The 57,671-nt window shown below is 41.0% G+C and carries 54 protein-coding genes and 1 pseudogene (2 of these 55 only partly in view); 21 read left to right on the forward strand and 34 right to left on the reverse strand.

The window, feature by feature from the left end; all coding sequences use genetic code 11:
• Positions 1 to 532, forward strand: partial view of an aminotransferase class IV gene (locus NFU46_RS12200; protein ID WP_175081377.1) — the 3' portion only. It extends 326 nt beyond the left edge of the window; the window shows 532 of its 858 coding nt (coding positions 327–858); its start codon lies off the left edge, out of view; it ends in the stop codon at positions 530 to 532.
• Between the two features lie 56 nt (positions 533 to 588).
• Here the strand turns inward: NFU46_RS12200 and NFU46_RS12205 are convergent, their stop codons facing one another.
• The 3 genes from NFU46_RS12205 to NFU46_RS12215 all read right to left on the reverse strand — a co-directional run bounded on the left by NFU46_RS12205 (position 589) and on the right by NFU46_RS12215 (position 2,918).
• Positions 589 to 1,572 (reverse strand): WD40 repeat domain-containing protein, encoded by a 984-nt coding sequence (locus NFU46_RS12205; RefSeq protein ID WP_175081378.1) that lies wholly within the window; start codon positions 1,570 to 1,572, stop codon positions 589 to 591.
• A 198-nt stretch (positions 1,573 to 1,770) separates the two neighbouring features.
• A complete protein-coding gene (locus tag NFU46_RS12210) occupies positions 1,771 to 2,031 on the reverse strand; it encodes a hypothetical protein (RefSeq protein WP_054553385.1) in 261 nt (86 codons plus the stop codon).
• Positions 2,032 to 2,540: 509 nt separating this feature from the next.
• Entirely contained in the window at positions 2,541 to 2,918 is a 378-nt protein-coding gene (locus NFU46_RS12215) for a VOC family protein (RefSeq protein ID WP_251602193.1), read from the reverse strand.
• Positions 2,919 to 3,079: 161 nt separating this feature from the next.
• Between NFU46_RS12215 and NFU46_RS12220 the strand changes: the two genes are divergently transcribed.
• Positions 3,080 to 5,101: a S9 family peptidase gene (locus NFU46_RS12220; RefSeq protein WP_251602195.1), complete on the forward strand. Its 2,022-nt coding sequence runs from the start codon at positions 3,080 to 3,082 to the stop codon at positions 5,099 to 5,101.
• A gap of 975 nt (positions 5,102 to 6,076) precedes the next feature.
• On the opposite strand, the gene NFU46_RS12225 is transcribed toward NFU46_RS12220, so the two are convergent.
• Complete coding sequence (locus NFU46_RS12225; protein WP_054563156.1) at positions 6,077 to 7,678, reverse strand: isocitrate lyase; 1,602 nt, start codon at positions 7,676 to 7,678, stop codon at positions 6,077 to 6,079.
• A gap of 230 nt (positions 7,679 to 7,908) precedes the next feature.
• Between NFU46_RS12225 and NFU46_RS12230 the strand changes: the two genes are divergently transcribed.
• Entirely contained in the window at positions 7,909 to 10,083 is a 2,175-nt protein-coding gene (locus tag NFU46_RS12230; RefSeq protein WP_405030658.1) for a malate synthase G, read from the forward strand.
• A 197-nt stretch (positions 10,084 to 10,280) separates the two neighbouring features.
• Here the strand turns inward: NFU46_RS12230 and NFU46_RS12235 are convergent, their stop codons facing one another.
• From NFU46_RS12235 to NFU46_RS12250, 4 genes are all read right to left on the reverse strand, one after another.
• A complete protein-coding gene (locus tag NFU46_RS12235; RefSeq protein WP_054553380.1) occupies positions 10,281 to 11,006 on the reverse strand; it encodes a YebC/PmpR family DNA-binding transcriptional regulator in 726 nt (241 codons plus the stop codon).
• Between the two features lie 130 nt (positions 11,007 to 11,136).
• Positions 11,137 to 11,754, reverse strand: a complete 618-nt coding sequence (locus tag NFU46_RS12240) for an HAD family hydrolase (RefSeq protein WP_055021253.1) — start codon at positions 11,752 to 11,754, stop codon at positions 11,137 to 11,139.
• 124 nt (positions 11,755 to 11,878) lie between these two features.
• Positions 11,879 to 12,382, reverse strand: a complete 504-nt coding sequence (locus tag NFU46_RS12245) for a DUF6702 family protein (protein ID WP_175081381.1) — start codon at positions 12,380 to 12,382, stop codon at positions 11,879 to 11,881.
• Positions 12,382 to 14,820 (reverse strand): M1 family metallopeptidase, encoded by a 2,439-nt coding sequence (locus NFU46_RS12250; protein ID WP_175079905.1) that lies wholly within the window; start codon positions 14,818 to 14,820, stop codon positions 12,382 to 12,384. The genes NFU46_RS12245 and NFU46_RS12250 overlap by 1 nt, the downstream gene beginning before the upstream one ends.
• A 271-nt stretch (positions 14,821 to 15,091) precedes the next feature.
• On the opposite strand from NFU46_RS12250, the gene NFU46_RS12255 reads away from it, so the two are divergent.
• The 5 genes from NFU46_RS12255 to NFU46_RS12275 all read left to right on the forward strand — a co-directional run bounded on the left by NFU46_RS12255 (position 15,092) and on the right by NFU46_RS12275 (position 21,323).
• Entirely contained in the window at positions 15,092 to 15,328 is a 237-nt protein-coding gene (locus NFU46_RS12255) for a hypothetical protein (RefSeq protein ID WP_054563150.1), read from the forward strand.
• A 134-nt stretch (positions 15,329 to 15,462) separates the two neighbouring features.
• On the forward strand, positions 15,463 to 15,699 hold the full coding sequence (locus NFU46_RS12260; RefSeq protein WP_054553375.1) for a hypothetical protein: 237 nt from the start codon (positions 15,463 to 15,465) through the stop codon (positions 15,697 to 15,699).
• 69 nt (positions 15,700 to 15,768) lie between these two features.
• A complete protein-coding gene (locus NFU46_RS12265) occupies positions 15,769 to 17,001 on the forward strand; it encodes an exonuclease SbcCD subunit D C-terminal domain-containing protein (RefSeq protein WP_251602198.1) in 1,233 nt (410 codons plus the stop codon).
• Positions 16,998 to 20,651: an SbcC/MukB-like Walker B domain-containing protein gene (locus NFU46_RS12270; protein ID WP_251602200.1), complete on the forward strand. Its 3,654-nt coding sequence runs from the start codon at positions 16,998 to 17,000 to the stop codon at positions 20,649 to 20,651. The genes NFU46_RS12265 and NFU46_RS12270 overlap by 4 nt, the downstream gene beginning before the upstream one ends.
• Positions 20,652 to 20,660: 9 nt before the next feature.
• Positions 20,661 to 21,323 (forward strand): class I SAM-dependent methyltransferase, encoded by a 663-nt coding sequence (locus NFU46_RS12275; protein ID WP_251602202.1) that lies wholly within the window; start codon positions 20,661 to 20,663, stop codon positions 21,321 to 21,323.
• 412 nt (positions 21,324 to 21,735) lie between these two features.
• On the opposite strand, the gene NFU46_RS12280 is transcribed toward NFU46_RS12275, so the two are convergent.
• Positions 21,736 to 23,295, reverse strand: coding sequence for a tetratricopeptide repeat protein (locus NFU46_RS12280; protein ID WP_251602204.1), 1,560 nt, complete (start codon positions 23,293 to 23,295; stop codon positions 21,736 to 21,738).
• A 186-nt stretch (positions 23,296 to 23,481) separates the two neighbouring features.
• Between NFU46_RS12280 and NFU46_RS12285 the strand changes: the two are divergent.
• A pseudogene (locus NFU46_RS12285) lies at positions 23,482 to 23,661 on the forward strand (IS3 family transposase); the annotation flags it as partial.
• Between the two features lie 127 nt (positions 23,662 to 23,788).
• On the opposite strand, the gene ggt reads toward NFU46_RS12285, so the two are convergent.
• From ggt to NFU46_RS12310, 5 genes are all read right to left on the reverse strand, one after another.
• Entirely contained in the window at positions 23,789 to 25,486 is a 1,698-nt protein-coding gene (gene ggt / locus NFU46_RS12290; RefSeq protein ID WP_251602206.1) for a gamma-glutamyltransferase, read from the reverse strand.
• A gap of 134 nt (positions 25,487 to 25,620) precedes the next feature.
• The gene (locus NFU46_RS12295) at positions 25,621 to 26,433 is read right to left on the reverse strand and encodes an ABC transporter substrate-binding protein (RefSeq protein WP_175081392.1); all 813 of its coding nucleotides are present in this window, start codon (positions 26,431 to 26,433) and stop codon (positions 25,621 to 25,623) included.
• Between the two features lie 26 nt (positions 26,434 to 26,459).
• Positions 26,460 to 26,828: a response regulator gene (locus NFU46_RS12300; RefSeq protein WP_055021240.1), complete on the reverse strand. Its 369-nt coding sequence runs from the start codon at positions 26,826 to 26,828 to the stop codon at positions 26,460 to 26,462.
• 70 nt (positions 26,829 to 26,898) lie between these two features.
• Positions 26,899 to 27,441, reverse strand: a complete 543-nt coding sequence (locus NFU46_RS12305; RefSeq protein WP_251602208.1) for a DUF6942 family protein — start codon at positions 27,439 to 27,441, stop codon at positions 26,899 to 26,901.
• Positions 27,438 to 27,887 carry a YaiI/YqxD family protein gene (locus NFU46_RS12310; protein WP_251602210.1) on the reverse strand — a complete coding sequence of 150 codons (450 nt, stop codon included), beginning with the start codon at positions 27,885 to 27,887 and terminating at the stop codon, positions 27,438 to 27,440. The genes NFU46_RS12305 and NFU46_RS12310 overlap by 4 nt, the downstream gene beginning before the upstream one ends.
• A 104-nt stretch (positions 27,888 to 27,991) precedes the next feature.
• Here NFU46_RS12310 and NFU46_RS12315 point away from each other — a divergent pair, with 104 nt between their 5' ends.
• Positions 27,992 to 28,525 (forward strand): lipocalin family protein, encoded by a 534-nt coding sequence (locus tag NFU46_RS12315; protein ID WP_055198908.1) that lies wholly within the window; start codon positions 27,992 to 27,994, stop codon positions 28,523 to 28,525.
• A gap of 205 nt (positions 28,526 to 28,730) precedes the next feature.
• On the opposite strand, the gene NFU46_RS12320 is transcribed toward NFU46_RS12315, so the two are convergent.
• Genes NFU46_RS12320 through NFU46_RS12330 form a run of 3 tightly spaced genes read right to left on the reverse strand, consistent with a single transcriptional unit; the run spans position 28,731 to position 31,005 of the window.
• Positions 28,731 to 29,066, reverse strand: a complete 336-nt coding sequence (locus NFU46_RS12320) for a DUF3325 domain-containing protein (protein ID WP_251602212.1) — start codon at positions 29,064 to 29,066, stop codon at positions 28,731 to 28,733.
• Positions 29,063 to 30,664 (reverse strand): PepSY domain-containing protein, encoded by a 1,602-nt coding sequence (locus tag NFU46_RS12325; RefSeq protein WP_251602214.1) that lies wholly within the window; start codon positions 30,662 to 30,664, stop codon positions 29,063 to 29,065. Before NFU46_RS12325 ends, NFU46_RS12320 begins: the two co-directional genes overlap by 4 nt.
• Positions 30,661 to 31,005, reverse strand: a complete 345-nt coding sequence (locus NFU46_RS12330) for a hypothetical protein (RefSeq protein ID WP_234003534.1) — start codon at positions 31,003 to 31,005, stop codon at positions 30,661 to 30,663. The genes NFU46_RS12325 and NFU46_RS12330 overlap by 4 nt, the downstream gene beginning before the upstream one ends.
• Before the next feature lie 201 nt (positions 31,006 to 31,206).
• On the opposite strand from NFU46_RS12330, the gene NFU46_RS12335 reads away from it, so the two are divergent.
• From NFU46_RS12335 to NFU46_RS12350, 4 genes are read left to right on the forward strand one after another with little or no spacing between them, the layout of a single operon-like run.
• Positions 31,207 to 31,899 (forward strand): aspartate/glutamate racemase family protein, encoded by a 693-nt coding sequence (locus NFU46_RS12335; RefSeq protein ID WP_251602216.1) that lies wholly within the window; start codon positions 31,207 to 31,209, stop codon positions 31,897 to 31,899.
• Positions 31,900 to 31,908: 9 nt separating this feature from the next.
• Positions 31,909 to 32,271 (forward strand): VOC family protein, encoded by a 363-nt coding sequence (locus NFU46_RS12340; protein WP_175079916.1) that lies wholly within the window; start codon positions 31,909 to 31,911, stop codon positions 32,269 to 32,271.
• Between the two features lie 19 nt (positions 32,272 to 32,290).
• The gene (locus tag NFU46_RS12345) at positions 32,291 to 32,872 is read left to right on the forward strand and encodes a uracil-DNA glycosylase family protein (protein ID WP_251602218.1); all 582 of its coding nucleotides are present in this window, start codon (positions 32,291 to 32,293) and stop codon (positions 32,870 to 32,872) included.
• Between the two features lie 3 nt (positions 32,873 to 32,875).
• The gene (locus tag NFU46_RS12350; protein WP_251602220.1) at positions 32,876 to 33,550 is read left to right on the forward strand and encodes a phytanoyl-CoA dioxygenase family protein; all 675 of its coding nucleotides are present in this window, start codon (positions 32,876 to 32,878) and stop codon (positions 33,548 to 33,550) included.
• Positions 33,551 to 33,692: 142 nt separating this feature from the next.
• Here the strand turns inward: NFU46_RS12350 and NFU46_RS12355 are convergent, their stop codons facing one another.
• Entirely contained in the window at positions 33,693 to 34,253 is a 561-nt protein-coding gene (locus NFU46_RS12355; RefSeq protein ID WP_251602222.1) for a short-chain dehydrogenase, read from the reverse strand.
• Between the two features lie 109 nt (positions 34,254 to 34,362).
• Between NFU46_RS12355 and arfB the strand changes: the two genes are divergently transcribed.
• Together arfB and NFU46_RS12365 are read left to right on the forward strand one after the other, a co-directional pair.
• Complete coding sequence (arfB, locus tag NFU46_RS12360; RefSeq protein WP_251602224.1) at positions 34,363 to 34,776, forward strand: alternative ribosome rescue aminoacyl-tRNA hydrolase ArfB; 414 nt, start codon at positions 34,363 to 34,365, stop codon at positions 34,774 to 34,776.
• Between the two features lie 135 nt (positions 34,777 to 34,911).
• On the forward strand, positions 34,912 to 35,232 hold the full coding sequence (locus NFU46_RS12365) for a hypothetical protein (RefSeq protein ID WP_175081400.1): 321 nt from the start codon (positions 34,912 to 34,914) through the stop codon (positions 35,230 to 35,232).
• Positions 35,233 to 35,248: 16 nt separating this feature from the next.
• Here the strand turns inward: NFU46_RS12365 and NFU46_RS12370 are convergent, their stop codons facing one another.
• The 6 genes from NFU46_RS12370 to NFU46_RS12395 form a co-directional block, all read right to left on the reverse strand.
• On the reverse strand, positions 35,249 to 36,283 hold the full coding sequence (locus NFU46_RS12370) for a DUF2955 domain-containing protein (protein ID WP_175081401.1): 1,035 nt from the start codon (positions 36,281 to 36,283) through the stop codon (positions 35,249 to 35,251).
• A gap of 13 nt (positions 36,284 to 36,296) precedes the next feature.
• Positions 36,297 to 37,358 carry an HlyD family secretion protein gene (locus tag NFU46_RS12375; protein WP_175081402.1) on the reverse strand — a complete coding sequence of 354 codons (1,062 nt, stop codon included), beginning with the start codon at positions 37,356 to 37,358 and terminating at the stop codon, positions 36,297 to 36,299.
• 4 nt (positions 37,359 to 37,362) lie between these two features.
• Positions 37,363 to 37,839, reverse strand: a complete 477-nt coding sequence (locus NFU46_RS12380; RefSeq protein ID WP_251602226.1) for a MarR family winged helix-turn-helix transcriptional regulator — start codon at positions 37,837 to 37,839, stop codon at positions 37,363 to 37,365.
• A 135-nt stretch (positions 37,840 to 37,974) separates the two neighbouring features.
• Positions 37,975 to 38,400 carry a TlpA disulfide reductase family protein gene (locus NFU46_RS12385; protein WP_251602228.1) on the reverse strand — a complete coding sequence of 142 codons (426 nt, stop codon included), beginning with the start codon at positions 38,398 to 38,400 and terminating at the stop codon, positions 37,975 to 37,977.
• 47 nt (positions 38,401 to 38,447) lie between these two features.
• Positions 38,448 to 39,338, reverse strand: a complete 891-nt coding sequence (locus tag NFU46_RS12390; RefSeq protein WP_251602230.1) for a spermidine synthase — start codon at positions 39,336 to 39,338, stop codon at positions 38,448 to 38,450.
• Complete coding sequence (locus tag NFU46_RS12395) at positions 39,323 to 39,949, reverse strand: fused MFS/spermidine synthase (RefSeq protein WP_175081406.1); 627 nt, start codon at positions 39,947 to 39,949, stop codon at positions 39,323 to 39,325. Before NFU46_RS12395 ends, NFU46_RS12390 begins: the two co-directional genes overlap by 16 nt.
• Positions 39,950 to 40,141: 192 nt before the next feature.
• Here NFU46_RS12395 and NFU46_RS12400 point away from each other — a divergent pair, with 192 nt between their 5' ends.
• Positions 40,142 to 40,600, forward strand: coding sequence for a GyrI-like domain-containing protein (locus tag NFU46_RS12400; protein WP_175079926.1), 459 nt, complete (start codon positions 40,142 to 40,144; stop codon positions 40,598 to 40,600).
• A gap of 70 nt (positions 40,601 to 40,670) precedes the next feature.
• Here NFU46_RS12400 and NFU46_RS12405 read toward each other — a convergent pair whose 3' ends face one another.
• Positions 40,671 to 41,333 carry an FMN-dependent NADH-azoreductase gene (locus NFU46_RS12405; protein WP_175081407.1) on the reverse strand — a complete coding sequence of 221 codons (663 nt, stop codon included), beginning with the start codon at positions 41,331 to 41,333 and terminating at the stop codon, positions 40,671 to 40,673.
• 120 nt (positions 41,334 to 41,453) lie between these two features.
• Here NFU46_RS12405 and NFU46_RS12410 point away from each other — a divergent pair, with 120 nt between their 5' ends.
• Both NFU46_RS12410 and NFU46_RS12415 read left to right on the forward strand, forming a co-directional pair.
• On the forward strand, positions 41,454 to 42,302 hold the full coding sequence (locus NFU46_RS12410; protein ID WP_251602232.1) for a LysR family transcriptional regulator: 849 nt from the start codon (positions 41,454 to 41,456) through the stop codon (positions 42,300 to 42,302).
• Between the two features lie 70 nt (positions 42,303 to 42,372).
• Positions 42,373 to 43,383 (forward strand): S9 family peptidase, encoded by a 1,011-nt coding sequence (locus tag NFU46_RS12415; protein WP_251602234.1) that lies wholly within the window; start codon positions 42,373 to 42,375, stop codon positions 43,381 to 43,383.
• 220 nt (positions 43,384 to 43,603) lie between these two features.
• Here NFU46_RS12415 and NFU46_RS12420 read toward each other — a convergent pair whose 3' ends face one another.
• From NFU46_RS12420 to NFU46_RS12435, 4 genes are all read right to left on the reverse strand, one after another.
• Positions 43,604 to 45,934 carry a S9 family peptidase gene (locus NFU46_RS12420; RefSeq protein WP_251602236.1) on the reverse strand — a complete coding sequence of 777 codons (2,331 nt, stop codon included), beginning with the start codon at positions 45,932 to 45,934 and terminating at the stop codon, positions 43,604 to 43,606.
• 94 nt (positions 45,935 to 46,028) lie between these two features.
• Positions 46,029 to 46,829 (reverse strand): class III extradiol ring-cleavage dioxygenase, encoded by an 801-nt coding sequence (locus NFU46_RS12425; protein WP_188728577.1) that lies wholly within the window; start codon positions 46,827 to 46,829, stop codon positions 46,029 to 46,031.
• Positions 46,830 to 47,086: 257 nt separating this feature from the next.
• The gene (gene tmpT / locus NFU46_RS12430; RefSeq protein WP_251602238.1) at positions 47,087 to 47,737 is read right to left on the reverse strand and encodes a thiopurine S-methyltransferase; all 651 of its coding nucleotides are present in this window, start codon (positions 47,735 to 47,737) and stop codon (positions 47,087 to 47,089) included.
• Positions 47,738 to 47,746: 9 nt separating this feature from the next.
• The gene (locus NFU46_RS12435; protein WP_251602240.1) at positions 47,747 to 48,235 is read right to left on the reverse strand and encodes a DUF2938 domain-containing protein; all 489 of its coding nucleotides are present in this window, start codon (positions 48,233 to 48,235) and stop codon (positions 47,747 to 47,749) included.
• A gap of 100 nt (positions 48,236 to 48,335) precedes the next feature.
• Here NFU46_RS12435 and NFU46_RS12440 point away from each other — a divergent pair, with 100 nt between their 5' ends.
• A complete protein-coding gene (locus tag NFU46_RS12440; RefSeq protein ID WP_175079933.1) occupies positions 48,336 to 49,217 on the forward strand; it encodes a LysR family transcriptional regulator in 882 nt (293 codons plus the stop codon).
• Here NFU46_RS12440 and NFU46_RS12445 read toward each other — a convergent pair.
• Positions 49,212 to 49,787, reverse strand: coding sequence for a DJ-1/PfpI family protein (locus tag NFU46_RS12445; protein ID WP_175081415.1), 576 nt, complete (start codon positions 49,785 to 49,787; stop codon positions 49,212 to 49,214). The genes NFU46_RS12440 and NFU46_RS12445 overlap by 6 nt on opposite strands.
• A 126-nt stretch (positions 49,788 to 49,913) precedes the next feature.
• Between NFU46_RS12445 and NFU46_RS12450 the strand changes: the two genes are divergently transcribed.
• Entirely contained in the window at positions 49,914 to 50,618 is a 705-nt protein-coding gene (locus tag NFU46_RS12450; RefSeq protein WP_251602242.1) for a hypothetical protein, read from the forward strand.
• A 38-nt stretch (positions 50,619 to 50,656) separates the two neighbouring features.
• Here NFU46_RS12450 and rmuC read toward each other — a convergent pair whose 3' ends face one another.
• From rmuC to NFU46_RS12470, 4 genes are all read right to left on the reverse strand, one after another.
• Entirely contained in the window at positions 50,657 to 52,123 is a 1,467-nt protein-coding gene (gene rmuC, locus NFU46_RS12455; protein WP_175079936.1) for a DNA recombination protein RmuC, read from the reverse strand.
• Positions 52,124 to 52,352: 229 nt separating this feature from the next.
• A complete protein-coding gene (locus NFU46_RS12460) occupies positions 52,353 to 55,496 on the reverse strand; it encodes a DEAD/DEAH box helicase (RefSeq protein ID WP_175081416.1) in 3,144 nt (1,047 codons plus the stop codon).
• 416 nt (positions 55,497 to 55,912) lie between these two features.
• Positions 55,913 to 56,875, reverse strand: coding sequence for a transcriptional regulator (locus NFU46_RS12465; protein WP_251602244.1), 963 nt, complete (start codon positions 56,873 to 56,875; stop codon positions 55,913 to 55,915).
• A 14-nt stretch (positions 56,876 to 56,889) separates the two neighbouring features.
• Positions 56,890 to 57,671, reverse strand: partial view of an AAA family ATPase gene (locus NFU46_RS12470; RefSeq protein WP_175081417.1) — the 3' portion only. It continues 457 nt past the right edge of the window; the window shows 782 of its 1,239 coding nt (coding positions 458–1,239); its start codon lies beyond the right edge, outside the window — the gene reads right to left on this strand; its stop codon occupies positions 56,890 to 56,892.

The following is a 57,671-nucleotide window of genomic DNA, read 5'->3' on the forward strand; positions in this document are numbered from 1 at the left end:
CCCGACCGTATTCGCGTTTGCTTTTGAAATTCCAGCAGAGCCAAAAGGCGAGATCGACAATGCAACAACTTACACTGTATCGCTTGAGCAAGACCGTCGCTGGCAACGCTGCCATATTAAATCAACGGCACTGCTTGGCAACGTGATCCATTACCAGCACGGTGCAGCAGCAGGTAACAAAGAAACCATTCTATTTAACCGCTTAGAAGAAATAACCGAAGCTAGTTCAAGTAACGTGTTTATTGTAAAAGAGGGTGTGATCAGTACGCCACCACTTGATAACCAAATTTTACCGGGGATCACCCGCTGGTTAATCCTCAATATTCTTCACAGTTACAGTGACTTTAAAGTGCAAGAGCGCATTATTAGTAAAGATGAGTTACTTGATGCCGACGAAGTATGGATCACCAGCGCCACTAAAGAAGTTGGCCCAGTTGTAAAAGTAAATGGCAAGTTAGTTGGCGATGGTAAACCTGGTGCAGTTTGGCAACAAGTGCAAAGCTTGTTTACCAAGCATAAGTTTGATTACTAATTTAATCGCACTCAAAAACAAACGCCTACTCAGAGTAGGCGTTTTTGTTTTAGCTGTTATTTAGTGCTTATTTTATCAAATGGCCAAGCTTGCAATAGCCCATCACTGGTTTCTGAATATAGTTGCTTACCATCGTAAGCCACACTCAGAACCGACGTTCGCTGGCGCTGTTGTTTAGCTTCGTATTCAGCGATTAGTTCACCATCTGCAACGCGGTATAAACGCATCTTCATTTTTGGTGAGCCCGTTAATAGCCATTTATCTTGATTGATAAATTGCGATGCAGTGAATTCAATAAAGTTAGAGTATGAGGCCACTTCTGATAGCTCTTTTTTATTAGCTAAATCAAAGAATACACGATCATCAACCGAGTCAATTGCAAAGCCCAAGCTTGCTGTTTTATTTAAAGTAACGTGATTCACTCTAGTCGCTAAACGCTCTTCAAAGCGAGTGCTACCATCACTTGTTGACCAAAGCTTAACGTACTTGTCGCTTGAGCCAGTAAACGCCCACTGACCATCAGCCGATAACGCCACGCTATTAATATCTAAACGATGAATATCAAAACGCTTTGTATCGCCTGTGCGGGTGTTTATCACCTCAGCCTTGCCGCTACGATAAGCGATAACCAAAGTATCGCCTACGGCTGAAATAGCGATGTCTCTAGCGATTTCTTGTCCGGTAAGCCAAGTACCAATACTACGCCCAGTGCGAGTATCGTATAAAGTCACCGATAATCGATTTGAAATGAAAAAACGAGATTTGTTAGCGCTAAAGCCCGCAAGCTCAACATGTTCAGCGCCCTGCCCTGTTATACAATCGTATAAACGCGCTTCTAACTGATTATCCCAAACGCACACCTCAGATTGGGTTGCCACTAACGCGTGACTCGCATCCTCGGTTAGCGCCGTGGCACTTAGTAGCTCATTGCCATGGGCAAATTCACTACTAGCAGGGGCAGTAAACACCTCACCTCCATCACAGCCCACAAGGCTTAGTGCAAATACACAGCACAGAGGTTTAAACAGTTTCGACGTCATGATCATTCTCAATTTTTATAATTATTTTTGTATTGGAGCAGTGTAATGAAAATAAGCGGAAGTTGGTAGGGGAACTAGCTGTCAGCTTTCAGCCGTCAGCCATCAGTTTTTGTAGGCGTGAAATTTATTTCACGCGAAGCGCTGGCAGTTGTGCGATGCAGCGGCGCGCCATGCGAGCATGGCGCCTACACAAAACGATTATTGGTCTGTTCTGCTCACGATTTCGTAGCCTTCAGCTTCATAATCATTGATGCATTTTTGAAATTTATTTTGAAGTTTTATTTCATCAAAAAAGCCTAGTGAGTATGCATCACACTTTACTTTCATATGTTCACTGTTTTCCAAAACCGCATTTAGTTTGAGCTCAGCAAAACCAAATTTATAGGCTAATTCTGTGAACTGTGAATACAGAACTAAAAGCAGTACAGCAAGAAGGGTAAGCGTTAGCGTATTTTTCATTTTTATTTCCTTTAAAAGTGTTGGTAAAAAGACTGGAGCAATTATCGAACCAACAATATAACCTCATATAAATCAATACAGTAAAGTATTCACGCAAAAGCATAGTTGATATTTCCACCAATAAATAGTGAAAAAGACAACTATTTCCTAAAATAAATACAACTTTGGAGTGATGCGTGTTTTTAAGGCGCGAGGGCAGAGATGCGAAGTACGAGATTCGAGGTGCGAAATGCGAGGAGCAAGGAACGAAGTGCGAGGAAGGAGGTGCTTTAGCGCCTAACAACAGCTTCCTAATCACAGCTTAAGATAACCCCACGATTTTTGTAAGCATGAAATTTATTTCGCGCGAAGAGCCGATAGTTATGCGATGTTACTGGCGTGCCATGTAAGCATAGCGCAAAGTAAAGTTAAGAGTTACGCGGCATAAAGCTACATAAGCTAGACCCTGTTTCCTAGAGCCTAGCGCCTTTTAACTTTACTCTTTCTAACTTTCCCCTTGCTAACTTTTTTTACCCATGCGTAAAACAAAACACATTAAGTTTGTTACCGTCTAGGTCCCTAAAGTATCCCGCATAAAAGCCGGGCATTTCACGTGGGCCGGGGGCGCCTTCATCTGTGCCACCTAATTCTATGGCTTTTTTATAAAAGGCATCTACTTGGGCTGGGGTTTCGACTGCTAGAGCAACCATAGTGCCGTTACCCACTGTAGCTTTTTCATCGTTATAAGGTTTGGTAACCGCAAAACCGGGCTTATCTTGACCTGTGCTCCATGCGACAAAGCGGTCAGTTTCTAAAAAGCGCTCGGCGTTTAGAGTGGCGAACAACTCATCGTAATACTTTACTGCTTTAGCTAGGTTGTTAGTGCCTAACATGATGTAACCTATCATTGTGTGCTCCTTACGTTTAAAAGTGTCTGTACTCAACATAAAAGGGAAATGACCATCTGTCTATTGATTTCTCCATTCATCGCAATGGACTATATTTCTGATGGTTGTTACTTTATAACAGGTTAACAGCCCTAATTTCTGCTCACTAACAAGGAAATAAAATGAAGTTTAAAACGTCTTTAGCACTGCTTGCAGCAGCTAGCTTTTACAGCAATGCAGGAGCTAGCAATACCTTTCAACTTGAAAATGTTTTTGATCTTGAATACGCCAACCAAATAGAAATGACAAAAAATGGCGATACAATTTACTTTGTGCGTAATCGCATGGATATCAAAAGCGACCGTAAAGTCAGCAATATTTGGTCAGTAAACCCAGATGGTAAAACCATGCTACCACTAACGTCTGGCGTGCATATGGATTACTCTCCGGTATTGTCACCAGATGAAACTCGTTTAGCGTTTATTTCTACCCGAGATGGTAGCAGCCAAATCTATGTAAAATGGTTAAAAACCGGTAACGTAGCAAAAATTAGTAACCTAACGCAAAGCCCTGGCGGATTAACTTGGACGCCAGATGGCAAACAATTGGTGTTTAGCCAGTTTGTGCCAGCAAAATCAGCAAGCCCAGTTTCTTTACCGGGTAAGCCTGAAGGCGCTAAGTGGGCAGAGCCAGCTAAATATATTGACGATACCTATTACCGTGCCGATGGCGGTGGCTACTCTGAAAAAGGTTATCGTCACTTTTTTATTATCAGTGCAACGGGCGGCAATGCACGTCAATTAAGCGCTGGTGATTTTGATCATGGTGGTGCTATTAGCTTTAACGAAAAAGGCGATGCGTTTTATTTTTCGGCTAATCGTTATGAAGATAATGAATTACACCCAACTGAATCTGAAATCTATAAACTTAGCTTAGCGGATCGTTCAATTACCCAAATAACAGACCGTAAAGGCCCAGATTCACGTCCTAAAGTCTCTCCAAATGGTCGTTACCTGGCATACACAGGCTATGATGATAAAAAGACTAACTATGAAAACAGCGACATTTATTTACTTGATTTAAAATCAGGTAAAACCTCAGTACTCACTGCTGATTTAGATCGTAGTGTCGAAGATATAAAATGGGATGATAGCGGCAGAGGTCTTTATTTTAGCTACGATAGCGAAGGTAAAACACACCTAGCTTACCAGCCGCGTAGTGGTAAACATAAGGTGATTACCTCAGAGATTGGTAGTGTCGCCTTTGGTCGTCCGTATTCAGGTGGTGATTTTGATGTGAGCGAAGATGGTGAAGTTGCATTCACACTCGCAGATACACAACGCCCAGCTGATGTAGCATTAATTAAGCGCGGTAAAACCGCGCGTTTAACACAATTAAACGAAGATGCGCTGGGTGACAAAGAGCTGGCTAAGGTTGAAGAAATTTGGGTTAAATCAAGCCACGACGGTTTGGCTATTCAAGGTTGGATTGCTTACCCACCGGGTTTTGATAAAAACAAAAAGTACCCACTTGTTTTAGAGATCCACGGCGGCCCTGTTGCAAACTACGGTCCTCACTTTAGCCCTGAAGTACAATTATACGCAGCCAAAGGTAATGTTGTACTTTATATGAACCCGCGCGGCAGTGACTCATACGGTAAAGAGTTTGCGCAAACAATTCATCATAACTACCCAAGTAATGACTTTGATGACTTAATGACTGGTGTTGATGCTGTCATCAATAAAGGCTTTATTGATGAAAGCAAACTATTCGTTACCGGCGGTTCAGGTGGCGGTGTTTTAACTGCATGGATTGTGGGTCATACAGACCGCTTTGCAGCAGCTGTTGTTGCTAAACCTGTTATCAATTGGATCAGCTTTGTACTAACTGCTGATTTCTACCCTTTCTTTGCTGACTATTGGTTCCCTGGTAAACCATGGGACAATATTGAGCATTATATGAAGCGCTCACCTATTAGTTATGTGGGCAATGTAAAAACACCAACTATGCTATTAACCGGTGAATCAGACTATCGCACCCCGATTTCTGAAACCGAGCAATTCTACCAAGCGTTGAAGCTACAAGGTGTTGATACAGCGATGGTGCGTATTCCTAATGCCTCACATGGTATTACCGCTCGTCCATCAAACCTGATGACAAAAGTCGCCTATATTCAATGGTGGTTTGATAAACATAGTAAGTAGTGGCGAGTTAGCAAGTTAGCAAGTTAGCAAGTTAGCAAGTTAGCAAGTTAGCAAGTTAGCAAGTTAGCAAGTTAGCAAGTTAGCAAGTTAGCAAGTTAGCAAGTTAGCAAGGTATTGTGGCGCGATTTTATATCGCGCCATATCCGAAACGTCATTTAATAAAACCATAACGCGGGATAAACCTGCTGCTACTTTCCCCTTTTTAACTTTACTCTTGCTAACTTTTGAATCTCAATCTGATAGCTGACGGCTGAAAGCTGATAGCTCTCTTTTCCTGTAAACCCCCTTTACAGTCACAATGTGAGTAATTCCTTACATACATTTTTCAAATATCGGACATTAATCCAAAAGCAGTTAGTAAAAAATCGGTTTATAGCCAAAATCAGTAACTTGAGTTAGTAAAAAATCGGTTTGTGCCGCTAAAAACCTAGCTTCAGTTAGTAAAATTTTGGTTTGTGAGGATGTTGAGTTGGTAAAAAATCGGTTTATAGCTTGGGTGAGTTAATAAAAAATCGGTTTGTAAATCGCAAGATTTTACAAAACAGCATTAAATTGCCGTTTATATGACCTAATTTTAGCCATTCTAGAGGCTGTGCTCTGCCAATAAGCCCTAAATTAAGGCTCATGAGGCGGAGGTAGTTAAATCCTGATCTAAAATTCTTAAGCTGGTAAATGCGTGATCTGTATTTTTATAAAGCTAGTAAATGGCTGATCCAAGACTTGGTTAAGGAGTGATCCGAGATGCGAGGTTAGAGGTTAGAGGTTAGAGGTTAGAGGTTAGAGGTTAGAGGTTAGAGGTTAGAGGTTAGAGGTTCGAGGTTAGAGGTTCGAGGTTCGAGATGCGAGGTTCGAGATGATAGATGCAAGATGCGAGTCTGATGGCTGACGGCTGAAAGCTGATAGCTAAAAAGCGAAAAAGGGCCCGAAGGCCCCTAACAACATTATTGAATAGCTATAAAGGAAATTACAACTTGGTTAGAACTGGTTCATGGTATTTGCTTCACCACCGGCTTTAAGCGCATTTTCACCAGAGAAGTACTCTTTATGAGTATCACCAATGTTAGAACCTGCTAGGTCTTGGTGTTTCACTGATGCTTGCTCACGGCGGATTTCTTGACGTTGTACGTCGCGAACATACGCTAGCATACCTAGGTCGCCGAAATAGCCTTCTGATAGAATATCAGTGCTTAGCGCCGCTGTATGGTAAGTTGGTAGCGTGATTAGGTGGTGGAAGATACCCGCTTCACGTGCACCATCTTTTTGGAAGTTTTGTACAAGTACGTCTGCTGCCGCTGCAAGCTCTGTGTCATCCATTTCTGGCGCCATTAATGCTTTATTGTCATCGATGCTTGGGTAAGCAGATAGGTCTTTACCTTGTTCTTGCCACTCAGCATATACTTGCTCACGGAATTTAAGTGTCCAGTTGAACGACGGTGAGTTGTTGTATACCAGCTTAGCATTTGGTACTTGCTCTTTAACGCGGTTTACAAGCTCAGCGATTTGTTTAACGTTTGGCTTTTCTGTTTCAATCCACAGTAAGTCTGCGCCTGATTGTAAGCTTGTTACACAGTCAAGAACTACGCGGTCTTTCTCTGTGCCTTCACGGAACTGGTATAAACCATTATCTAAACGTGTTGGTTTGCAAAGCTGACCATTCAGCTTCATTGCTGTGTCGCCTTCATTTAAGTCATCTACACTGTTTACTGGTGTTGTTTCAAGGAACGACGTGTATTGGCTAGCAAGGTCGCCAGGTGTTTTAGATACAGGCACTTTTTGAGTAAGGCTTGCACCTAATGAGTCAGTACGAGCAACGATAATACCGTTATCAATACCAAGCTCTAAGAATGCGTAACGAACAGCGTTAATTTTTGCTAGGAAATCTTCATGCGGTACAGTTACTTTACCAGCTTGGTGACCACATTGTTTTGCGTCAGATACTTGGTTCTCGATTTGGATAGCACATGCACCCGCTTCAATCATCTTTTTAGCCAGTAAGTAAGTTGCTTCTTCGTTACCGAAACCCGCATCGATATCAGCAATAATTGGCACAACATGGCTTTCGAAGTTATCGATTTTATTTAGTACTGCTTGAACATCACCGCCGTTTGCTTTCGCTTCGTCTAGGTCTTTGTAAAGGTGGTCAAGTTCACGTGCATCAGCTTGCTTTAAGAAAGTGTAGATTTCTTCGATTAGCGCTGGAACAGATGTTTTTTCATGCATACTTTGGTCAGGTAATGGACCAAACTCAGAGCGAAGTGCCGCAACCATCCAGCCACTTAGGTATACATAGCTGCGTTTGGTTGTTTTGTTATGACGTTTAATTGCCATCATCATTTGCTGTGCAGTGAAACCATGCCAACAACCTAATGATTGTGTGTATTGGCTGTGGTCAGCATCATAAGCTGCCATGTCTGCACGCATAATGTCTGCAGTGTATTGAGCAATGTCTAGACCCGTACGAAAACGGTTTTGTAAGCGCATACGGCTTGCGTATTCAGGGTTGATTGACTGCCACGTTTTGCCTTGTGTTTGACATAAAGTAGCTAGGTTATCGGTTTCGCGTTGATATGTTGTCATAATAAAAATCCTTCGAACGGGTTATCTATTTTTTGTTAGTGAGAGTGGCTACTTGGCGTTTGCTTCGTAGCGCTTAATTCAACATTAGGCGGATTTTTTGGATTTAGTAAATTTATAGTTGTTATTGCCACTATATTTTTAGTGAATGGCAAATAGCCTGCTTATTAGCCTTTTTTACGATATGGTTGAACCATGAATGATCAAATTAAGCTCGTTTAAAGGACATTATTATGACCACTCTCTCACTTAACGGTTTAAGCGTTGATCAACAACTTGCACAGTTTGTTGAACAGCAACTTTTACCTGGAACAGGCATTAGCACAGACACCTTTTGGCAAGGTTTTGCTGATATCGTCAATGAACTAACGCCAATCAATCGTGCGCTTTTAGAAAAACGCGAACAACTACAAGCTAAGATTGATGACTACCATAAGCAGCAGCCGGTATGGGATGCGGCTAACTATCAAGCATTCCTTGAAGACATTGGCTACCTCGTTCCTGAGCCAGCTAGCTTCAGCATAGAAACAGAGCAAGTAGAGCCTGAAATCGCAAGCACTGCTGGGCCGCAGCTTGTTGTGCCAGTAAGCAATGCACGCTTTGCCTTAAATGCAGCAAATGCACGCTGGGGCTCTTTGTATGATGCGCTATACGGCACTGATGTGTTAAGTGAAGACGACGGCGCTGAGAAAGGCTCTACATACAACCCTGTACGTGGCTTTAAAGTGATGGCTTATGCCCGCCAGTTCCTCGATAAAGCATTGCCTTTAGCAAATGGCTCACACATCGAAAGCACCAGCTATTCGGTGGTAAATAATGAGCTTTTAATCACATTACGTGACAGTAGTCAGGTTCGTTTAGCAAATCCTGAACAACTTATTGGCTACCAAGGTGAAGCGCAAAACCCAAGCGCTATCTTATTGAAAAATAATGGCTTACATGTAGAACTGCAAATTGACCATCATCACCCAATCGGCCAAGCAGATAAAGCAGGCCTTAAAGATGTACTACTAGAAGCAGCCCTTACAACAATTATGGACTGTGAAGATTCTGTTGCTGCCGTTGATGCCGAAGACAAAGTAAACGTTTATCAAAACTGGCTTGGTTTAATGCAAGGAAATCTTGTAGAAGCATTTAACAAAGGCGGTAAAACCATTGAACGCCGTTTAGCACAAGACCGCCAATACCAAGCTTTAAGTGGTGAAACAATCACGCTAAAAGGCCGTAGCATGATGTTTGTGCGTAATGTTGGCCACTTAATGACTAACCCAGCTATCCAAGATAGTGAAGGCAATGACGTGTTTGAGGGCATTATGGATGCCATTATCACCAGCACTGCAGCACTTCATGACTTAAAAGGTACAAGCAGCCTTAAAAATTCAACAGCTAATAGCATTAATATTGTTAAACCAAAAATGCATGGCCCAGAAGAAGTGGCATTTACAAATACTCTATTTACGCGTGTGGAGCAGCTGTTAGGCTTACCAGCAAACACCATTAAAATGGGTATTATGGATGAAGAACGCCGTACATCAGCTAACTTAAAAGCCTGTATTTTCGAAGCTAAAAAGCGTGTTGTATTCATCAATACCGGCTTCTTAGACCGCACTGGTGACGAAATTCATACTTCAATGCAAGCAGGTGTAGTACTGCCAAAAGGCGCTATTAAACTTGAACCTTGGATCAGCGCATACGAAGACCGCAACGTAAATATTGGTCTTGCAACTGGCCTTAGTGGTAAAGCACAGATTGGCAAAGGCATGTGGCCAATGCCAGATAAAATGGCGTTAATGATGGAACAAAAAAGTGGTCATCCGAAAAGTGGGGCAAATACCGCGTGGGTGCCCTCTCCTACTGCTGCAACACTGCATGCCATGCATTATCATGATATTGATGTATTTGCTTGTCAAAAAGCGCTTATGGACCGCAAAGAAGCAAGCCTTTCCAGCTTACTCACTCCGCCGCTTATGAAAGATGCCAGCAGCTTAAGCAAAGAAGATATTCAAGCCGAACTTGATAACAATGCTCAGGGTATTTTAGGTTATGTTGTGCGTTGGATTGACCAAGGTATTGGTTGCTCAAAAGTACCAGACATCAACCATGTCGGTTTAATGGAAGACCGTGCCACACTGCGTATTTCAAGCCAGCACATGGCCAATTGGCTGTATCATGGCGTTTGTTCTGAAGAGCAAATTAGAAAAACCATGGCACGTATGGCAAAAGTTGTTGATGGTCAAAATGAAGGTGATCCGGCCTACAATAATATGGCTGATTCAGCCGAAACTTTAGCACAAAGCGTTGCTTATCAAGCAGCTCTAGCCCTTGTATTAGAGGGAGTTAAACAACCTAGTGGCTATACTGAACCATTATTGCATGCGTTCCGTATAAAGTATAAGTCGTTAAATTAGCCACTACACAACTCCCCTTCGAGTTTCATGTGTCGTTCATAGCAGCCCTAGGGCTGCTTTTTTTTGACTAATATCAATTGAACTCATAACGACAGTGAATAGCCATCATTCATGGCATAATAAAAATCTATTAAAAAAGGGGCATTTGTTACCAAATGCCCCTTTTTACGTACTAAAACGTACTAATTTTTTAAAAATTAGTTTTTGACAATCGCATTGTGATAAACGTTTTGCACGTCATCACAGTCATCAAGCATAGAAATAAACTTTTCAAAGTTTGCGATATCATCTGGATCAGTGATATCAGTATGAACTTGTGGAACAAACGTGATTTCGTCTACTTCAAAGTTAATACCTTCAAATGCTTCTTCAAGAGCAGTTTTTGCTTTGTAGTACTCAGTATGTGGAGCGAAAACTGACACTTTGCCATCTTCTACTTCTACATCAGTTACGTCTACATCAGCCATCATTAGCGCTTCAAGTACAACTTCGTCGTCATCACCTTCAAAGCCTAAAACAGCTAAGTGATCGAACATATGCGCTACACAACCCGGTGTGCCAATTTTTGAATCTGTTTTTGTAAACGGTAAACGTACATCTTTGATAGTACGGTTAGGGTTATCAGTTAAACAGTCTACAATTACCATACAGTTACCCGGGCCATAGCCTTCGTAACGTGCTGGAGAATAGTCTTCCCCTGCTCCACCGGCGGCTTTTTTGATTGCATTATCGATTACGTGTGCTGGAACTTGGTCTTTTTTTGCACGCTCAATAATACGTTTTAGCGCTTGGTTAACTTCTGGATCTGGTTCGCCATTTTTAGCAACAACGTAGATTTCTTTACCGTACTTAGAATTTACTTTAGTTTTTGCATTGGCTGTTTTAGCCATGGCGTTTTTGCGGACTTCAAATGCTCTGCCCATCTTATGCCTCTATGAATACATTTGATAATTGCCGATATTTTAGCAACTCATGACGGCTTGGGCTAGTACTAGGACATTTTGAAAAATAAAAAACTAACAATTACTCAGGAAAAATAAAAAACAAGGCTATTTAACATAACACCTTATTTTCTTGGAATGAGTCAACCAAAGTAGGTAGTTCTGAAAAATGATGCATTACATAATCGGCCTGATTCGCATACTCAGGAATTTCATCTGGTGCGTACAAGCAAGCACGCATGTTGGCATTATGCGCAGCCTGAATATCAAATAAGTAATCGCCAACATATAGTAACTCAGACTGATCAAGCTCCCATAATGTCGCAATCGCATTTAAAGCACTAGGATCAGGCTTAGCTGGCGCATCAGAGCGAGTGAGTACAGTTTCTATTGGTAATGGGTTATTCTTTAATTTAATAGCAGCTGCACGGTCGTAGTTACGAGTTACAATCGCCATCGGGATGTTATTTTCTTTAAGCCTAGTAATTGCCTCAGCAACACCTGGCAATAAATGAGCGTGTTGTGCATCTATGAGTTCATGCTGATGAACTATGTTCATCGCCTCTTCACGCATGTAAGGCGAAGGTAATGATGCAATGTAAGCAAGTAAGTCATTCTCAACAGGACAGCCTACCTGCGCTTTGATAAGCGAAAAATCCAACTCTGATGAAACCAAAGTACCATCTAAGTCAAAGATTACACCACGGATATTGTTGTCATGGATAGTCATATAAGTCCCTGTATATGAGAGTTGGGAAAATTTTGAAGCCCATTAATAAGATAGTTTACGAAATGGGTTAATTAAAGGATCAAAGGATTAAAAAAGGAACTTTTTTAATCCTTTAGGATTGCTATTATTCTGGATTGACCGACTCAAACCTTGCCTCAAGCCAGGTATCATCTTGGCTAAACGTCAGTGTTTTTACTTTTCCTTTGCCTTCAATGTTTACCATATTAACTTGTGCTGGCCATAGGTCACGAAGTGCTCCGTTGCTCATACGAATGCCATGAATTCCTTCAGGTATCGTGACTTCTTGATAAACCCAAAAGAATTTACCATCAACTTGCGCACCCACATCTTTAAGTTCAAGTGGTTTGCCACCTAAAGTTTGTAGAGCAATATGTGACTCAACATAATCAGCAAAACGCTTTTGATCTTCTTTATTACTTAAGATATCAGCATTGCCGTCAAACAAATGTTCAACGGCGTGCTCTGTATCATGTAAATAAAAACGATGCATCAGCTCTATGTTGTTGGTGCGTTTATTAAACAGCACCGTTGTCACAGATGCTTTTAACTGGTGCGCCATGGTTGGCGCACTCAGTAATAAAGCAAGAATAATGGCTGCAAAGCGCATTATTGTTGCTCCTGGGCATCTTTATCGTCGTCTTTTTTCAGCTCAGTTTTAATATCTTGCATGATATCGCGGCTAACTTTCGCTTTACTCTTCTCACGTTTGTACACTTCAATGCGTGATGGAATAATACGACGCGGGTAGTTGTTGTTTTCTACATCAACATCCGCTGTTTCCCAGCGTGGGTCGACTGTTACAGACACTAGGTTTTTACCTTTTTCTGTAACAATTAGCTTTTGTACATGCTTGTGGTTACGACGCCAGATTTCAGCCGGAATGTACTGCTCTTCTTTCGTACCATCTTCATAAGTAAGCTCTAATAAGATAGGCATGACTAAGCCACCTAAGTTTGAGAACTCAAGTACGTAGTAGTTTTTATCTTCTTTGATTGCACGCTCAAACGTTTTACGTTCCCAAGGCTCTAGACCTTTAAGGAATTTGTTATACGCGTTGCGCTCTTTGTTAGTTACTGTGAAGCGGTCGTTTTCGTCGTAGAAGTCAGTTACGTCTGGGTTTTCTTCAACCCACAGTTTTTTGCCTTCTTCTTTATTACGTTTTACGAATAACGGCATTGGCTTATCAGCTTCAATATCACGTAAACGATTAAAGTCGATATCAGGGTTTTTGGTATCTAAACGAAGTTGGTAAACCTTGTCTAGCGAGATATCAACGTGATCTGTAGTGTAGAACCAACCACGCCAGAACCAATCAAGGTCAACACCTGATGCTTCTTCCATAGTACGGAAGAAATCAGCTGGAGTAGGGCGCTTGTACTTCCAACGCTGTGCATATTCTTTAAATGCAAAGTCGAATAACTCACGGCCAAGGATCACTTCACGTAAAATGTTAAGTGCAGCAGCAGGCTTAGTATAAGCATTTGGGCCTAAACGTAATACGCTGTCTGACTGTGTCATAACCGGCACTTGGTTTTCAGACTTCATGTATGCAACAACATCGCGAGGCTCAACACCCCAAGGAATTGTGTGGTCCCATTCACGACCAGCAACACCATCTAAGAAGCTGTTAAGACCTTCATCCATCCACGTCCATTGACGTTCATCAGAGTTAACCACCATAGGGAAGTAAATGTGACCTACTTCGTGGATAACAACGCCAATTAAGAAACGCTTTTCTGCTTGTGAGTAAGTACGTGTACCGTCGTCTTGTAGGTCAGTACGCGGACCATTGAAGGTGATCATTGGATATTCCATACCACCTACAGGACCATTTACAGACTGAGCCACAGGGTAAGGGTAGTCAAACGAGAAGCGCGAATACACTTCCATTGTATGAACAACAGCTTCAGTAGAGTACTTTTTCCAAAGGTCGCCACCTTCTTTCGGGTAGAAAGACATTGCCATTACTAACGGCTGATCTTTACCGCCTTGATGATAGCCTTTTGCGTCCCACATAAACTTACGTGAAGAAGCCCACGCAAAGTCACGTACGTTTTCAGCTTTAAAGTGCCATGTTTTAGTTTTGTTTGTGCCTTCTTTCTCGTTTTCTAACGCTTCTTCTTCAGTCACGATGAAAACAGGGCGCTTAGCATCTTCAGCTTGTTCAAGACGCTTACGTTGTGTGCTAGTCAGAACGCTGCTTGGGTTATCAAGCTTACCTGTTGCCGATACGATGTGATCAGCAGGTACTGTAATTTCTACATCGTAGTCACCAAACTCAAGCGTGAACTCACCGCTTCCTAAGAAAGCTTTGTTAGTCCAGGCTTCATAGTCAGTGTATGCAGCAAGACGAGGGAACCACTGCGCTAATAAGAAGATATCGTTACCATCTTCTTCAAAGTGTTCATAACCTGAACGTGCACCAACGGCGTCTTCTTCAACAATGTTAAAGGCGAAGTCCATGCTGAACTCAACGTCTTTACCCGGTTTAAGCGGCTCGTTTAAGTCGATACGCATTAAGGTATCTACTACAGTAACTTTAAGCTCTTTTCCGTCTTCGTCTTTAACATTGGCGATTTGATAACCCAGCTCGTTGTCGGCCATGAATTGCTGACGACGTAACTGACCTAGGCTCAATTTAGTTGATTTTGGCTGAGGGTCACCTTGCAATGTTTTACCATTGAAAGTTGAAGTCATTTCTGCAATTGAGTCAGATTTAAAGATATTTTGGTCTAGTTGTAACCAAAGATATTTTAAGGTGTGCGGCGAGTTATTTTTGTATTCGATAGTTTGGCTTGCTGTTAAGCGGCGTTTCTTTTCATCAAGCTTTACATCGATGTCGTAGTTTACTTGCTGTTGCCAGTAATTTTCAGCGGGTTCACCGGCTGCACTACGGTATACGTTTGGAGTTGGAAGTGCTTCGTCTAGCTGACGGAACTTGTCAACGAATGAGCCTTTAGTTTGCTCAACAGATGACGCCATCACAGCTGAAGATACTGCTAAAGGCAATACCAAAGCACTCAATTTGAGAACTGCTTTTTTCATTGTTAATCCTGTAATTAATTTGCCAGTGTACCATCGCAAACTGCTAACAAAGTTGCAATAAAATAACGATAAAGTGCGGGATTTTTCGGGTAGTATTCGATGTTTTATTGAAGACCTATTCTTCACAAAAAAATTGCCTTAATTAACACCTTGTAAACCCCCTTTACAAAACACTGGTTAATTTTAGTTCAGCACTAATTCATCCCAAAGTATTACAGTTAATCATTAGATACTCTGCTTAAATTGTAGTTAATGATGAAAGGGTGATTAGATGAAGTTTTATATTGTAAAAAAAGACTCTCGTTTAGCAGCCATTCCTGCTCAAGAATCAATTCTAAACGAGTACAAAGAACGCGGATTTGAATTTGTCGAAGTGATTGCAGCTTGTGATGAGTCAGATGCATTATCTCGCACGAACCCGAGTGTAAATGGGTCTAAAAAGTGGCTAATTTACCCGACTGCACTGGTAATTTTATCCTTAATTGCCATTATTTTTGCAATAAATTAAATTTTGCGACATTTGCTATTGAAATTTACTGCCATTTGTATTTAAAATCGCCCACTTTTTTGATTTTGGGGTCTGCGAAGCATGCATTTTAAACCCCAAAATGTTTGGTAATCAGCATAGAATTCGGTGAGCGTATGGATTTCTATATCCTAAAAAAACAACAAGAACTAATTGCAATTCCAGCGGACGAACAAAATTGTAAACAGTACCTAGATTCAGGGTATTTTTATATCGACAAAGTAGCGGCATGTAATGAAACAAATGCCCTTAAGATTTTACAAGCTAAGCAAACTAAAGCGCTTAAAGTACCTATGATAATGGCATTGTTAGCATTGCCTATGGTGGTTTTTGCTTGGTATAGCTTAAGTTAACAAACCAGGCTGGGCATCTTGGCTCAGCTTAGGTATATTGACGCTCTTAATAAATAATAAGAGCGTTTAATGAAAGTCCTTCATACATCTGATTGGCATTTAGGCCAACAATTCTACGAGCATTCCCGATTCGATGAGCATCAAGCATTTCTAGCTTGGTTAACCGATACGCTTGTGTCAGAACAGATCGACTTACTACTGGTTGCGGGTGACATTTATCATACGGCAACACCTCCTGCCAGCGCAGAAAACCAACTCTACCAATTTATTAAAACCACTAAGCAACATTGCCCTGACTTACACATAGTGATTATTGCTGGCAACCATGATTCAGCAAATCGTATTATGGCGGCAAAACCTTTATTGGCTCAGTTTGATACCCATGTTGTTGGCCGCTTTGATAGCAATGCTCCTCATGAAGTAGTACTGCCAATCAGCACAAAAAACGGCGATGCGAATGTTGTTGCCATGCCATTTTTACGTAGCAGTGATTTAAGCAGCTATAACCGCCAACAAGAGCAACCGTTAAGTTACAACCAAGCCGTTGCCCTTGCTTACAAAGATGCATTACAAGCAGCAAACGAATTACCTAACGCGCCATTAATAGCTATGGGCCACCTGCATGCAAAAGGTGGAGACATTTCATCTGATTCTGAACGTAATTTAGTTATTGGTGGTGAAGATGCAATATCGGCAAGCATATTTACTGATCAACCTGATTATGTTGCGCTAGGGCATCTTCATAAAGCTCAGACAGTCGCGAAAAAAGAGACCATTCGCTACAGTGGCACGCCAATGCCGATGTCATTTTCTGAAAGACGCTATCAGCATCAAGTTGTGATAGTAGAGCTTAGTGACTCAGGTACTTCTGTAAACCCCCTTTACATTCCTAGCTTTTGTAAAGTCATGTTGCTACCAGAAAAAGACTGTGTGCCACTGAACGAACTCTGTGAGCTTATAAAGCAACTCGATTTAACAGATGAAGATTTAGCGCCATACCTGCGGGTTAAATTGAGCGCCCATGACACGGACACCACTTTTAGGGAACAAATAGAACAAGCCCTTGAAGGTAAGCAGGTTAAGTTTTGTGGTATTGAAAGGGTACGTCAGCAAAGCAACCAGCAAGACGATGAACAAACTCTATTTGAAGATGTCTCGCAAATTGAAGCGCTAAACCCACATTCACTTTTAGAGCAAGCATTTGCAAACAATAAAGATATGGCAGGGCAGGCGGTGCCAAAAGAATTAGAAAGCTTACTAAGCCAAGTGATCGATGAGTTGAATGCAGAGGACCTACTATGAAAATTTTAGCGATTCGTGTTCACCAACTCGCCTCTATCTTAGACGCCGAAGTCGACTTTAGCGCTTCACCATTAAAAGAAGCAGGGTTGTTTGCCATCACCGGTGATACTGGCGCCGGTAAAAGCACATTACTCGATGCCATTTGCTTAGCGCTTTATAATAAAACCGCAAGGTTACGCGGCGATACAGGCAATAAAATTGACTTTAACGGCGACAATATAAAACTCAATGATTCGCGTAATTTATTACGCCGCGGGGCAGGGCAAGGCTATGCCGAAGTTGACTTCGTTGGCCAAGATAAACAGCAGTACCGAGCAAGGTTAAGTTTTAGCCGAGCGCGTAATAAAGCCGATGGCAAGTTACAACCTGCACAACATAGCCTGCACTCTTTACCTGATGAAACCCTTATCGCTGATAGAAGCGCAGCAAGTAAAGAAATCGAGCGTATTATTGGTTTGAGCTTTGAGCAGTTCTCAAGAGCAGTACTGCTTGCGCAACATGAATTCGCCGCATTTTTAAAAGCAACCGGGGATGAGCGTGCGCAACTACTTGAATGCTTAACAGGCACCGATAAATTCAGCCGCATTGGCCAGCGAATTTTTGAACGCCATCGTGATCAGCTGCAAGCATTAGAGCAGTTAAAGTTAAGTTTAAGTAACTATCAGGTTTTAAGCCCTGAAGAGGTCGAAACGAAACAAGCAGAACAAAAAGCGCTTGAGGCTAAACTTGCTGAGTTGCAAAAGCAAATAAAACAATTTGAACAGTACCAAACGTGGTACAAGCAAGCATCTCAGCAGCAACAGCAGCTAAACCAGGCAGAGCAAGCAAAGCAAGAGTTACAGCAACAAATGCACGCGCTTGCTGAAAAAGCCACTGAAGCGAAACAAGCCCAGCAATGCCTAGAAATAAAAGATAACCGCGAGCGCGTTACTTCGATTGCTGCTCAACATGGGCAACTTATTAAAAACCGTGAGCAGCTTTTAAATGTTGACCATGAAACACTGATCAAAGACGCTGAGCAAACACTTGAGAAGCAAACCGCGCAACTAAACCAAGCAAAGCAAGCACAAAAAGACGCGCAGCCTATTATTAGCCAGGCCCGTGAGTTAGATAAGCAACTTGCCGTATTAAACCAACAAGCAGCAGCGCAAAAATTACAAGCAGAGAAAGCAAAACACCATCATCAAGAGCTGACTATTACACTAAATAGCCATAAATCAGAGCAGCAAAAACAGCTCGATCAACAAGCACAAATAAATAGCTATTTAGAAACACACGCACAATGGCAACCATTAGCAAAAGACTGGTCATTCTATAAAAGTGAGTTAAGCCGCTTTAGCCAGCAACAGCACACAATTAGCCAATCACAGCAAAACGTAAAAGCTCTTCAACCTAAAATTGATGAGCAGCAAACAGCTGCGCAGCAGTGTAAAACTCAATACCAAGCCCTTGAGCAAGAAATTAAGCGCCTAAATGAGCAAGATACCGCCTTTAAATCGAGTTTAAACACCCAATCAATGGCAGATATTGATGCGGGGCTTGAGGCGATTAAGCACCTGATTGAAAAGCGCCAAGTATGGCAAACTAATCATCAGCAGTTAAAAAATTGGCAAACCCAGCTAAACACATTAAGCCAAACTGAGCAGCAACTACAAACAGCATTAAAAGATGCGCAGCAAGGGGCAGAGCAAGCGCAGCAGCAGGTTTCGTTTTGTGAGCAAAACTTACAGCAAGTGCAGCTTAGAGCCAGTGAAGGGGTCAGCCAGTTACGCGCTACCTTAAAAGCAGGGGAGCCGTGTGCAGTATGTGGCTCAAAAGAGCACCCGTTTATGCATGAAGAAATGGTTAACGAGCAATTTAGTCAACTTATTAACGACTTTACCAACCAGCTAACTAATGCCAAACAGCATTTAAAAGCTCAGCAAGCATTACAGCAAGCTAAAAGTAATGAGCTGGCGGCATGTAGCCAACAGACAAGCTCGTTAACTGGGCAAATCTCAGAGCTAAGCGCGCAACAACAAAGTCTCAAAGAAACCATGGCAGCTAATCGTACTGAGCTAAATGATTTAACCGAAGAGCAGTTAAGCGAGCGTCAACAACAGCTCAGCCTGCAAAAACAGCAATACTACAAAACCCTTGAGCAGCAACAACAACTGCAAAACACGCTTGCGGCTAAGCAAGCTGAGTATAATCAGCAAGGGCAAACGCTACATAGCAAAGAGCAGCAGTTAAACGAATTACAGCAACAGCTGAATAATCAGCAAACACGTTTAAACGAGCTCAATGATGATCATCAGCAACTCTATACGACACTGAATCAACAGTTCGCCAGTGCACCTTGGTGGCAGGCACTCAATACACAAAGCATTTCTTTAGAGAACATTGCAGAGCACGTTGAGGCTTATCAAGCTTCGCTGCAAACGGCAGATGAGCTTAAAACTAGCTTAAAAGCCATTGAGCAGCACCTTGCACATGTAACGCCGCAACTTAACGAAGCACACGCCTCTTTAACTCAGTACAACGAGCAACTAAGCCAAACTGAAAACGAATTAACGCAGATACAATCAAAGCGCGAGGGCTTATTTAGTAACGCAGCGATATCGGTAGATGAGTTTATAGCAGAGCTTGAAAAGGCGATAGATTCAGCGCAGCAGGCACTGCAACTCGCCCAAGCAACCCATAGTAATGCGGTGAAGGCGCGTGACGAACAAGCCATTCAAATCGCCAATATTGAAGAACGTGAAAAAGAGCTCACCGCTGAGCAAGCAGCGCTTAATGATCGTTTTAGCGTGTGGTTTAACGATTTTAAAGCGCAGCACCCAAGCTTGGATGAGCAAGCAGTTAGTGAGCTATTAACGATAAACCCCGCTGAAATAAAACAAACTCTGGCAGATTACCACACCGCCGAAAGTAGCTTAAAAGACGCTGAGGCTCTTTTAAAACAACGACAGCAGGCGCTGGCTCAGCACCAAAAAGACAAGCCAGCTCTCGGTGAAGATGAGCTGCAATTACAGCTTAATCAAGCCACAGAGCAACAAGTACAAGCGAATAATGCACTATTGCAAGTTGCGACTGAGCTTAAAACCCATCAACAAAATAGCCAAGCGCTTGAAGATAAACAAAAGCTATTAGTTGAGCAGCAAAAAAGCTATGAGCACTGGCATTTACTCAATAAAGTCATAGGGGATGCCAGCGGCAAAACCATGCGTAATTTAGCGCAAACGCAAACCTTAAAAATACTGCTGCACTACGCGAATAGTCATTTACAGACTCTAAATAAACGCTACAAATTAACAGCCATAGGGCAAACGCTCGATATCGCTATTATCGATAAAGACATGGCCGATGAGCAGCGCTCTGTTAATACATTATCGGGCGGTGAGTCATTTTTAGTGTCGTTAGCACTGGCGCTTGGGCTTGCTTCATTATCGTCGAATAAAGTGCAAATAAACTCTTTGTTTATCGACGAAGGGTTTGGTACGTTGGACAGTGAAACGTTAAGCATCGCGATGGATGCTCTTGATTCACTACAAGCACAAGGCCGCAAAGTAGGGGTTATTTCTCACGTATCAGAAATGACCGAACGCGTTGCCACGCAAGTGCATGTAGCGAAAAAACCAGGTGGTTATTCGACCATCTCAGTTATTTAAAGGATTAGCATGCCAACTTTTAATCACGAAGAAGCAAATCACTACGACGAACGCATTTTGCGCCTAGTTCCAGGTTATGAGCTATTACATCAAGCAACCGCAGCCCAATTAGCAACCACGCTGAGCGATGATGCGTGCATTTTAGTAGTTGGTGCCGGAACAGGTAAAGAAATCATTGAATTAGCGGCGCTAAAACCAAGCTGGCAGTTTATTGCTCAAGACATTTCACAAGACATGCTCGATATTGCCGAGCAACAGTTTGGCCAGCATAACATCAGCGATCGCGTGACAGTACACTGCGGTGATATCAACGACATCGACACTCAATGTGACGCCGCACTGTGTTTACTAGTCATGCACTTTGTTGAAGATAACGGCGATAAAAAAACGCTGTTAAAAGCGATTCACAGCAAGCTTAAAAAATCGAGCAACTTATACATTGCCGATTTAATGCGCCCAGAAACCGCTTTTGAGCGCGAATCTCAACTACAGCTGTGTACGCAGTTAGGTTTAACCGAAGTCGGCGTAGAACGCATGCGCCACAACCTAGAGCACGAGTTTTACCCATTAGACCGCATTCGTTTTGCAGAGTTGATGAATGAAACCCGCTTCAGCACCCCAAAACAGTACTTTAAAGTGCTTGGTTTTGCAGGGTATGTGGTTGGGAGTTAGCTGTTTTATAGAGCTGTCAGCTATCAGATTGATAGTTAGCGAGTCTCAAGGGGAAAGAGTAAAGCTACAACACGTAGGCGTGAAATTTATTTTGCGCGAGGTTCTAACCATTTGAACTTGCAAACTTTATCGAGCCTTGAATAACAGCTTTTGACTTGAGCTGCTCGATACCTTTTATTTTAAATACATGAAAAAACGAGGGTGTTGTGATAAAATAAGAAGTAATAGAAAGGCCGCTTTTAGCGGCCTACAATAATGATCTAATCAATTATAGGTGGAGTTAGATCCTGAATAACAAATTGGAATTTTAAAACTTTCATAACATCACCCTATTTAAGATATAAAACATCGTGCTTACTGACATCCTAGTACAAAAATATAGACATTAGCAATAACGAATTTAATTTCTTGCTTACTTATCCAATTCTATACCAAATTGAGCCGCGAGCGCAATAAATTCAGGAATACTTCTCACTGATTCAAAGTCAGATTCTGTTGGAACTTGTTCCTTTACTCTATTAGTTTCATCATTTTGTAGGGCTTGAGATAGAGCTTCAATAACCTCATTTATATCTCTTTCATTCAAAGCCAAATAACATGCATAATTATAATGCATTAAATAGGATATTTCTGTTGAGTTATTTATAGCTTTTTCTATAGACTCCAGAGCTAGCAGAGTTTTGCCTATGCGTTTTTGACAACAAGCTAATTTCCATAGTGCACTTGGATCATCAGGGTACTTCTTCAAATATTCTGAAAAATATGTAATTCCTTTTTCATAATTCCCTTCATTTAGTGCAACAGCCCCCTGTAATTTTAGTTGTTCAAATTTTATTGCACTCATGTCTTTGGATACGTTAGACATTTGATCTTCTACAATTTGCATTTCAGCGTTTGTCTCTTCTAATGAAGCAAGCTTCCTATCGAACTCGCCTTGCCTTTTTAAATATTCAACAAAGCTTATTAGAACAGCATACCTAGCAGGTTCTGTGCAATATCGTTCGCTATCTTTAGAGACAATAATACCTTCATTTAATAGCTCTTCTGAAGTAAGCCCAAGGTTAAAACTTTCAAATTGTAACTCTTCAGATGTCATTATTGATTTATCATCGTCATTAACTTTGCTTAATAACTCTGAAAGCAATTTTATTTCAGTAGGGCCATGCCTAAGGTAATAATCAAAAAAGAACTCATCTCTTCTGCTAATTTGCTCTTTTTTGAAATTCTTATAACTCTGCACAAGTTTTTTCTTTTTCCTTACATGTTTCAACTCGCTAAGACGTTCTTCTATACTGAAGTAAGCCGCGAACATTAAAAGGAAGATAATCCCATAAAAAATAATCCGAAATAACTGAATACCTGTTGTAGCGAACAAAGCTGATGAAATAAATGACTCTTCTTCTAATTGTTTTGCATCGTATATGACGTCTATTTCGTCTAAGGACGCTATTTTACCAAGCGGCGCAATTTTAGGTGTCTCACCGTTTGTATACATAATTAACAACTTCAACTCAAAGAAATGACCAGCGTCAATTATCACATCAGAGAATGTGATTTTTGAGTTTGTTACTTCTTGGATCGTTGTATATTCTTCTAAGTAAGGCTGACTCGCTGCAACAATTTTAGGGGGTTCAGCAAATGTCCCATATAAAACCTCAAACCCTATAGGAGCCAAATTATCATATGATTGCTTTGATATTGCAGTATCGCCTTGATTAATTACTCTCAAAGTAATTAATTGAAGAGCTTTCTTTTCTGAACTTAAACTCTTTCCGTCATATACGATGTCTAGTTTGCCTACTTTTTCCCTAACATCGAGAACAGGAGAACTAGAAGAAATGATATAATTGAGATCAGGTTTTGGTGTTTTAAAATAAAAATAAATTGATAATAGTATAGAGAGTAAAGTAATTACAAAACCCCAAAAGCCTAATGACATCTTGTTTTCTATATTTTTCAAACTACTGAACAAACAATTTCCCCAGAGAGATAAAATTAAAATATTTATACTAAAGTTATTCGTTCGTTTTCTCAATATAAACAATAAGAAAAACTCTGGTTAATTAACATAAAAACAATTCCAACCACCTCGCTAGAGTTTCTACGTTAAATGTTTCTAGGGCAGAAATACATTACCGGACGCCCGATATATAAAATAGCATGCTCTGAAAACTTCTTCGCGCAGTATAAAAAGGAGTGGATAAAGAATTTAAACGAACTGAGTCGTAGTGAAATGACAACACAAACGTATTTTTATATTGAAAATTACTACAACTCAATAAGAAGGCATGGCACCCTAGGGTATAAAAGTCCCATGCAGTACGAACAAATTAATTAAACCCTGTGTCTACTTTATCGGGGTCAGATCACAGATCATGAGTCTGAGAGCTGACGGCTGATAGCTGACGGCTGATAGCTGACGGCTGATAGCTGACAGCTCTCTTAACTCGCTAACTACCGAGAACCTAATACCCCGCGGCCTGTCCGTCTTTACGGGTTTCTGATGCGCCGTAATAAACGCCGCTTTTTGGGTCTTTCAATATAGCTTGATAACCACCGTATGGGCCAACCGCGTCTTGTAATGTGTGGCCTTTTTTCATTAACTCACGGCGGGTTTCCATTGAAAAACCTGACTCTAAGCTAACAAAACCACCGTCTTCCATGATCTCACCGGTTGGCTGCGATGAACCTGTGTGCAGAATACGCGGTGCATCACCGGCTTCTTGCAGGTTCATGCCAAAATCAATCATGTTGATCAGTATTTGAGCATGCATTTGTGGCTGTGTTGCACCGCCCATCACGCCATAACTCATATATGGCTTGCCATCTTTGGTGACAAACGCAGGAATGATTGTATGAAATGGTCGTTTGCCTGGCTCATATTGGTTCATGTGGCCTTTTTTAAGGGCGAACATTTCGCCACGGTTTTGCAATACAAAACCTAATTTTGCTGGTGTCATACCTGAGCCCATGCCGCGGTAATTACTTTGAATAAGTGAAACCATGTTGCCGTCTTTGTCGGCGGTCGTCATATAAATGGTATCGCCTTCTACTGGGCCTGCATGGTCACGTTTTGCGGCTTTGTTAGGGTCTATCAGTTTGCGTCTTTGGTCAGCATATTGCTGTGAAATAAGTGTTTGTACGGGAATGGTGTTAAATGCTGGATCGGCGTAGTACTTTGCACGATCTGCAAACGCGAGCTTTTTCGCTTCAACAAAGGTATGTACGTATTCTGGGCTATCAAAGCCCATTGCTTTGATATCGTAACCTTCAAGAATATTTAGAATTTGCTGTGCAGCAATACCTTGACCATTTGGTGGTAATTCCCAAAGCGTATACCCTCTATAATCGGCGCTCACAGGCTTAACCCATTCACTATGATGGGCAGCTAAATCTTCATAGGATAAGTAGCCGCCGTTTTCTTTCATGTAGCGACCAATTTCTTTAGCAATATCGCCTTTGTAAAAGGCATCTCGGCCGCCTTTGGCTATTTTACGATAGGTGTTTGCAAGGGCAGGGTTCTTAAAGATTTCCCCTTTTTCTGGCATTGCCCCATCAGCCATATATACATCTTTAAAACCTGGGTATTTACCACGAGCAGCCACACTTTTTTGCATATAATAGGCAATCAGTTCAGACACAGGGAAGCCATTTTCAGCGTAGTCGATAGCAGGTTGGAGTAAGGCTTTCATTGGTGTTTTGCCAAACTTTTTATGTAACTCAAACCAACCATCTACCGTACCCGGTACCGACACAGGCAAGGGCCCATAAGCAGGAATATAATCACCTTGCGCTTTTAAAGTTTCAAAAGACAAGCTTTGTGGTGAACGGCCTGAAGCATTTAAACCGTAGAGTTGCTTGCTTTTGTTATCCCAAACAATGGCAAATAAATCGCCACCAATTCCACACCCGGTCGGTTCAACCAAACCAAGTACTGCATTTGCCGCAATAGCAGCATCAATGGCATTACCACCGTCTTTTAATACTTGTAAGCCTACTTGCGTAGCTAACGGCTGTGATGTTGCAACCATCCCTGATTGTGCGATGACTTCAGAACGACTAGCAAAGTTATGGCCAGTGATGCGATCGTAAGCTTGAGTGGCGCCTGTTGTGCCTAAGCATACTGCTAGCACTAAGCTCTTAATGAGTGGAGTTGATTTCATAGTTCTGCCCTTTTTATTTGTCACTATAAAAAGCAATTTAAGATGAGGCAATGGCTTTGCGTTCGAGCGCGAAAAATCGCGATTGACTTCTAAAATAAAAAAATAGCGGCTAACTTACCTAAAGCCAATCCAATTTAGTAAATAGCAGAACCATTTAAGCACTGCTGTGCAACTGTCGATGCTTCGCCGTGAGAGTGCATATCCTCTGCTACAAACTGATCAACAAGAGAGTCAATCAGGTTTTCTTGCTTCATGGTATCGAGGGCGTGTTGCAGCTTAGTGATCAACTCTGGCGATGTGTTTTTGTTAAGTGCTAAGTAATTACCCACCAAGGCAGGATGCTTTAACTCAAATACCGGCGTGACTTGGTCTGGGCTCATACCTACATTCATCAACTGTGATGAAAGAGTGAGAGAGGAGCCAATCAGCAAGTCATGCTTACCTTGCTTAAACATTTTTAGCTCTTCAAACTTTTTTGAGTAAGTTAAAAATTGCTGGCCTTCAGCAAGGTTAAAATCAGCAAGAACGGTTTGATAAACATCACCACGAGATACGCCAATGGTGTAGTTTTGCAACGATTGTGTACTCGTTACTTTAATGTCATTACGGTTATTTAAACGGTATAAACATGAATGCCCAGATACCAAAGGACCAACCCAATAAAATTGAGTTTCTCGCTTTGCGGTGCGTGAAGTAGAGTAAATTCCAGCATTCGGTTGGGCGAGTGTTAGTGACATTGCGCGCTTCCAAGGCAATACACTAAACGTACAGCTCAACTTGGCTCTTTCACACAAAGATTCCATGATTTTGGTGTTAATACCGGTGAGTTGATTGTGCTGCACAAAGTTATAGGGAGGGAATACTTCGGTGTATAAAGTCAATTGTTCAGCACTCGCCATGGCTGTGCTGGCAGTGAATAAACTTACTATTGTTAAATGCTTAAACATCGCTCTTAACTCCAGTTTTTAACAGGTTATTCTGGTTTAACAATTCGACTTAACTGCTTTTGTAGTGTATTTAAACAAAAAGGCTTAATGATAAAACCGTTCACTTTTGCTGTGATCATCTCGCTTACTGTTTGTTTACTGTCTTCGCAGGTTACCATCAATACAGGTAAATCACTTAGGACTGGGTTTTCGCGAATATGATTAAGCAAACATTTGCCATCCATTTTCGGCATATGCAAATCAGTAATCACCAGATCAAAGCAGTGTTTTTCGAGTAAATCAAACGCTTGAGCGCCATCAGTCGCCTCCGTTATATCCTTATATTCAAGCCTACGCAACATGTTTATTAACACATGGCGCATAAGTGGCATATCGTCAACGACCAGTATTTTCATCTAGAGTACTATGAAGTTTTACAATATTTAAAGCTTAGTTTGCTAACTCAATAACGCAATAAACCAGAAACTAAGAAAAAATATCTGCAACTAGCTGGCTAAGTCGTGCAATTTTAATGTTGCTCAGCTGGCGGTAATCAAAATATGGGCAAACAATCACTTTATCAGATTTACTAATAGCAAATTCATCATCAAGCCAAGTTAATTGGCAATGCAAAAGCCCGTCATTTATAAGCTGCTTAGCATGGGTTCGCCCTGCAATTATATGTAATTGCTCTGGTTTGCCTAATATCGGTGGGCTAAACAGTAATGCAGTTTGGCTATGTGCTTGCAGTAGTTGTTCATCGCGAAAGCTCTGCCAATCAGGTGCTCTTTTAGCAAAATCATAATATTCACTTGGTAGTGCAAAAAGTACTTTGCCATACACATTAAAAACCTTGCGCCAACCATTGCCACATGCTTGGTTTATTTCGTTTATTTGGCCGGGTTGCATTGCATGCAAATACTTAAGCTGTTGCCAAGCAGGCATCGGCGGGCGCTTTTCTATATAAACAGCGACTTTAAAGGCTTCATCACCAAAACCCTGCAGTGGCACACTTTTAACGACACTCATGACTTATTAGCGAGGATTCGATCTAGGTTATTTGCAAAGTTTTGGCGGTCTGCTTGGCTTAAAGGCGGTGGGCCACCGGCCATTTCAACGCCACTTGAGCGCATAGTTTCCATAAAATCACGAACATTTAAACGTGAGCGAATATTTTCGGTCGTATATAACTCACCGCGCGGATTAAGCGCTTGGGCACCTTTTTCGATAACTTCAGCAGCTAACGGAATATCACCGGTGATCACCAAATCATTCGGCTCAATACGTTTAACGATTTCGTTATCGGCAATATCAAACCCCGAAGATACCTGCAAACGGCTAATAAACTTTGAGGGTGGCACTCGCATCGCATGGTTCGCCACTAATGTGGTAAAGGTCTGCGTGCGCTCTGCGGCACGAAATAATATTTCTTTAATAACGACGGGGCAGGCGTCTGCATCAACCCAAATCTTCATGCTGTTCTCAATCTTTAATTTTAGACCTTAATAGTTTACCGTAATTGAACTAAATTAGTGCTATTAACGTATTAATTTGTTTAATTTTTAAAGGGAGTAAAAACGTGCAAACATCATTAAAGTTAATCGGGGTTTTATGTATCACAGCCATTTTATCTGCGTGTACAGGCGTGCCAGACAACATTAAACCTGTCGATAATTTTGAGTTAAACAAATACACAGGGACCTGGTACGAAATTGCACGTTTAGATCATTCATTTGAACGCGGCCTTGAGGGCATTACCGCCGAATACTCAATTAACCCTGATGGCAGTGTAAAAGTTATCAATAAAGGTTACAGCGCTGAAGATAAAGAATGGCAGCAAGCTGAAGGTAAAGCAAAGTTTGCAGAGCAACAAGACATAGGCCACCTAGAGGTATCATTCTTTGGGCCATTCTATAGCTCATATGTAGTGTTTGAATTAGATAAGCAAGACTATCAATACGCTTATATTACTGGCTATAACAAAGAGTATTTATGGTTTTTGTCGCGCACTCCTAACGTTACAGAACAGCAAATGCAGGACTTTATAAACACAGCAAAAGAATATGGTTTTAAAACAGACGAGCTTATTTATGTTGACCATGAGAGCTTGTAAAGGGGCTTTACAACTGTCTTTAAACTATCACGAATGTGCAACACAAATGTAATGGATGCTAGGCAAACTTAGCGTCGTTAATTTGAAACAACATGTGATCCCCCAATTTAATCCCCTGCTTGGGTAGGCATTGCCTACCCATTTTTTTATTACTTAATTAAGCACTATTGCAAATTGGTATCAGATCAGTTTTTTACTAACTAAGCTAAAAAATCATCACCGAAAAGCCACTCAACAGCAAAACAGACATAGTTAATACACTGACATGCTTCACCCATGAAACAGTAAAACTGTATAAAATCATTAGCATAAGTACACTTAAAGCCATATAACCGCAAAACAGCAATGCGCCGTACCCAGCATCTGACAGCACGCAAAGCACCAAACTTAGTAAAATACTGATCCAGCCGCTGAATAAAAAGCTACTTCGCTGTTTTTCGGTTAATTTCTTTTTAAATACATCACGGAAATGATTGAATTTTGCAAGAGCAAAACAATTAAACCCTAAAAAGCAGAGACTAAATTGCAGTAACTCCATCATCCTTGTTGCTCCTTTAACAGCCTGTTTTTATACAATTTAGCCTTATTTGTAGCGGTTTTATGGCTAGGTATTTTTTTGCTTTGTAGTAAAAACAGCAGCCCAGCACAAATAAATGCACTATCAATACCGAATAAAGCCCACTGCTGAGTTAGTAAATACGTGATCCAATTACCATCTGTTGTCAACGCATTTACCACAGGTACTAATAAGCAAGCAGCAGCGTTAAGCCAAGCACTATAGCGCCAGTGGCGTTTTTCTCGGCCGATCACAGCAACGATTAGCATCGCCAGCCAAGCTAAGAAAAACACGAGTATTTCTTTATCGGCACGCCCGGCTAACCCTAAAGGTAATAATCGATTAGCAATGAAGAACGCTGCGGTTGCAATTGGTAAACCCATCAGGGTGGCTAAATTTAGTGTCTCAACGAGCTTAAGCCCAAAGCTTGGTTTTTGGTCTGCTTTGAGCCTCTCGCGTAAGCGCCTTGCCCACATGATGCAGCCTGTAGCTATCATGGCACAGCCAGCTAAACCACAGAAAAAATACAACCAACGCAGCAACGGCTCGGCTAAACGACCACTATGTAATGCCGTCATTGAGTCATAAAACTGCGCCGAAGCGCTCCAATCTTCGCCAGAACTCGCTTCAAGCTCACCTGTTACACCACTAAATAAGTAGCGTGGTCCGTTATCTACAACCTCTTTGCCGGTTGCCAAATAAACCACGATTTGTGAGGTCGCTGTATTCGCATTTCTTACAAACACGTAGCTAATGTCGGCATTCGGTGACTTAGTATAAATCTGATCTAACACATCTTTGATTGCCACCATAGGGCGTTGTTCTTCACTTGGCTTTGCACGTTTATTAATAGGCAATGCCTCATCAAACATTTGCCTTAAGCCATTTTCATATACAGTCTCGGCAGGGTAGGGGAACAGCATAAATATAAGCGTGATAATCCCCGTGTAGGTGATCATGATATGAAATGGCAGTGCCAGCACTGACGAAACATTGTGTGCATCGAGCCAGCTTCGGCTGCCTTTGTTTGCTCTAAAACTAAACATATCTTTAAAAATACGTTTGTGGATCACGATGCCTGTTATAAGCGCTACCAACATAAATAATGAAGCTAAACAAACAATTATCCGTGCAGTAAATACATCTATGTAATGTAAATCAAAGTGTAAGCGATAGAAAAAGTTACCCCCCTTAGTTTCCCGAGGTTCGGGTAATTGCTCTAAGGTATTAGGGTCTAGATATGTATAGTTGAAAGGTGCACGGCGCTGGCCTGGCTGTTTAGGCTCAGCAAACCCATAGCTTAAAACAGGGTTACGTGGCTCAGGTAAGTTTATCCGCCAAGATAATGAATTAGGTGCCTGTTGCTGTAATTGCGCAAACACATAATTAATTTGCTCGGCTTGAGACTGAACCCGTTGTGCTTGATGCTGCACATGGTGCGTTTCAGGCTTGGCCCAAATAGTGATTTCATCTTTAAAAAAGCTGATGGTGCCAGCAAAAAAGATTAAGAACAGTAACCAGCATACCAGCAAGCCAACCCAAGTATGAAGCCAAGTCATTGAGCGGAAAAAGCTCTCTTTCATAACCATCCCTTAATCAATGAAAGGGCCAGCAATTGCCCACCAGTTGTTAGTAAAATAGTGATCCAAATAGTCTTTAAAGACTTAACGGCAAATACCCAAATAAACACACAACAGTAAAAAAATACCGATAGAGTCGTTGTTAACAGCACGCTGTCGAGTTTATTAAGTGGTAATAACACAGCTAGTAATGAAATAAGCACACTGGTAAAGGCGTAACCACCAATGATGGCTGCAACAAAACGCAAAAACACAGCAACACGATAAGATAGGCTCACAGAGCGCTTTTTAGCTGTATTTTTAGGGCGATTGGTAGTCACTGCATCTAATGATTGAGAATGCATGATAATCCCTTAAAAAATAACACGAGAAGAAAACCCCGTATTATATCGCCGACAAACAGAAAAGATAGTAGTTATCATTTGCATAAACGTATTAAATAATGAAACAGAACCAACTAACTCGATCTGTTAGTAAAATAATGATCTGCTAGCTTTGTTCTGTGCAATATCATATGGTGTTAAGTAAATAAAAAGGGAGCTGCAATGAAAACAATAGGCTTAATCGGTGGCATGAGTTGGGAGTCTACACAAAGTTACTACCAGCTTTTAAATCAAGGTGTTCAAAACAAACTGGGGGGGTTGCATAGTGCCAAGATAGTACTCGTTAGCCTCGATTTTGCCCACATAGCAGCTCTGCAAAAGCAACAAGATTGGCCACAGATGGCCGAGATACTGATTAAGGCCGCTAAGCAAGTTGAAGCCGCGGGCGCGGATTATTTATTAATTTGTACCAACACCATGCACAAACTCGCTGAGAAAGTGCAAGCTGCGGTTGCAATTCCTTTGTTACACATTGCAGATGCAGTTGGTGAAAACCTGATCCAACATAACTTTAAAAAAGTGGCTTTGTTGGGCACCCAGTTCACTATGGAACAAGACTTTTACAAGCAACGTCTAGCTGATAAATTCGCCATAGACGTGTTAATTCCTGATGCACAGGGGCGTGAAACAGTGCATCGTGTGATTTATGATGAACTATGTAAAGGCATCATCAGCCCAGAATCTAAAACTGAGTATTTAACCATTATTGATGATCTAACTCAGCAAGGTGCTGAAGCCATTATTCTTGGTTGCACCGAAATAGCCTTGTTAGTTCAACAATCAGATACGTCTATTCCATTACTTGATAGTACAGCACTTCATTGCGCTATGGCGCTTGAGAATAGTTTAAATTAGGAGCACAACATGTCGAACCACCATTGCTTAAATTATGTTGAATTTGCTGCTAAAGATTTAGCCGCAACAAAGGCATTTTTTCATCAGGTTTTTAAATGGCAATTTACCGACTATGGCCCTGAATACACGGCCTTTAGCGCTGAATCAGCGGGCCTAGATGGCGGTTTTTATCAAGCCCCATTAACTAGCTTAACCAATAATGGCGGCGCGCTACTGGTGCTTTATTCAAATAATATTAAAGAAACTCAAGCACAGGTAGAAAAACACGGCGGCACAATTATTAAGCCCTTGTTTGATTTTCCTGGAGGCTGTCGTTTTCACTTCACAGAGCCAAGTGGTAATGAGTTAGCAGTTTGGTCAAAGCAAGCATAGATCATATTTTTACTAACTCATGAGTACTCAATCATTATTAGAACAAGTAAGTAAATGCGTGATCTGCGAGCCTCATTTAGCTCTTGGGGCGCGGCCCGTTATTCAATTTAATCCTCGAGCTCGTATTTTAATTGCCGGTCAAGCGCCGGGAATTAAAGTACATGAAAGTGGCAAACCGTTTAATGATGCAAGCGGGCAAAGGCTTCGCTCTTGGCTTGGTGTAACAAGCGATGAGTTTTACGATGAGCGCAATTTTGCTATCTTGCCGATGGGCTTTTGTTACCCGGGCAAAGGAAAATCAGGTGATTTACCGCCAAGAAAAGAGTGCGCGATTGCATGGCGTGAAAAGCTCTTAGCGAAACTAAATAATATTGAGCTCACCATTATCTTAGGTAAGTACGCGCAGGCATATCATTTACCCCACACTAAGCAGCTACCCTTAACTGAGTTAGTAAAATCGTGGCGTGAATATTGGCCAAATTACTTGCCACTTCCTCACCCTAGCCCTCGCAATAATATCTGGCTAAAGAAAAATCCGTGGTTTGAGCAACAAGTATTACCTGAGCTTAGTAGTAAAATACGTGCAATTTTAGCAAGGTAAAAAATGGAAAATAACTTTTTTGCTGAAAACGGCTACTACCATGTAAAGGGCCTTTACACAGAGAGTGAGCTTAGCAAGGTAAGGGCAATTCTCAATAAATTTCATCATCACTGGTTGCAAGAAAACCAATCTTTTTACCAATCCAGAGGGATTAATAGCTCAGGTTTGACTGGTGCTGCATGTTTAAGTGTTGAGGAAAAGTTTACTCTTTTTGAGTTTGTCAGCGCCAACACACTATTGAAACAAGTTAAGGGCATTGTTGCTGATCCTCAGTTTATGAATACTCAACTATTCTTTAACCCTTACAAACCTAAACAGGCAAATTATTGGCATCGCGATATGCAGTATCACTTAGAGCTTGATGCGCAAAAGGCCGCTCTTAGCGGCCCTGAAGTGTTACATTGCCGCGTTGCTTTTGAAGATGAGCCGGGAATAGAGCTAATACCAAGCAGCCATAAAAACTGGGATTCGGATGAAGAGTTAGCAGTTAGATTAGAACAACAGGGCGCTCGCAATAGTGACTCACTGACTCGCGGTAAAAGTGTGGCACTCAAAAAAGGTGACTTACTCATATTTTCGGCAAATATGATTCATCGGGGCTTGTACGGTATGAATCGTTTTGCCTTAGATATTTTGTACTTTGAACGTCACCCAAGCCTTAATGAGTTTGTACTTTGAACGTCACCCAAGCCTTAATGAGTTTGTACAAACTGGATTTTTACCAACTGCACAACAAAAACAGCATCTAAAAAACGCTATGGTATTCAAGTAAGCATAAAAAAAGCGGCTCACTCGCCGCTTTCTTTATTTGATAGTGCTGTTACTGCAACATTGCGAACAGTTCTTTTAACTGCGGCATATATTGCTTAACTAAGTTAACGTTACTTTCGCTAACATCTGCTGTTGCAGTACTTGCTTTAACACCTTCTAAAGCACCTGCCATTGAGCGAGTACCCGCATCAGATGATGATGCCGTAAGGCTTTGTAAACCACTCATTGCTTGGTTTACACGTTGCTTGTTCTCTTCTGACATACCCGCTTTAAGGTTTTCTAAATACGCCATTGATACCTCTGAGCCAACAGTAACTAACTGCTCTGGCGTGAAACCATATTGTTTGGTCAGGGCTGCAAATTCAGTGTAAAGCTCGTGTTCTTTAATATGGCCTAATGCATCCATTACAGACGAGCTGTCAACACCATCAGAGCTACCTAACATACTACCTAGATTCAAACTATCCAGCTCTGGTTGGTTTTGCGACCAGTTTACTACTGCAGGTAAGGCTTTAATATAACGCTGTAGCTGGTTTTCTGTAATATCTTCTGCAAAGCTAGAAAAACTTATAGCCAGTAGGCTTATTGAAATAAGTAGTGCTTTCATCATGATCTCCTTTCTCTCAAAATGGTCTGTAACCGGCATACATAGGCTAGGAATTATGTTTGACCAATTACAAATGTTACAATGTCTTTTTTACCACAGCTAAATGAACCTGATGTTAACTATTTCTAATACCGTTACAATTGATGAATGGGAACTCGACTTTAGTGCGATCCGCTCACAAGGCGCGGGCGGACAGAACGTCAACAAAGTGGCCACAGCTATTCACCTTCGCTTTGATATTAATCGTTCAAAGCTACCTGACTTTTACAAACAACGATTGCTTAATTTAAATGACTCTCGAATTACCAAAGAGGGCGTTATTGTCATTAAGTCGCAAAGTCATCGCACGCAAGAAATGAACAAAGAAGATGCGCTTAATCGTTTGAAAGAATTAATCATTAATGCAACACAAATACAAAAGAAACGAAGAGCAACAAAACCAAGTAAAAGTTCTCAGAGAAAGCGTATGGACTCTAAAACAAAAAGAGGACAAACAAAAGCATTAAGAAAAAATGTAAAATTCTAACTTTCACATCAGAAGATCGTGTCAAAAATAAGCAGAACTGTAAAGAAGTGTAACTTGTTAACAAAGTTAATTGATGGTTAATCCTGCCGCGTCTATAATAGTCATACAATCTCACCATTAATGAAGGAGCCGCGTATGGGCCAGAAATCACGCATTGTTGCCGCTGCAATGATAACGCTGTCAGCTTTGCCTATGTCGAGTTTTGCTGTAGATTCATGGCAAGCCGGAAACGCGTATCCGCAAGGTAGTGAAACCTGTTATAACGAAATTCTTTATAAAGCCAGATGGTGGGCAACCCCTGGAGAAGAGCCTGGCAGTTCACAATGGGGCGCTTGGGTTGCAGATGTCGCCTCAAAAACCTGTGTACAGAGTGTTGTAAAGAAACAAGACGATTTACTTAAGTCTTTACCCACAATTTTCGAACCAAATAACAATAAAAAAGGGAGTTCTGATTAACTCCCTTTTTTAATCTTTAATCAAACGTGTGATGCCTTGTCATTGCAAAGCGATTTAAGATGTGATGCATTATGTACACCGCACATAAGCTCAATAGTATGGCCACAGACACCGACGAAAAACGATACAGCGCGCTGTAAACCAAATCTTGCCCCGGCCCTAATGATTGGCCAAACAAAATACCAAATGTAGTGATAATACCAAAGCCAACACCCGGAATACCGCCACCAATTATGTGATAACGACTAAAGATAAAGGTCAAAATCCACAGAATTAACGCCGGAAATATCAAAATATCGGTATGGTTATACAAAAATAACTGTGCCACTAACGCTAAGTTACAACCAATTAGGGTGCCTATCGCGCGCTGCCATGCTGCCATACCTGCTGCTTTCCAGCACAATGAAAACAATATCAGTACCGAGGCCGCTTGAGCAGAGATAGAATCTTGTAAATCAAATACCTGAAATACAACAAATGATAAGGTCGCTACGGTTGAACAAAGTAAGACTTCATGGCGGACACTTTCTTTTGCTTTTTCTGGCATTACCCGACCTTGGCGCGGTGCAACATCAGGGAATAAACCATGCATTAGCATCGAAAACACCACAGTTACGACAACTGCAACTGCGTTACTAATGATCAGCGGATAAATACTGACACCACCGCCGGTGTAGGTCGAAAAATGTAATTGAATCGACAAACTCACCACGGTTGTAGCGCCAAATAAAAAATTAGCGCCACGGCTCATTTGATAAAACAAAAAGGCAAAAGCCATAAAGCTCATCATTGTCATTACAACAGGCAAGTGTGCAAACAACCCTTGTACAACCAATACGAATAGCGCACTGAACACCGCGCCTGCGTAAAACTGACGAATGATATGCATGTTAAGCACAGGCACTAAACCGAGCAGTAACATAGGGTAAACAGTGAAAAAGATGCCATTCGGCCAGTTCATCAATTTTGCCAGTGAAAACCCTAATGCTGAGCCCGTAGCAATGCGTAGCGCTTGGCGTAAGCCATTACCATCGAGTTGCAATACTGACATAACTCACCCAGCCTTAGTAAATAAAGTGCAGAACACTAATGAAGCGAATTTGCATGCTTGCAAACCAGCTACCGATGCTAGAGTCAGGCAAAAGTTGCACAGTTGCACGCGCACCACTTGGAAATTTAGCCAGCATCTGGTGTTCATCTAGTTGAATATGGATACGTTGACGCTGAGCATCACGTACCCAACGGTTGCTGCTTTCAGTGGCACTGAGTAAACCATTAGCGTTAAGCTGACCATCACTCACACCCGCTTCAAAACTAATAATTTTGCCAGTAAACACTTTGCCCGGTAGCGCATCAAAGCTGACTTTTGCAGTACTACCAATTTGCACGTGAACTAAAGACTTTTCGCGAAAATCAGCAACTAAATCAGCTTTATTAGCAACAATCGCCATTAACGGTTGGCCCTTATTAGCATAGGTACCCGGTGTTACCTGTAAGTTTGCTGTTTTACCGTCGGTATCGGCTGTCACTGTGGTGTACGACAGGTTTAGTTTCGCTTGTTCAAGCTGGTTTTGAGCATGACGAAGCGCTAAATTATCATCCCCCATTTTACCGCGCGCTAATTTAGCCTCGCTAAGCTGGGCTTCAATTGCAGCCACATTGGCTTTGCTTGATTGATAGTTCGCATTGATAGTTTCGTACTCTTGATCTGAAATAGAACGCTTTTTCAATAGCGACTCACCGCGTTCAAACAGCAACGTTTGCTCATGTAGCTTAGCTTGAGCAGCCGCTAACTGTGCTTCTATTGCCTTCACACTGCTATCTAAACGTTGGTTTTGTAGTTTTGCATCATCATATGCAAGTTCAGCTTGTTGCACGGCAAGCTCAAAAGGCTCATCGTTAATCTTAAACAAGGCTTGCTGTTTTTCGACGGCTTGATTATTAGTCACTAATACGTCGGTTACGCGACCACTTACCTGCGGGGTCACTTGCACAACCGGATGATACACACGGGCCTGCGGTGTAACAGGCATATACAAATCGGCAATTACAAAATATAAAAATAAAACAATAAAACCCGCTAAAGAGATTTTTACGTAACGGGCAAACTTTTGATCTGGTGTCATAACGTTACTTATCTCCTGAATAATGAAGGATACACTGACGGGCGTTTTGCTCCATCTGAATTAAGCCATGCGCCATGGTATCGAGTTGCTCAGTGGTTAAATCGGCATAAAGGTGCTCTTTCACATCGGCAATAATCACCTGCAATGTGTCTAACAATTGTAGACCTTGCTCAGTGAAGTACAGACGTTTACTGCGTTTATCTTCAGCGTCAGCTTTACGAGCAATAATCTCTTGTTGCTCAAGCTGCTTAATAGTGCGAGTTAGTGAAGGCATTTCAATGCCTAAGCTATTTGCCAACTCTTGTTGCGTACAACCTTGGTTTAGATGAAACAGGTGCATCATCGCAGTCCAGCGAGATTGGGTAAGCCCCAAAGGCTCAACCGCCAAAGTGACAGCATCGCGACATAAACGATGCACACGACCCATACTGCCGCATAATGTTAAATCAAGAGTTTCGTGAAAAGGGGGAGTGGAAGACATGATGCGCTCCATTTACTTAGCATGCTAACTATTTTAATGTAGTTAGCATGCTAAGTAAATATTACTGCAATTAATAAAATAGATAGCTGTGTTCGATAAAAGCGAACAACTGCAAAAGTTATCTGCTAGATAACACTATTTAGCAATTAACTCTTTGATATGGCTTTCATAGAGGTCTAATTTATCAGCAACAAATCCTGTATGTTGGAACCGTACTACGCCTTCTTTATCGATTAAAAAGCTGCTCGGCATCCCTTTAAGTTGGTATTGTCTGCCAATAACAGCATCTGGGTCGTAAATAATATTAAAGTTAACTGCAAACTCAGCTAAAAAAGCATCGGCATCACTGCGCTCAACATCAATGTTTACAGCAACTACTTTAAGGCCTTGCTGTTGATACTTGCTCTGCATGGCAATAAACCAAGGAAACGAGCGTCGACACGGGCTGCACCAAGACGCCCAGAAATCGAGTAACACGACTTGCCCTTTGTATTGATTTAATAGTTTAGACAACTGCTGCTGACTTGCAGCTAAAGGAGGGGGAGAAGGGGGCTCTGCCATAGCAGCAGAGCTCGTAATTAAAAGAAATGCAATTAAGGTGTATTTGATCATTGATAATTTAATAAATTCGCTGGTGAATATTGGTCAGTGAGCACCTTGGTATCCGCTGGCCAATCTTGATTACCCTTAGTATAAAACAAATGCTCGCTGAGTAACTGCAAATCAACATCGTAAGGGGTTAACTTATTTGCGAGTTTGTTGACGCGTTTGGCTAACTTTTGCTGGCTAGGCATAGTCTCGAAGCCAGCTAAAATAATGCGATTAGAGTTTTCATCGGTCACAACATTAACAAAGTCACCAAACACATCGAAGTAAGTTGCCGACTCATGCTGGTACAATTTACTCGATGAAAAAGTATTTGCAGCGACAATTCCGCCATCAGCCAAAACACTTTTGACTTCCGCAAAAAACTCCTTAGTGAGGAGGTGCTCAGGGATATAATCGCCGTTAAAGGCATCAAGAATAATCCAATCGTACTTTTGTTTTTTAAGTGCGGCACGTTTAATAAAAATACGGCCATCTTGCACCTTAGACGTTACGTTATTAGTTTCTACAAAGCTAAAATAATCACGGGCAACTTTTATTACCGCGGGGTCAATTTCGACATTTTCGATATGAGCGCTAGGGTAAAGCTCATGAATGGTATTAGAGAGTGAACCTCCCCCTAAACCTATGATCAGTACATTTTTAGGATCATCAATAAATAGTAAGCTTGCGAACGTCATTTTGGTGTAATTAAACACCAGCTTTTTAGGCTCACTCTTATACATACAACTTTGCGTACTTTTACGGGTTTTTTCGTTAAATTTTAAACACAGTAAATCGCCAGTCTTCTCAACTAAAATATTGCGATAAAGCGAGCGCTCTTTATGTATTACTTCTGCCAAGCTGCTAAAAGGCAGTGTCATGATCAAACAAAGCGTTAAGACTCTAAACATACAGTACGCTCCTTTGTTTTTATTTGACTAACAGCAATTGCAAGCAAACCAAGCGCGCCTAATACCGCTGCAAAGGTTTTAATGATGTCGTTAACATCAAACGCTAACACCATATAAAAAGAGGTAATAATCGTGCCAAGAGCGCTTCCTAGGGTGCTCACAAAATACAAACCACCGGCAACCTGACCACTTTTTTCATGATCGGTAACCAATAATCGCACTGAGTAAGGTGAGATCATGCCGAGTATTGTTGTAGGGATAAAAAACAACGCTGTTGACGCCAGCAACGAGCCGTAACGACTGTCTTCAATATGGGTGAAAATAAAGGTCATAATTGGCTCAGCAAACAATACTATTGGCACCACCATAATGCTTGCTACAAAGAAAATGAGACCATATTTAGTTAACGAAGGATTGCGGGTTGAGAGCTTACCGCCAAGTAAATAGCCGAAAGATAAGCTCAACATAAATACAGTGATAATACTGCCCCATATATGCACACTGCTACCAAAGTACGGCGCTAAAATTCGACCGCCTAAAAGCTCAACTCCCATAATACAAAAGCCGCTACTAAAGGCTAAAAAGTAGATAAGCGCATTGATTTTATTCATTAAACACCCGCTGATTTTGTTGTTATTTTACCCATCTTAACCTGATGCAGATAAGGATGCCATGACTGTTTTTTAAGCTGTAAAGGCCGTTGACAAAATATAGTCTTTTAAAAATAAATAATTAAAAAGGCTAGGTTAAAGTACATGTGCTCTGGTATTTTAATGGGAACAAAATAAGCAAGGAAAAATGCAATGGATCAGCAAGTAACGAAGATCAATATCGACAACCCAACAACTTTATTTGGCCTCAAAGTTCGCACCAGCAATATGAAAGAAATGAGTGGGGAAGGTGCCAAAATCGCTGGCTTATGGCAGCAATTTTACACAGACATAGCGCCAAATTTAACGCCATCTAGCCAAGTTTATGGCGTGTATACTCATTATGAATCTGATGTCACAGGAGAGTTTGATGTATTTGCGTGTACTGACATGCAAGTCACGTCATCAGAGGTAGAAAAAACTACACTTTCTACAGGTAACTATCTTCACTTTAGCGGCAAAGGTGCAATGCCACAAACCGTTATCGATGTTTGGGGCCAAGTTTGGCAGTACTTTAGTAATGAACAGTGCCCGCATATTCGAGCATATAAAACTGACTATGAGTTTTATAAAAGCAGTGAAGAAGTTGAAGTATTCATTTCGGTTGAATAACGCCAAACCCTATTTTTAGTGTAAAGCCCCATTACAGATAAAGCCGCTTATTGCGGCTTTGTTGTGTTTATTAATTGGCGTATCTCAGCGCTAATTGCTCTGCTTTAGCATAGGCATTAGTCAAAGAGCGTTGGTGTCTTTGGTCATTAAATTCTTGATACTCACAGGCTATTTCATCAATATGCTGCACACCTAAATACTTACTCAAGGTTTTAATGTGCGGCACTAAATGGCTCATACTCTCGCGAATACCACCTGCCTCAAAGCCAAACTCACCCGTTGAGGTTATAACCAGCAAACGTTTACCAGTTAACAAGGGTTGCAAAGGGAAATCCCCCCGCTGCAAGTCAAAATCAAACGTTTTATTGATCCTAACGATTTGATCAAACCATGCTTTTAATTGTGCAGGCATGCCATAGTTATACATAGGCGTTGATATCACGATGGTATCAGCCTTAACCAACTCATTTATCAATTCATCTGATTCGGCCAGTACTTCTCTTTGCTCAAGTGTTAACTTGTTGGCTGGCGTAAACACAGCACCAATCCAAGATTGATTAATAAATGAAGGTGGATTCATTCCAACATCACGATAAATATACTCAGCTATAGCATTATTTTGCTGTAAGTGATTTACAAATTGCTTAGCAATATTTTTAGAGATTGAATCGTGGTTAGGGTTTGCATTTTTAGCCGAACGTACACTAGCATCAATGTGTAATAGAGTGGTCATAAGTAAATACCTCATTAGTTAATGTGTTGGTATCATCAATAAATGAAGGCTATTTAACAAACGAGTTATCATTCACTATAAGTAAGTTATACTCATCTATAAATTTAGATGGGTTCAACTATGCATATATCATTACAAGCTTTAAAAGCCTTTGAATCAGCTGCGCGATTAGGTAGCTTTAAAGCAGCCGCCGCTGAGCTTGCGATTACGCCTACAGCGGTATCGCACCACATTGCTAACCTAGAAAGCCGCTTGAATACTGATTTATTTCATCGCGAGGTGAGAAAGATTACCTTAACTCCATCAGGCGAGTACCTGAGTCAAAACACAACTAGCGGCTTTAAGCTTATTTTTGCGGCAATTGAACAATTGAGCCAAGCACATAACCAAGTACGCATCACCACAACATCATCTCTAGCAGCCCTAAGATTAATACCCGCTTTAGATGAGCTAAATAGCGAAAAACCACATTTACAGCTCGATATATCAACTAGTGAAACTTTAGATAAGAAACTGCATACCTTGCCTGTTCGGCTAGGAAATAGCGAGGAAGTAAACAAAGCAGATATTATCAAATATGAGCGCTTTGATATGTATGCGGTAAACGCACAACAAAGCGCTCCTTGGCTTGATAAACAGGTTAATTTATACACCAGCCAATGGAAAAATAATGCCCTACCAGCCCCACCACTAACGCAGTGGCTCAAAAAAAATAACCTAAGTGATTCATGTTTCAAGGTAAAAACATTCGATCAAGAACTGTTTGGTATAAATCAGGTGCTCGCTAATAAAGGTGTGGTGTTTTGCTCAAACACCTTAGTACAACCATACCTAGATGCAGGGTTACTAACATCGTTTAATAGCCAAGATGTTGAATCAAAACTGTGTTACTACATTCCTGAAAAATCTCGCTTTGAAACAGCAACACATAACGTTGTGATTGAATGGCTTGAGCGGTTACTGAATTAATGATGTACAAATAACCATCATTTAAGTTACTGTGGATTAGTAACTTTTAATCACCAATAAGGATGTTGTTGTGTATAAATTACTACTCTTTGTCAGCCTATTTCTCGCTGTTTTTTCTACCAGCGCAGCGAAAATTATCGATGATGAACATGTCACAAAAGAAACAGACTGCTTCACAGGCATCTTTGCTGACTATGATTCGTGGCACCAATTTATTGCGCAAAAGAATAAACGCAAAGCTAAAAACGAAGAAGCATACTTAAAGCGTATTAAAGCCTTTGAAGAAACCTTTCCACAAGATATGTTCGATAACTTTAAAGCTAATTTAACCTGCCATAATTTTAAATATCAGGTCGATAATGTTGAGGTGCTTGGTTATATCATCAAACCTAAAGTCATCAAGAATAAGCTTCCAGTATTAATTTATAACCGCGGCGGTAACGGTAATTTTGGCAGTGTTTATTTTGCTGCAATGATGCGCAATTTATTTCCTTTAGCAGAGCAAGGCTTTGTGGTTATCGGCAGCCAATACCGCGGTACATCAACTAAAAATGATGATTTAGATGAGTTTGGTGGCAAAGACGTTAACGACGTACTTGCGCTTATTGATTTTATTCCGCACATAGCAAGTGCAGATGAAAACCGTATTGGTATGTTAGGAGTAAGTAGAGGCGGCATGCAAACCCACCTTGCAATGCAACACACAAACAAGGTTAAAGCTATTGCAACCATTGCGGGAGCGACCGATTTAGTCAAAGAGCTTACGTTTAGACCTAACATGGAAAAAAACGTGTATGTGCGTCGTATTCCCAATTATAAAGAGAACAAACAAGCAGAGCTTGAAGCACGCTCTGTTATGAACTGGGTTGATAAATTATCGCCTAAAGTGCCCATATTACTTATTCATGGCAGTGACGATAAACGAGTATCGGTCGAGAACTCAATTCAATTTGCCAAAGCGCTAGATAAGCATCAAATACCCCATAAACTCGTGGTGTATGACGGTGACAATCACTTTTTAATGAACAATAAAAAGCAACTAGAAACAGAGCTAATTAATTGGTTTAACACCTATTTGTAACTTTGTTTTAAAAATAAGAAGGGCCAAATAAGGCCCTTTTCATTACACACTTCGCTCGATAATCCAATAGCTCGCAGCCGCCATTACCAGCACTGATCATGTAATTCGAACTTTTGATAGCTTTCATCGAATCGCTTTATTTGTGTAACGGGGGTTTACAGTTTGCATAAAAAAACCGCAGCTTAATGTCTAAGCTGCGGTATTTTTTAATAAAGCATATTTACTTGTTAAGTAAATGCTTTTCGAAGAAGTTAGCCATCATAGTGTGATAGTGCAGGGTAGTGCCTTTACCTTCTCGTAGGCTGTGAGAACGGTTCGGGTAAGAGAAAAACTCGAACTGTTTATTGTGCTTAACTAATTCGTTAATTAAACGCTCTGAACCTTGGTAGTGAACGTTATCATCTCCTGTACCATGGATCAGTAGCAACTTACCTTGCAGGTCTTTTGCAAAGGTGATCGGAGACGTATTGTCGTAACTTTCAGGATCGGTATTTGGGTTACCTGCATAACGCTCTTGGTAGATAGTATCGTACAAGCGAATATCTGGCACTGGGGCTGAGGCAATCCCAACTTTATATTTATCGCCATGGCGGAATAACAAATTAAGCGTTGAACTACCACCACCTGAGTGACCCCATACACCAACACGGTCGGTATCAATGACATCCCAACGTTTTGCCATTGCATCAAGGGCGTCAACTTGGTCACGCACAGTAATAGAGCCTATTTTTTTATAGATAGATTTACGCCAATCTCTGCCCTTTGGTGCGCGCGTACCGCGGTTATCAACTGAAGCAACAATAAAGCCTTGCTGAGTTAGATACGACTTGTATAAGTAACTGTTACCTTCCCAACGATCTTGTACTGTTGAGCCCCATGGCTCACCATAAACATAGAAAACGATTGGGTATTTTTTACTTTTATCCATATTCGCTGGGAACATGATGTAGCCATCAAGCTCAACACCATCGCGCGCATTAACCGTAAAGAACTCGTGAGTCGGTAATTGCTCAGTCGCTAATTTCTCTTTTAATGCTTTGTTCTCAACTAAGGTTTTCACATTGCTGTGATCGCTTACTTTGATGATCTCTTTCATTGGTGGCGTGCCAAACTTAGAGAAGGTATGCATTGCCCAAGAGGTATCTTTAGACATGTAATAGCTGTTTGAACCATCAAATGACTCAGGCGTTACGCGCACCGGTTTAGAGCTGCCATCAAGCGAGGTACGGAATAAATAACGCTGACCAGGATCATCCGGTGATGCAGTAAAGTACATAACGTTTTTATCTTCGTTGAGCGCTAGCATATCAATGATGTCGTACTCGCCCGGTGTTAAATCAACAACCGTTTTGCCATCGCGAGATACACGGTATAAATGGCGCCAACCATCACGCTCACTGTGCCAAATAAAGAACTTACCGTCTTTTGACCAATTTGCTTTATAAAACCACTCAATAAAGGCATCGTCTTTATCTTCAAGAATTTTAGTCAGCTGCTGTTTTTGCCAGTCGAATAACCAAACCTTGTTGTGGCTTTGCGGACGGTTAAGATCTTGGATCATCAAAGATTCACCAGTGCCTGCCCAGCTAATACGTGGAATATAACGATCGCGATTATCACCACCTAGTTCAGCCCAACGGGTTTTCTTGTCATTAAGACTAACCACACCCACTTTAACCGCTGAGTTCATCTCGCCGGCTTTTGGATACGGAAACTCTTTAAGGGTAGGGTAGAGATCATCGGTGTTATTGATCATGGTGAAGTATTTCACGCCACTGGTATCAAGCTGCCAATAGGCAATTGATTTGTTGTCTGGACTCCAGCGGAAACCATCACGAATGGTAAATTCTTCTTCGTATACCCAGTCAAAATTACCATTAACAATGGTGTCGTTACCGTCAGTGGTTAAAGCAGTCACAGCCTTGCTACCCACTTTTTCCATGTAGATATTGTTATCACGCACGTAAGCTACTTTTGAGCTATCTGGTGAGAACTTAGCAAACATCAGCTTTTTCGCTTCGATGTTTTCGCCACCTAACTGATACAGCGAATCAGTTTCGAGGTTTAATAGCCAAAAATCACCACGGCTACGTGAGCGCCACACTTGCTCGCCATTGGTAAAAACCATCAGCCATTTACCATCTTTAGACCATTGATAGCTTTCAACGGTGAGTGGCTCTTTCTCACCTTTTGGAATTAATTTTTCGTAGCTAACCAGTACCTTACGACCCGTCCCATCAGCGTTATAAAACACAATATCATTGCCTTTTACGCCGTGCTCGTCGTCTTTAGCTTTATCGTCTTGGCTGTTTTTATCGCTTTCGCGCTCTTCAAGTACCGTATAACCAGTACCATCATCGAGCCACGTAAAATAGGTGCTACGCTCAGCTTTAAAGTCTTTTTCTTTATAAATTTGTTCAAGCGAGAGCGAATTAGCCGTTGCGTTCACTGTTGCTGATGGCGTGCTAGCTTGCTCTGTACTTGAGCATGCCTGCAAACCTAAACCCGCAACCACAGCAAACGCAAGGGTTGATGTTTTTATCAAGTTCATTTTGTTGTTCCTAGGTTTTAACTTACCTAGCGTACCAAAATAAACTTATAAAATCTGAGCTTTTATCGTGTTATCAGGGGGGTTGAACTTAAACTCAATCGTCCCACAAGAACATACTGGCTTGCTTGTTGGCAATACGTAGTTCGTAGATATCACTACAAGGGCGCATCGCCGCACCATAGCAAACATGTAACGGCAATAAGTGCTCTTCACGAGGGTGACTAAAACGCGCCGCAGGGGCCATTTGCCACTCTAATAACTTAGCTTGTCGCTGCTGCTCACTCAGCTCAGTATTGCCACATACATCGACTAACCATTGCTCAAAAGCGATATTTTGCGCTTTAATTTCAGCGGTTTCAGGGGTGAAAAATGCGCGCATATTATGAAAAGTAAAGCCAGAACCAATGATCAATAAATTATCGTAATCAAGCTGCTGTAAAGCCTCACCTATCGCTAGGTGTAAGCTTGGCTCAAGGCTTGGATGTAACGACAATTGCACACAAGGTATATCTGCTTCTGGATACATAATCTTCAAAGGCACATACATACCGTGATCAAAGCCACGAGATGGGTTTAATGTGCTATCAATATTAGCCTTTGCCAATGCCTGATGTACTTTTTCGGCAAGGGCTGGTTCACCTGGGCTTGGGTACTCAATACTGTAAGCAGGCTCAGGAAAACCATAGTAATCATAAATTAGCTCAGGAGCAGCGCTCGAAGTGATGCTAATTGGGTTCGCTTCCCAGTGCGCACTCACCATCAAAATAGCTGACGGCTTTTGAATTTTTGCAGCAATAGACTGCAAACAAGTGACCATATCGGCATGACTTGGATCGCCAAGTAAAGGCATAGGACCGCCGCCATGAGAAACAAAGAAAACGCGTGGCTTTTGCATAAATGTGCTCCTTAAATACACTTTTCACTATAGTGCACGCACAAAGATATAAAAACTAGCCAGAAAAACGCACAACTAGAGTGTGAATTTACACATTATTAGTTTGTAAATACTAACTTATACCAATTCGCTTAATAAAGTGGTCTATTTTGAGGCAATAAAACCTCGTTGATAACAAGGCAAAAATTTCGTTATTTAGTTGTTCTAAATCAGAAATTTTTAACGCAGGTAGCGACAGGTTTAATCCCTCAAAATGATTAAGTATTATTGCGGATTGGTATTAGACCCCAAGCTACGTTCATGGCGGGCACTTGCCCTTTTAAGCCACCTTCGAGAGGCTCTTTGCACAGTAATGTTAGTTGATAAAAAGCATCGTAGTGCTGATGTAGCTCATCGGCTACCACACTAAACGGCGGACCCGAAAACTCATTTTGCTGATACTCAAAGACCACCACTAATTGTTTTGCTCTATTGGTTAACTCTAGTAAATGTTGGGTATATCGAATTCGTACTGGCTTTGGTAGCGCAACTAAAGCGGCACGGTCATAAACTGCGTTGATAGTGCCAAGATCAGCTGCAGTAAGTGCAAAAATATCACCCACCCAAACGGTTAGATTTGCGCCTTGGTAACATAATAGTTCGCCGTGTTGGCTAATTTCGGGTTCTAGCTTTAACTCATCAAATAACTGCTTAATGGCAATCTCACTCAGTTCAGCCCCGACAACACGCATACCTTGCCCAAGTAAATAATGAATGTCGTGAGTTTTTCCGCACAGTGGTACAAAAACAGTATCGCCTTGCTGCAAATTCAAGTTAGTAAAATACTGATCTAGATAACGGTTAACGTCTCCTTCATGAAAACCAATTTCGTTATTTTCCCAACGTTGATGCCAATGCTTTGCGTCCATTACATACTCCTAAATAAATTGAATGAATTGAGCTGATAAATATATTCCGACACCAAAAAGTAGGTGAGTTACAGCACTTTTTAAGCGGGCTTGAAGTGGGTTTGCTGTTTTCGTAGCCATTATCCCCATCCCTAAAGCGGGCTGCATAACAAAAAATGGCATAGATACGCTAGCTAATCCAAATATAGATGCAGCGATTAAGGTGGGCTGTTCAAGCCAAGCAATACCGACCAATAATATAAAAAGAAACGAAAATAAAACACCAATAAAGTAGTGTAAACACCAGCCAAACACGCACTCAAACTGCTTAACTGGACTAGTTGCTATATTCAGGTGCTTAAACTTTCCATCTAATAAAGCCAAGCCCCAACGGCCAACTAAACAAAAGTTTAATGACGGTATCTTAAACACTTTAGCCAGCATAAAAGCATAAAGATCAATGAACAAAGTCGCCGCTATGCCTACAAAAGTTATCACATAAATATCATTAACACTCATAATTAGATGCTCTTAAATGATTTAATAAAAGACATGATATCTAATTGCAAAAATGCTAAAAATAGCAAGATAAGCAAACTATGATTGCATAAATGAGAACATGATTGACGATATTGCTCTATTCATACAGATTGCTAAACAAGGCGGCCTAAGTAATGCGGCTGAGAGCTTGTCGTTGCCTACCGCAACTGTATCGAGACGCTTGCAACGACTTGAGCAACGCCTAGGCGAGCAGCTTTTAAATCGCTCAGCAAGGCAATGCACGTTAACACAAGCAGGAGAGGTATATTTTCAAAGTTATGTTGAATTAATTGAGCAGTTTGAACAAACTCACCGCCAGCTTAATGATCAAAAAGCACAATTATCAGGAAAGCTTAAAGTTTTAGCACCTCTGAATATTAGTCATGGTTTCTTAAAGCCGATGTGGCTCGCATTTACTAAACAGTACCCTGATATTCAACTTGAGTTATTGCTTAATAATCAACTTGAAGATCTCAGAAAAAGCCAAGCTGATATAGCAATAAGAGTCGGGCCGCAGGCTGATTCTATGCTCCATCAAAAAAAGTTAGGCAGTGCTGATACATTATTTGTAAGCACTAAAGCATACCTTAATTCGGCACCTGCCATAGAAGAGCCTGCAGATTTAAAACAGCATAGGTTAATTGGTACCACGTTGAGAAATAAATGGCAGCTAACTAATACACAAACAAATGCAACTCATACTCACATGTGCCGCTTTGCTAGTACTTTTAACGATACTGGATTTGTAAAATACTTAGTTTGTGATGAGCAAGGTATCGCTTTGTTACCTCGGTTTGAGGTTATCGATGAATTAAAATCTCAGCAGCTAGTTCAGGTACTGCCACACTGGCGAGGAGAAAACCGCGACATTTATGCCATCTGGCCAAGCGCACGTTTACTGAGTAAAAAGGCTGCCTGCTTAAAACAGTTTATAACTGACTACATGGCTGAGAAATTATAACGTCTGCCATTTATATTCCATCTGTTTGGCGGTCAGTAGGGCGTGTTCGTAACTAATAAATTCAGCGAGTAACGCTAGGCTCATATCAATGCCTGCAGAAATTCCCCCAGAGCTGGTAAACTTACCGTCGGTGACCCAACGAGTATCTGAAATCACATTGAGCTTAGAAAACGTAGCAGCCAGCTCAGGTTGATCTTGCCAATGAGTCGTGACATTTTTACCGTTCAAAAGCCCTGTTTTGGCAAGCAAAAACGCCCCCGTACAAACACTCGCAACACGCTTGGTGTTAGTAGCTGTGTGTTTTAACCAAGTAATAACCTCTGCTTTTTCTAGCTCTCGTGTATGGTCGCCACCAACCACAACAAGGAGATCAAGCGAAGGGCAGTCAGCAAAGCTGTAATGGGGGTTTACACTATAACCACCGCGGGCAAGTACAGGACTATCACTTTCGGCAATTAAACTCACTTGCCAATCATTATTCGCTAGGCGCTTAGCAGTACTAAACACCTCAAACGGACCTGAGAAATCGAGTACTTCGGCATCATCATAGATGTAAATTCCAATATTCATACAATTGTTCCTATTATGTGGATTTATTTCTCAAGTAAAAAAACGTACTATGCCATTTTTGCAGTTCGTTAATGACATATTATTAAATTGCGCACTGTATACAAACAAAACTTCAAGGCATTGTTAATGCGTTTTTTATTTTTATTGAGCGTGCTGCTGGTTGGTTGTAAAACAACACAGCAAAGCGTTGCTGAAATTAGTGAAGTATCGCCGGGCACTATTTATTTTCAGGGCGAAACATCAAAGCAAAATGTTGAAAAGTTCGAACAGTTATTAGTAAGTAGCGATCAACAAATCAACACCTTGGTTATTAATAGCCAAGGTGGTGATGTGATGGCGGGTTTACATTTAGGTGGCTTAGTTCATGAATATCAACTCGATGTTGTGGTACACGAGCTTTGTGCATCGTCTTGTGCCAACTATGTACTTACCGCAAGCCCACATGTCCTCGTTGAAGAGCAAGCCGTTATCGGCTGGCATGGGGGCTCATTACAGCCATTATACGTGCCCATGGAGCAACCGCCTGAGGTCGCTAGCTATATAGCAAAATGGCAAGCCGCAGAGCGACAATTCTTCGATATCATTAATGTTGAACAGGCGGTTACTATCATAGGTATGATGCCTGGTATTACAGAGAAACGTGATTCTGCTATTTATAGTTACGACGCCCAAACCCTGAAGCGTTTAGGGTTACATATTGAGTTTGCTGGTGCGCAAACAGGGAAGTCAGCAAGTGGCGAAAAAATCGCGCAGATATTCGAACTTGAAGAGTCTGTACTTAACCACTTTTTAATGCTCAACGATATCGTTTCAGCCGAACTTATTAACTAATAAAAAGCCAACATGACGTTGGCTTTTTTGTATCGCATTTAATCTAACTCTAATTGGGCTTTTTCAACAGTTTCCGCGGGTAACTCTTTTTGAACAGAAACCCCCAACTCTTTGAACTCAGAGGCCTGCTTAATCAAGTTTCCTTTACCGCGGTACAGCTGAGAAAACGCTTTATCATAGCTTTCTTTGGCGCGGTCTAACTGCTTACCAACCCCTTCCATACTGGTTAGGAAACCATTGAGCTTGTTGTAAAAACGCTCAGCACGGGCGGCAAGCTCTTTTGAGTGTTTAGTTTGCTCTTCAAAACGCCACAATTGTTTTACGATGTTCAAGCTAGTCAATAAGGTCGTTGGAGTTGCAACTAAGATATTTTTTTCGATTGCTTGCTGATAAATATCACCCTGGTACTTAAGCGCTTCAACAAATGCAGACTCTATGGGTACAAACATGATCACCACTTCGGGGGAGTTAATACCTGGTAGTCTGTCGTAGGCTTTGCTTGCTAACTCGTTTATACGTGATTGCACCGCCGTGACATGCTCTTTAAGCGCTTGCTGCGCTTCAAGCTCTGTATCGGCATTTACATAGCGTGTATACGCGTTTAAAGAGGTTTTCGCATCGATAACTAAATGACGTTGCTGAGGTAAATACACCACAACATCTGGGCGTAGACGGCCATCTTCTGTGTTAAACGATACTTCTCGCTGATAATCTACTCCAGCACGCAGCCCTGCGCTGTCTAGTACATTTTCAAGCATTAACTCCCCCCAATTACCTTGGGTTTTCTTTTGCCCTTGTAATGCGGTGCTCAGCCTATCAGCTTGTTCGGTGATAGCTTGGCTTTTAGCCTGTAAATGCAACAACTCAGTTTTTAGTGCTGCACGCTGCTTTAGATCTTCAACGTGGATCAATTCCATCTTATCGCGAAAGCCTTTTAGCTCTCCCTGAACCGGTTTTAAAAGTTGCTCAATACTTTCTTGGTTTAAGGTTTTAAAACGTTGCGATTTTTCTTCAAGGATTTGATTAGCGAGGTTTTCAAACTCTTTTTTGAGTTGCTCTTTGCTTTCTTTGATATGACTAAGCTGCTCTTTAAAATGCAGTTCTTTTTGTTCTATAGTGCTTCTTAAGGTACTTAAATCAACATCGCGCTGATTAAGTGCAGCTTTAGTATCAGCAAGCTCAGCTTCAACTTGACGCCAAAACTGGTTGTATTGTTGTGCTTGCTTTTCTTGTTCAACAAAGCGGGTTTTAAAGTGTTGAGACTCATCACGTTGTTCAGCGTAATCTTGCTGTAACTGCGAAAGCGTAAGTTGGCTTTGTTCAAGTTGCAGCTGCTTTTGTTCTAAATGATTTTGCTGGATTTGCTGACTATTTTGCAGTTCGGTTAATTCATTTTTTAAGCGACTTTTTTGTAAGGCAAAAATAACACCACTTGCAACAGCACCTACAGCAGCACCAAGCACACCACTTTGCCAATTAATCTGTGCAATCAGCTCTGTAATCATAACGAAAACTCAATAACTTAAAGACACATCATCATAACGAATTAGTGCTCAGCAGAGTAGGGGGTTTAGGCATAAAAAAAGCCAGCTCAAAGTGAGCTGGCTCTAACATTACTAAAATTTAGTAACCAAATGGGAAATCAACATAATGCTTATGTAAACTGCAATTTAACAACAAGCATAATAATAGACGCCCCAAAATTTGATTAGTTCAAAAAAACTTTAAAAAAATTTAATTTTTTATCAGAGCAAGCATTTGCTCTTCATCAAATTGAGTGAAACTCATTGATTTTTCGGTAAATAATGCATCAACAAGGGCTTGCTTATGCTGCTGCATTTTAAATACTTTTTGTTCAATTGAGTTGGCCATAATTAATTTATAAACAAAAACAGGGTTAGTTTGGCCAATACGGTAGGCACGATCTGTCGCTTGTTTCTCAACAGCAGGGTTCCACCAAGGATCAAAATGAATCACAGTATCAGCTTGAGTTAGGTTTAGCCCTGTACCACCGGCTTTAAGGCTAATTAAGAATACGGATGTATCACCTTGAGTAAACTCTTCGATAACACGGTCGCGGTGTCTTGTTTGCCCGGTAAGCATACTAAAACTGATGCCTAATTCATTTAATCGCTCTGCTATGACATCAAGTGCCATGGTGAATTGACTGAATATAATCACCTTACGACCTTCGCTAAGCATGATAGGCAAATGCTTAGATAACCATTCAAGTTTAGCGCTGCCAGCCTGTGAACTAGGGTCGATCAATTTTGGATGACAGCAGATTTGTCTGAGCTTTAATAATGCATCTAAAAAGGCTAGCTTACTTTTTTGCACACCTTGCTGTGCAAATAGGTCAACTAATTTCTGCTCTAAAGATTCAGTTATACCGGTGTAAATTTCCTTTTGTTTGCTCTCAAATTCAAACTCTTTAACTAGCTCTGTCTTCTCTGGGAGCTCTTGTGTTACCTGTGCTTTAGTGCGACGCAAGATAAATGGCATAATCAACGACTTAAGTTCATCAGCTCGGGCAACGTCGTTATCACGCTCAATAGGCGTTTGAAAATAGCTCTTAAAATGTGCTTGCGAACCAAGTAAAGAAGGCATTGCAAAGTCGAGCAAAGATTTAAGCTCAAATAAGTTATTTTCGATAGGCGTGCCGCTTAAGCAGAGCTTAAAGTCTGCATTAAGGCGCTTAACCAAGCGTGAAACCTGCGCAGCGTCGTTTTTAATATATTGCGCTTCATCAAGAATGATGTTTTCAAAATATAGTGGCGAATAAAAGGCAATGTCACGCTTCAACAGTGGGTAAGTTGTTAAAATACAATCTGCTTGCGACAACTGTTGTAATTGGTCGCTGCGCGCAGCACCGAAGACGGTGGTAATTTTTAAGTTACTCGCAAATTTATTAATTTCACTTTGCCAGTTACCAACCAAGCTGGTTGGGCAAACAATTAACGTGGGGCCTGCTTGTGGTGATTGCTTGGCATTAGCTAAAAAGGCAATAACTTGTAGGGTTTTACCTAGCCCCATGTCATCAGCCAAAATACCACCAAGCTGGTGACGTTTTAAAAAGTTAAGCCAATCAACACCGTGTTGTTGATACTCACGCAATTGCACCCCCTGGTTTAAGCCTTGAATATCGGACTTTTTAATAAGCTGTTGTGAGCTATTTAATTCAGATAGATAAGCATCTAGAGCATCGTCAACAATATTAACCTTAATTGCTTTTTGCTCGATGAGCTTAGGCAAAAACGACAAAGGCATTAAGATTTCGTCACGGGTTTTAATATGCTCAAAACGTTCACGATAATCATTAAGCTGCATCATCGCGGCCTTTTCAACCACAGCAAAGCGTTTTCCTACAGTAAAGTAATAAAAGCGCTCACTTTGTCGATTAAGCGATTGATAAGTATTGTTATCAGTGACAAACAACTGTTGAGTTTTAACACCAGAGATCACGATTTTACTAACTATCTGATGACCTTTACCACGCTCAACTTGCAGTGAAAGTTGTTTAAGGACTTTGCCGACTGCTAACTCATCATTAATTTTCCAACCGCGTTTTAATAAGTTTGGAATTATTTCAAACTTTAACCAATGCTCATGAATAACTGATTGTTTATTAAAGATAAACTCAGTTTGTAAAGCCCCTTTACATAATTCAAAGCCAAGGTTAGTTAACTCATTTACAACGGTGTTTTCTAATGACTGGTTTAATATATCAGCTGGCGCCTGGCTTAAATCATACAAAGAGTTTTGATAATTAAACTGCAATCCTAAGCGGATTGTGCCCTCGTCATTATTAATACTGATGACAGGGAATACAGTTCGAGCTAGGCTTTTTTTGCTTTCCTTAAATGCATGAGGGATCACACCTTCACCAAAATTATCATTGAGCTGTTGATAAACGCGGTCAAAGTTCTCTGTGTGAATAGCAGGCATATTGGCAAGTAACGCTATTTCATCAGCCGTTAACGGAGTACGAATTCGGCCTACTTTTAGCTTTTCAGGGTCAAGGTAAGTAGGGGGGGTTGTTTTTAACAATAACCAATTATCTTGGCCAGCAAGCGTCATGCTCAATGACGTTAAATCTTTGTTTTGTTTCCAATCAAACTCTAACGCTTGCATACTGTCAGCTTTAATTGCTTGGCGCGAACGGCCTAAAAACAAACGCTGGGTGGCAATTAATTGCTGTAGTGCTGCAAAGCCCCATTGACCTTTAAGCTCTAGTTTACCAAGGGCATTTTGAGAACGGATCCAGCTATATAACCGAAAATCCGATTCTAATAAATCAGTAGGGGTTACAAAACTATTTAATTGCTGCTCGGTAAGGTTACGACCAAGAGTATAGTTATGCTCAGCGTCATAATTAGCTATTTTAGGAGTAAGGGTTACAACAGATTTCTCTACATCAAGAACAAATAATAAAACCTGTTTGGCATTGTCATTAGCAACTTGCTTAAGGGTTTTTAGCTCACTAAACCAATCGTTAATAATGTAGTCTTCACCGTAGTCACCTGAATGTTCAATTTTGAGTTTTAGGAGCACAGCTGCAATATGACGGCATTTAGTTTTAGAGCCACAAGTACAATGCGAATCGACCGAAAAACCACTTGGTAATTTACTGATCTCAATATGCTGAGTAAAGGTATTTCCTTCGTTACCAAACATAGATGCATCAATAACGCTAAAATCACTGTTATGTTCTAACCAGTTGATTTGGCCGTTCTGGTGATACTCTTTTGCTTTACTTAACACATGCGGCTTAAATAGCTGTTTGATGAAGCGCTCAGACAGAGGAAACTGAGTTTCTTGCTCTTGTTTGATTTCTTCAAAGATAGCTAATAAGTCATTTTTGGATAAGTTAGCAGACATAACGCTTTTGGCAGTAAAAACAAAAAATAATTCTGCCAGTATATGATCTATCGGCCCAGAGCTAAAGCACTATTGAGCAATATTGGACTGGTTGGAGCTGATAACTTAGTAAAAACCTGCTTTAAAATAAAATCAAAGCTGAAAACTGACATGCTGAGCATTTAACAAACAACAATCGCACAAGATACAAACAGGTTAATAACAAGGCAGGGGCTTTACAGATCAATTTTTTACTAAGCAATCTAATTATGAAACGAAAAGCCCTGTAAAGGGGTTATTAGTTGGTAAAAAACTGATCTGAGAGTGTAATAAGTACCAATTTCACTGGTAATAGATCACTATTTTACTAACAAAAGGAAGGGGGGAGATCACGCTTTTACTAACAGTAAAAGCGTGAGAGATCATTCTTTTACTAACTAATTAAAGCTATTTAATAGCTTAGTTAGCTGCTCTAAGCGTTTGTCTGTCATCACTTTATTATCGATTTTCACAGATAAATCACCGCTTTTGATGTTACGTTGTACGCTGACAAACTCACTATCAATAAGGGCTTCGCGACGGCTTGGCGCTGCAGGCTCAGCAGTTAATAGCTTGGTAATTGCAAGAGCACGTTTATCATCACTGCTAATTTGCGCTATTTCGCTATCACTACTTACGTCATTGACAAGCTTGGTAAACAGCTGCTCATCACGCTCTTTGGCACTAATAAGCTTTTTAGCGACTTCACGGCCAACATGATTCGCTGTTGGGTAAAGACTTAAAACCTCAGAAGGTAGGTTCTCATACGCTTTGATAGCATCAGCAATAGCAGTGTGTGATACACCCTCAATTGCCGCAATTTCACGATAAGAACCTTTTTTACCCTCAGCAATAAGCTCATCACGGGTCTGTTGATATGCTTGACCTAGCTCCCATAGACTTGGGGCAATGTATTGATCTGATGATACAGCAAGAATTTTAGCATCTTGATCTGTGAAATCTTCAGAGCTTAAAACTAAGTAATCAGAGTTACTTAAGATACATGCTTTACGACGACGAGAGCCTGCTAATACAAGCATTTCGTCACCTTTATCCCAACATAGGGCAGGGTGCTGATTACGGCCGTCTTCGGCAATTGCAGGAAGGATATCGGCAACTGACTTTTCATTTAGTAATGATTGTACACGACGGTTTTTACCATAGACCTTTGTTTTAGCTTCAATTTCTGAGCTTGAAATAACCTTACACACCAAAGTAATTTGACGTGTAGGATCGCTTGGAGCAGGCATACTGATAACATCACCAGCTGAAGCTTGCTCTAGCAAAGCATCTAAACTGCTACTTTCGATAGACGTTGAAAAAGGGTCTAAGCTGGTATCGTTTTTACGTTTTTTAGCCATTTTTATTAATTACCTTACTTAGCTGTATTTAGAGACGATTGAGTTGACTGCCAATTAGAACGGATCAGCATTTCAAGTTCATCTACAACATCTTTGATATTTTCTTGCGCACGAAGTAGTGACTCACGACTAGCTAAGCTATCTGACGTTTTTTGATCAAAAATGGTATTAAAAGAAGATGAGCTGGCGGTAATTGCCGAGCTATGATTGATTGGGTAACTCATTACTTGACGACCAAATGCACTACGAACATCTTTAACGATGTCGCGCTGTGAATGGTTCCCTTTAACATAGTTAGTTACTAAGAACTGCATGAAGTCCCAACCTTGGTGGCCAAGCGCAGCAACTGTATGGTAAATCTCGCCTAATCGCTTTAAGTATTTATTGTTTGCATCAAAGTCTACAGCTTCAGGATGAACAGGGATAAGCATCGATGTAGAAGCCATTAATGCATTATAAAACATAAAGTTAAGTGATGGAGCTGTATCAATTAGAATAATATCAAATTGATCTTTTACCGGTTCAATAACTTTTTCGAGCAATTTATGATAGTGACGAGTTTTATCATAACTAGAGCTATCTTTTAATAAAGTTGCTGTTTCATGCTCGAAGTAAAAATCATCCATACCAGAAGGCAAAATACGAATATTAGGTATATGGGTAGGTAAGAAAGAGTTTGATACTAATTCATCCCAGGTTTCATTTTCATCGAGTTCAATACAGTCACGCATTAAGTCACCCACAGTAATTGGGTCTGGCTCACTTGGTGGGAAAAAGCTTGATGAAGAACCTTGTG

Origin of the sequence: Pseudoalteromonas sp. NCCP-2140 (assembly GCF_023708065.1) — a bacterium.
Classification (GTDB): Bacteria; Pseudomonadota; Gammaproteobacteria; order Enterobacterales; family Alteromonadaceae; genus Pseudoalteromonas.

Excerpts from the sequence above, each read along its gene's own strand:
- NFU46_RS12450 (WP_251602242.1), top strand. The coding sequence starts at position 49,914 with ATGCGTTTTTTATTTTTATTGAGCGTGCTGCTGGTTGGTTGTAAAACA.
- NFU46_RS12205 (WP_175081378.1), bottom strand. The coding sequence starts at position 1,572 with ATGACGTCGAAACTGTTTAAACCTCTGTGCTGTGTATTTGCACTAAGC.
- NFU46_RS12355 (WP_251602222.1), bottom strand. The coding sequence starts at position 34,253 with ATGATGAAAGCACTACTTATTTCAATAAGCCTACTGGCTATAAGTTTT.
- ggt (WP_251602206.1), bottom strand. The coding sequence starts at position 25,486 with ATGAAATCAACTCCACTCATTAAGAGCTTAGTGCTAGCAGTATGCTTA.
- NFU46_RS12465 (WP_251602244.1), bottom strand. The coding sequence starts at position 56,875 with ATGGCTAAAAAACGTAAAAACGATACCAGCTTAGACCCTTTTTCAACG.
- NFU46_RS12320 (WP_251602212.1), bottom strand. The coding sequence starts at position 29,066 with ATGATGGAGTTACTGCAATTTAGTCTCTGCTTTTTAGGGTTTAATTGT.
- NFU46_RS12460 (WP_175081416.1), bottom strand. The coding sequence starts at position 55,496 with ATGTCTGCTAACTTATCCAAAAATGACTTATTAGCTATCTTTGAAGAA.
- NFU46_RS12310 (WP_251602210.1), bottom strand. The coding sequence starts at position 27,887 with ATGAAGATTTGGGTTGATGCAGACGCCTGCCCCGTCGTTATTAAAGAA.
- NFU46_RS12420 (WP_251602236.1), bottom strand. The coding sequence starts at position 45,934 with ATGAACTTGATAAAAACATCAACCCTTGCGTTTGCTGTGGTTGCGGGT.
- NFU46_RS12325 (WP_251602214.1), bottom strand. The coding sequence starts at position 30,664 with ATGAAAGAGAGCTTTTTCCGCTCAATGACTTGGCTTCATACTTGGGTT.
- NFU46_RS12410 (WP_251602232.1), top strand. The coding sequence starts at position 41,454 with ATGCATATATCATTACAAGCTTTAAAAGCCTTTGAATCAGCTGCGCGA.
- NFU46_RS12395 (WP_175081406.1), bottom strand. The coding sequence starts at position 39,949 with ATGAATAAAATCAATGCGCTTATCTACTTTTTAGCCTTTAGTAGCGGC.
- NFU46_RS12250 (WP_175079905.1), bottom strand. The coding sequence starts at position 14,820 with ATGAAAAAAGCAGTTCTCAAATTGAGTGCTTTGGTATTGCCTTTAGCA.
- NFU46_RS12300 (WP_055021240.1), bottom strand. The coding sequence starts at position 26,828 with ATGAAAATACTGGTCGTTGACGATATGCCACTTATGCGCCATGTGTTA.
- NFU46_RS12425 (WP_188728577.1), bottom strand. The coding sequence starts at position 46,829 with ATGCAAAAGCCACGCGTTTTCTTTGTTTCTCATGGCGGCGGTCCTATG.
- NFU46_RS12235 (WP_054553380.1), bottom strand. The coding sequence starts at position 11,006 with ATGGGCAGAGCATTTGAAGTCCGCAAAAACGCCATGGCTAAAACAGCC.
- NFU46_RS12240 (WP_055021253.1), bottom strand. The coding sequence starts at position 11,754 with ATGACTATCCATGACAACAATATCCGTGGTGTAATCTTTGACTTAGAT.
- arfB (WP_251602224.1), top strand. The coding sequence starts at position 34,363 with ATGTTAACTATTTCTAATACCGTTACAATTGATGAATGGGAACTCGAC.
- NFU46_RS12260 (WP_054553375.1), top strand. The coding sequence starts at position 15,463 with ATGGATTTCTATATCCTAAAAAAACAACAAGAACTAATTGCAATTCCA.
- NFU46_RS12445 (WP_175081415.1), bottom strand. The coding sequence starts at position 49,787 with ATGAATATTGGAATTTACATCTATGATGATGCCGAAGTACTCGATTTC.
- NFU46_RS12275 (WP_251602202.1), top strand. The coding sequence starts at position 20,661 with ATGCCAACTTTTAATCACGAAGAAGCAAATCACTACGACGAACGCATT.
- NFU46_RS12375 (WP_175081402.1), bottom strand. The coding sequence starts at position 37,358 with ATGACACCAGATCAAAAGTTTGCCCGTTACGTAAAAATCTCTTTAGCG.
- NFU46_RS12380 (WP_251602226.1), bottom strand. The coding sequence starts at position 37,839 with ATGTCTTCCACTCCCCCTTTTCACGAAACTCTTGATTTAACATTATGC.
- NFU46_RS12350 (WP_251602220.1), top strand. The coding sequence starts at position 32,876 with ATGGAAAATAACTTTTTTGCTGAAAACGGCTACTACCATGTAAAGGGC.
- NFU46_RS12340 (WP_175079916.1), top strand. The coding sequence starts at position 31,909 with ATGTCGAACCACCATTGCTTAAATTATGTTGAATTTGCTGCTAAAGAT.
- NFU46_RS12385 (WP_251602228.1), bottom strand. The coding sequence starts at position 38,400 with ATGGCAGAGCCCCCTTCTCCCCCTCCTTTAGCTGCAAGTCAGCAGCAG.
- NFU46_RS12390 (WP_251602230.1), bottom strand. The coding sequence starts at position 39,338 with ATGTTTAGAGTCTTAACGCTTTGTTTGATCATGACACTGCCTTTTAGC.
- NFU46_RS12330 (WP_234003534.1), bottom strand. The coding sequence starts at position 31,005 with ATGCATTCTCAATCATTAGATGCAGTGACTACCAATCGCCCTAAAAAT.
- NFU46_RS12210 (WP_054553385.1), bottom strand. The coding sequence starts at position 2,031 with ATGAAAAATACGCTAACGCTTACCCTTCTTGCTGTACTGCTTTTAGTT.
- NFU46_RS12215 (WP_251602193.1), bottom strand. The coding sequence starts at position 2,918 with ATGATAGGTTACATCATGTTAGGCACTAACAACCTAGCTAAAGCAGTA.
- NFU46_RS12335 (WP_251602216.1), top strand. The coding sequence starts at position 31,207 with ATGAAAACAATAGGCTTAATCGGTGGCATGAGTTGGGAGTCTACACAA.
- NFU46_RS12220 (WP_251602195.1), top strand. The coding sequence starts at position 3,080 with ATGAAGTTTAAAACGTCTTTAGCACTGCTTGCAGCAGCTAGCTTTTAC.
- NFU46_RS12225 (WP_054563156.1), bottom strand. The coding sequence starts at position 7,678 with ATGACAACATATCAACGCGAAACCGATAACCTAGCTACTTTATGTCAA.
- NFU46_RS12435 (WP_251602240.1), bottom strand. The coding sequence starts at position 48,235 with ATGAGTGTTAATGATATTTATGTGATAACTTTTGTAGGCATAGCGGCG.
- NFU46_RS12305 (WP_251602208.1), bottom strand. The coding sequence starts at position 27,441 with ATGAGTGTCGTTAAAAGTGTGCCACTGCAGGGTTTTGGTGATGAAGCC.
- NFU46_RS12405 (WP_175081407.1), bottom strand. The coding sequence starts at position 41,333 with ATGACCACTCTATTACACATTGATGCTAGTGTACGTTCGGCTAAAAAT.
- NFU46_RS12255 (WP_054563150.1), top strand. The coding sequence starts at position 15,092 with ATGAAGTTTTATATTGTAAAAAAAGACTCTCGTTTAGCAGCCATTCCT.
- NFU46_RS12265 (WP_251602198.1), top strand. The coding sequence starts at position 15,769 with ATGAAAGTCCTTCATACATCTGATTGGCATTTAGGCCAACAATTCTAC.
- NFU46_RS12295 (WP_175081392.1), bottom strand. The coding sequence starts at position 26,433 with ATGTTTAAGCATTTAACAATAGTAAGTTTATTCACTGCCAGCACAGCC.
- NFU46_RS12440 (WP_175079933.1), top strand. The coding sequence starts at position 48,336 with ATGATTGACGATATTGCTCTATTCATACAGATTGCTAAACAAGGCGGC.
- tmpT (WP_251602238.1), bottom strand. The coding sequence starts at position 47,737 with ATGGACGCAAAGCATTGGCATCAACGTTGGGAAAATAACGAAATTGGT.
- NFU46_RS12245 (WP_175081381.1), bottom strand. The coding sequence starts at position 12,382 with ATGCGCTTTGCAGCCATTATTCTTGCTTTATTACTGAGTGCGCCAACC.
- NFU46_RS12345 (WP_251602218.1), top strand. The coding sequence starts at position 32,291 with ATGAGTACTCAATCATTATTAGAACAAGTAAGTAAATGCGTGATCTGC.
- NFU46_RS12365 (WP_175081400.1), top strand. The coding sequence starts at position 34,912 with ATGGGCCAGAAATCACGCATTGTTGCCGCTGCAATGATAACGCTGTCA.
- rmuC (WP_175079936.1), bottom strand. The coding sequence starts at position 52,123 with ATGATTACAGAGCTGATTGCACAGATTAATTGGCAAAGTGGTGTGCTT.
- NFU46_RS12400 (WP_175079926.1), top strand. The coding sequence starts at position 40,142 with ATGGATCAGCAAGTAACGAAGATCAATATCGACAACCCAACAACTTTA.
- NFU46_RS12370 (WP_175081401.1), bottom strand. The coding sequence starts at position 36,283 with ATGTCAGTATTGCAACTCGATGGTAATGGCTTACGCCAAGCGCTACGC.
- NFU46_RS12270 (WP_251602200.1), top strand. The coding sequence starts at position 16,998 with ATGAAAATTTTAGCGATTCGTGTTCACCAACTCGCCTCTATCTTAGAC.
- NFU46_RS12230 (WP_405030658.1), top strand. The coding sequence starts at position 7,909 with ATGACCACTCTCTCACTTAACGGTTTAAGCGTTGATCAACAACTTGCA.